The sequence below is a fragment of the Cypionkella sinensis genome (genome assembly GCF_042646385.1).
GTDB classification, from domain to species: domain Bacteria; phylum Pseudomonadota; class Alphaproteobacteria; order Rhodobacterales; family Rhodobacteraceae; genus Cypionkella; species Cypionkella sinensis.
In genome coordinates this window covers 338,999-395,198 of the sequence record NZ_JBHRTO010000002.1, presented here as the reverse complement: position 1 = coordinate 395,198, position 56,200 = coordinate 338,999, and the positions used below count along the sequence as shown (strand labels likewise).

The window sequence follows — 56,200 nt, the reverse complement described above, 5'->3', positions numbered from 1 at the left end:
CCGCTACGCCGATGATCTGACCTTTTCGGGCGACACCCGCATCGCAGCGGTCCTGCACCGCGCCGTGCCGCAGATTGTGGCCGAGCAAGGCTTTGTGCTCAACCCCAGCAAAACCCGCGCGCAGCCTAGCCACCACCGCCAAACCGTGACCAGCATCACCGTCAACGCCACGCTCAACCCGGCGCGCGAGTCCTACGATCTCTTGAAAGCCACCATCCACCACCTCACTCGCCCCAGCGATCCACGTCGCCACGACCTCGGCTTCCTCGCCAGCCTGCAAGGCCGCATTGCTTGGGTCGCGCAGATCAACCCCGCCAAAGGCGCGAAACTGCAAGACCGCCTCGCCACAGCCCTGTTGACGCGATCAGATAGCTGATCTAAGTCAGGTATCTGCGAGCCCAGACAATTCGACCAAAATTGTCATCCTCTGCGCTAAAATATCCTGCCGGGGTCTGGGGGTGCAAACCCCCAGCCGCTATGCAGCAACCCAAGGCCGATCATGCTTGATAACATCGCCCGCCTGCGCCGCTTCAACCGTGCCGTGACCCGTGAGGTCGGTGCGCTTGACGATTCCTACCTTGGCCGCGGCCGCCCTTTGGGAGCCGCCCGCGTGCTGCAACTGATCACGCCGCAGGGCACCGACGTTGCCCAGATCCGCAGCCAACTTGCACTCGATTCCGGCCTGCTCAGCCGCCTGCTGCGCGCACTGGAAGCCGAGGCGCTGATCCATCTTGTCAGCGATCCCGCCGACCGCCGCCGCCGCACCGCACATCTGACGGCAGCGGGAGAGGCCGAGATGCAGGCCTATAACGCCATCGGTTATGCCCGCGCCGCTGAAACCCTCGCCCGCGCCAAGGGTCGTCAGCAGGCTCTGATCGACGCGATGGATCTGATCGCCACCACCCTGCTGCAAGATCAGGTGCAGATCCACGACGCGGGCCCAAGTGACCCCGCCGCCCTTGCCTGCCTGCAAGCCTATTATGATCTGTTGGCCGAAAAGATCACAGGCATCACCCCCGACATGCTGACGCTGCCGCTGTCTGACCCCGAAAAATACCGCGCCCCCCATGGCGCTTTCCTGATCGCGTGGAGCGATGATCTTCCCGTCGGCACCGTTTCCCTCCGCCCGTTGGAAGGCAGCACGGCCGAGGTGAAACGGCTGTGGGTCCACACCTCTGCCCGTGGCCAAGGCCTCGCCCGCCGCCTGATGCAAGCCATCGAATCCCGCGCCCGCAGCCTTGGCTATACCGCCCTGAAACTCGACACCAACGCCGCCCTGACCGACGCCATCGCCCTTTATCACCGCGACGGCTGGCAAGACATCCCTGCCTACACCCAGTTCCCGGCGACGCATTGGCTGGGCAAAACCCTATAATCGCCGCCCCACGTTGCCCTCGCGCCCAACAATCGCTACATAGCGCAGCAACAGCGCAAGCGATCTTGTCAGGAGCATCCCAATGGCCGCGTATCAATATGTCTATCACATGGAAGGCGTCTCCAAGACCTATCCGGGTGGCAAGAAATGCTTTGAAAACATCCACCTGAACTTTCTCCCCGGCGTGAAGATCGGTGTGGTCGGCGTCAATGGTTCGGGTAAGTCGACCCTGCTGAAGATCATGGCGGGCATGGATACCGATTTCAAAGGCGAGGCTTGGGCGGCCAAGGGCGCCAAAGTGGGCTATCTGGCGCAGGAACCCTACCTTGATCCGGCCTTGACGGTGAAGGAAAACGTCATGCTCGGCGTGGCGGCGCAGACCGAAATCCTCAATCGTTACAACGAATTGGCGATGAACTATTCGGACGAGACCGCCGACGAGATGGCGCAGTTGCAAGACCAGATCGACGCCGGCAACCTGTGGGAGCTTGAGGCCTCGGTCGGTGTGGCGATGGATGCTTTGCGCTGCCCGCCCGATGATGCCAATGTCGAAGACCTCTCGGGCGGGGAACGCCGCCGCGTGGCTTTGTGCAAGCTGCTGCTGGAAGCCCCCGACATGCTGCTGCTCGACGAACCCACCAACCACTTGGACGCCGAATCCATCGCCTGGCTGCAAAAGCACCTGATCGCCTACAAGGGCACCATCCTGATCGTCACCCACGACCGTTACTTCCTCGACGACATCACAAGCTGGATTCTGGAACTCGACCGTGGCCGCGGCATTCCCTACGAGGGCAACTATTCGGCCTGGCTGGATCAGAAAGCCAAGCGTATGCAGCAGGAAGCGCGCGAGGATAAATCCAAGCAGAAGGCGCTGGAAAAAGAACTCGAATGGATCCGGTCGGGTGCCAAGGCCCGCCAGTCGAAGGGCAAGGCGCGTCTGGCCCGCTATAACGAAATGGCTGGCCAAACCGTGCTGGAACGCGCCTCGACCGCGCAGATCATCATCCCGAACGGCGAGCGTCTGGGCAGCAAGGTGATCGAAGTCACCGGGCTGAAAAAAGCCATGGGCGACAAGCTGTTGATCGAGGATCTGTCCTTCACCATCCCGCCGGGCGCCATCGTTGGCGTGATCGGCCCGAACGGTGCGGGTAAATCGACGCTGTTCCGTATGCTGTCGGGGCAGGAACAGCCGGACGAGGGCACGATTGTGCTGGGCAACACTGTGCAGCTTTCTTACGTGGACCAGTCGCGCGACGCGCTCGACCCGAACAAGAACGTCTGGGAGGAAATCTCGGGCGGCTCTGAAGTGATCCAGCTGGGCGACATGACGATGAACAGCCGGGTTTATACCGGCGCGTTCAACTTCAAGGGCACCGATCAGCAGAAGAAAGTCGGCCTGTTGTCGGGGGGTGAGCGTAACCGCGTTCACATGGCGAAACTGCTGCGCTCGGGCGGCAACGTGCTGCTGCTCGACGAACCGACCAACGATCTCGACGTGGAAACCCTGCAAGCGCTGGAATCGGCGATCGAAGATTTCGCCGGCTGCGCGATCATCATCAGCCACGACCGCTTCTTCCTCGACCGGCTCTGCACGCATATGCTGGCGTTTGAAGGCGATGCGCATGTCGAATGGTTCGAGGGCAACTTCGAGGCCTATGAGCAAGATAAAGTCCGCCGTCTGGGGCCGGATGCTTTGGAGCCGAAGCGGGCGAAATACAAACGTTTCAGCCGGTGATGCTGAAAGCGCTTCTGTCTGCAGTGGTGATCTGCGCTGCAATCCCGGCTCAGGCCGGGATTGATTTCGCCCATATGCCGGTCGGGTGCAGTTGGTCGATGAAATATTCCGACGGCCGCACGCTGATTGAAACCTATGTCGGGAAGAAATCCGGCAGCTATCGCACGGAAGTCGCCGACAAGCGCGCGCCCGATAAAGTCATCAGCCGAACCTATTTCGACAAGAAAGGCCGGATGGTGCGCAACGATTGGGCTGGGGGCAAATGGGAAACCTTCAACCCTTACAGTTGCTTCGGCATCGCCGGAACCTGCAGCTCGACCTATCAGAATGGGGATGGGGCAAAGTTCATCATCGACAACACCACCAGCGCAGCAGGCAATGGCTTCAAAGTTGTCGCTGCACCGCGCGGGGGCGCACCGTATCCCGATGACTATTTTGAGTTGGGGCAGTTCAACATTCAGACATTGAGCAAGAATAGAAATTTTTCGATGAAACTTGTCGCGTTCAACAATTGCGACGAGCCATTGATGTGACCTGCTTTTCACTTTGAACGGCGGGCGCAATCTGCGCCCGCGTCCAATGCAATCGTCGTGGTCAGATCAATGGCTTACTTGCCCTTGACCACTTCTTTCACTTTATCCTTTGCCGAGCCGACAGCATTCTGCACGCGGCCTTCGACTTGATCTGCCTTGCCTTCGGTTTCCAGCTTGGCATCGCCAATCACCGCGCCGATGGCCTCTTTCGCCTTGCCTTTGATGACCTTGGCCGAGCCTGCGATCCGATCTTTATCCATGATACTCTCCTGAAACTTGAGGTGGCGGGTTTGATCTCAAGTGACGTTGCGCAGGTTTGTGGTGCAAACTGCGCAGTGCTGTCACATGCCTTTACAACGCGCCGTGTGCGGGATGGTTCCACGTCCATCAACGGGACGCCGATACGCCGCCGCGCAGGCCGCAGTTTTCGGCTGCGGGTTTTCGGATCTGGGCACCAAATCAATCCTGATCAAAAAACTGTGCGCCAGCGTGGAACCAAACCGCCGATCAGTGGTTTTCCTGACAAGTTTGAAACAGCTAAAAAGGAGAGCGTTATGAAAGGCATCGTCGCCTACTTCCTCGGAATTCCGATTGTCGTGATCATTCTGCTGTATGTGACCGGCATTTTCTGACGCTTTCGATACTGTCACCAAATCAAAACGGCGCGGGATGATCCCGCGCCGTTTCGCGTTTATGTCAGGACATCAGGCGCAGCCGATCATTCCTTGATCACATGCCATTTGCCGCCCATTCCGTCGCCCTTGGCATCGCCTTTCGCCTTGTCGCCCGCGAAGTAATACACGGGCTTGCCGTCGTAGGCCCATTGCTTGGTGCCATCGGTGCGATCCACCAATGTCCAGCCCTTTTCCATTTTGGCATCGGCCTTGCCCAGGTAGGGCGGCCATTTCACCGCGCAATCGCCATAGCAATCGGAAACTCCGCCCGCGTCCTTGTCGAACACATACAGCGTCATGCCCTTGGCATCGGCGAGCATCCCTGCCGCCTGTGCAGCAATCCCCGACCCCAGCACCAGCGCCGCGCTCAGCACGGCAGCGAATTTTGCAGCTTTCATCTCAAATCTCCTTTGCGGCTTCAGGCTCCGCAGCCCCGCCGCAGGATCAACCGAGGCCCAGAGCGGCCCGGTCCTGCGCGGCATGGCAGGGAAGCTTGCGCCACGCCCTGCGCCGCCAATATAGCGTCAAGGGCACCCGCCCGGATGGGCCTTTGGTCTGATGATCCAGCGCCCTCGCGCGACTGTGAAGCGGGGTGAGGCTGCGTTACGCAGGCGGCAGCGGGCGGGGTTTGCCCTCGTCATCAATGGCGACAAAGGTGAACAGGCCATGCGTGACCTTTTCGCGCTGTTCTTGCCGGTTGCGCAGCACCCAGGCCTCGATCTGCAAGCCCATCGAGGTCCGCCCCTCGCGCGCGATATGCACATAGATGCAAAGCACATCGCCGACCTTGACCGGGCGGATGAACTGCATCGCGTCAATCGCCACGGTGGCCACACGGCCATGCGCGCGGGCTGATGCCACAATCCCCGCCGCCATATCCATTTGCGAGAGAACCCAACCGCCAAAGATATCGCCGTTGTTGTTGACATCGCGCGGCATGGTCAGCGTGCGCAGCGTCAACTCGCCGCTCGGTTGCTCGGGGTCTGGCGGTTGCGGCATGGGTTATCCTGATCGAGGAGGGACCAGGGTATTAACAAAATCTGATGCGCCGCGGTCAAGTCATTGTTCTGGAATGACGAAAAAACGCCACGATGGGAGGTTAGTTCAGCATCCCACCATCGGAATCGTCGCCGGTTTCTTCCAGCAAACGATCCAGACTGGGCACGATCACATGCCGCTTGCCTTCCAGCACGATCACGCCTTCCCGCTTCAGGCTTGAAATCTGCCGGCTGACGGTTTCCAGCGTCAGCCCCAGATAATCAGCCATTTCCTCGCGCGTCAGTGGCAGATCAAACCGCACCCCGCCTGAACTGGCAGCCTTTAACGAGGCATTGCGCCGCGCGATGATCGCCAGCAGCGAGGCGATCTTTTCCCGCGCGGTCTTGCGCCCCAACAGCAACATCCACTCGCGCGCTGCGTCCAACTCATCCAGCGTCATTTCCAGCAAGCGCTGAGCGATATGCGGGGTTGCGTTCATCAGGTCTTCAAACGGCTTCTTGCGGAAGCAGCACATCACCAGATCTGTGGTCGCCGTCACATCATAGGCCGCGGTCGCCCGCCCTGGCCGCCCGACAAAATCTGATGGCAGCAGCAAGCCCACCATCTGCCGCCGACCATCTTCCATCGTCTGTGTCAGCGTCGCGATGCCCGTCACCACCGATGCGACAAATTCCATCCGGTCGCCCGACCAGATCACCGGCTGCCCGGCTTCAAAGCTGCGGTAGTATTTGATCGTCTCAAGCTCTTGCAGCTCATCCGCGTCGCAGCGGGCGCAGACAGCACGGTGCCGGATTGGGCAGGCGCCGCATTTCAGATCGGTAAGCTTCAGGTCAAGGTGCGACATGTCCGGCCTTCCTTTCGATTGGGGTCGGTTGATCTGGGTCAAGGCATCCACACTCACACCCTGACAAGCTACGCCTATGACAGTCCATTCGCAACTGATGCACCTCGGTCTTTTTGACGCCCGCGTGCCCCGCTATACCAGCTACCCGACCGCGCCACAGTTCAGTGGAGCGGTTGGGCCTGCCGATTTCACGCGCTGGATCGCCGACATCCCGGCTGATACCGAGATTTCGCTGTATCTCCATGTGCCATTTTGCCGCCGCCTGTGCTGGTTCTGCGCCTGTCGCACGCAGGGCACCGTTTCGGATGATCCGGTGCGGGCCTATGCCAAGGTGCTGAAGGCGGAAATCGCGTTGCTGCGCGGCCATCTGGGCCCCGGCATCCGGCTGGCGAAACTGCATTGGGGTGGCGGCACGCCGACCATGCTGGCCCCTGATCTGATCCGCGATTTGGCAGCGCAGATTTTTGATGTGGTGCCGATGGCTGCGGGTGGCACGTTCTCGGTTGAGATTGACCCGATGGAGATTGACGCCCCCCGGCTGGATGCGCTGGTGGCGGCGGGGATGAACCGCGCCTCGATCGGGGTGCAGGATTTTGACCCGCAGATTCAGACGGCGATTGGCCGTGAACAGCCTTATGAGACGACGCTGGCCGTGGCGCAGATGATCCGCGACCGGGGTGTGGGCAGTCTGAACGCCGATATCCTTTATGGCCTGCCGCATCAGACATCGGCACGCATCGCGGATTCGGTGCAAAAGCTGCTGGCCTTGTCGCCCGACCGGGTGGCGCTTTACGGCTATGCGCATGTGCCGTGGATGAGCCGCCGCCAGCAGATGATCCCGTCGGACGCGATGCCGACGCCCGAAGAACGGCTGGATCTGTTCGAGGTCGCGCGGCAGATGTTCGTGGCGGATGGCTATGCCGAGATCGGCATCGACCATTTTGCCAAACCCAGCGACAGCATGGCGCAGGCGGCCAAAGTGGGCAAATTGCGGCGGAACTTTCAGGGCTATACCGACGATACCTCGCCGATCCTGATCGGCCTTGGGGCTTCGGCGATCTCGCGCTTCCCGCAAGGCTATGCGCAGAACGCGCCCGCAACGGCGGCACATACCAAGGCGATCCGCGCGGGCGAGTTTTCGACCGAGCGCGGCCATGCCTTCGCGGGCGAGGATCATTTGCGCGGCCGGTTGATTGAGGCGCTGATGTGCGATTTCCACATCAACCGCACCGAAATTCTGCGCGATTTTGACGTGACGCCCGAGGTGCTGGACGCGCTGCTGGCACATGCCGCGCAGGCTTTCCCGCAGATGCTGGTGCTGGATGACAGCGGCCTGACCATCCCCGAAGCCAGCCGTCCGCTGACCCGGATGGTGGCACGGATGTTCGATGCGTATGATCAGAGCCGCGCCAAGCACTCGGCGGCGGTGTGACGCTGGTTTTTATCCCAACTGGGAATGACTTGTGCTTTTGGGCTGCTAACAGCTAGGATTTCCACTAGATGTTGTGGTTAGGCAGATTTCTTGCCAAAGCTCTCTACGAACTGCACCATCCTCGGCAGGCAATTTCCCCGCAGATCATAGCGCTCCAGCGCCACTTTCCGCGCCGCCGCGCGCATCGCCAGAAACCGCTCGGGATGCGCCAGCCCTTCGATCATCGCGGCAGACCATCCCGGCACGTCGAAGAAATCAACCAAGGTGCCGGTCTTGCCATCTTCCAACGCCTCCATCACCGGGCGGGTGGCCGAGCCGATGATATGACAGCCCGCCGCCATCGCCTCGATCATCGACCACGACAACACGAACGGATAGGTGAGGTAGGCATGGGCGCGGGAGACCTTCATCAGCGCCACGAAATCGGGGTAGGGCACTTTGCCCATGAAATGCACGCGCGACATATCCAGACGGTCGCGCACTTCCGACAGGAAGCGTTCCTTCCAGCCCTTTTCGCCCTTGGGGGCAGCGCCATACGACACTTCGTCACCGCCAACGATCACCACTTGAGCCTGCGGCCGGGCTGCCATCACATCTGGCAGCGCGCGCATGAAGGTGTGATAGCCGCGATAGGGTTCGAGATTGCGGTTCACAAAGGTCAGAACCTCATCCCCCGGCGTGACCACGCGGCCATTCGGCAGGGTAAAGCGCGCCTGCGGATCGGGGGCCATGCCAGAGGTATCCACCCCGTCATGGATCACCGTGATCATGCGGCGCAGCGGATCGGGATAGGTCGAGGCCTGCCATTCGGTTGGCGACAGGCCGGCATCGGCATGGGCCAAGGCTTGGCCCAGATAGGTGGCGCGGCCTTGCGCGATCATCACCTGATCGAAATTCGCCTCGTTGAACTCGCGGTCAAAGCCGACATCCGCGCCGCGCCCGCGATAGTAGAACTCGGCATAGACGATCAGCTTGGCTTCGGGCCAGACTTCTTTCAGAAACAGCGTCTCACCCCAGCCGGAATGGCCGAAAATCACATCGGGCACATAGCCCTTGGCGCGCATCGCCTGCGCGGCGCGGGCCACGGTCACGCCGCGGTCGCTCATCGTGGTGTAGTTGCGGCCCAAACGGGTGGCGGCGGGGTCCACGGGCTCGGCCTTGTGGGTGTATTTGGCCAGCGGAATCGGTGAGGTGCGGTTGTTGTTGGCATCGGTCAGCGCCATGCAGTCGTGCCCGCGCGCGGCCAGTTCTGGGGCCAGATGCAGGAACTGGCCGGGGAAATTCTGATGCACGAACAGGATTTTCATGGCCGCAGGTTATCTCCGAAAGCTGCCGCCATCAACGCGCGGGTGTAGTCGGTTTGCGGATTGGCGAACAGATCGGCGCCTGTGCCTGCCTCGACCACATCACCGTTTTTCATCACCATCACTTTGTGCGCAAGCGCGCGGATCACCCGCAGATCGTGGCTGATGAAGATATAGGCCAGCCCCCATTTGCGCTGCAAATCGCGCAAAAGGTCAACAATCTGCACCTGCACGGTCATGTCGAGCGCACTGGTGGGCTCGTCCAGCAGCACCAGTTTCGGGCGCAGGATCATCGCGCGGGCGATGGCGATGCGTTGCTTTTGGCCGCCGGAAAATTCATGCGGGTAGCGGGCAGAGGTGGCAGGATCTAGGCCAACCTCGGCCATGATTTCGGCCACCATCTCGGCGCGGTTGCGGCCCGGTTCCAGCCCATGCACGCCCAAGCCCTCGGCGATGATGTCGGCCACGGTCATGCGCGGTGACAGGCTGCCGTAGGGGTCTTGGAACACGATCTGCATGTCGCGGCGGCGGTCACGCACGGCTTTCGGGGCAAGGTTTTGAATGTCGTGGCCCAACACCGCAATCCGCCCGGTGCTTTCGATCAGCCGCAACATCGCCAGCGCCAGCGTGGTCTTGCCCGAGCCGGATTCGCCCACGATGCCAAGGGTTTCGCCTGCGCGCACCGTCAGGCTTGCGTCGTTCACCGCTTTGACATGGCCCACCACCTTGCGCAGAAAACCTGCGTGGATGGGGAACCACACCCGCAGATGTTCGGTTTCGGCCACCACGGGCGCATCCGCTGGCACCGGATCGGGGCGGCCCTGCGGCTCTGCCGCCAGCAGTTTTTGGGTGTAGGGATGCTGCGGGTTGGCAAAGATTTGCGCCGTTGGCCCCTGTTCGACAATCTCGCCGCCCTGCATCACGCAAACCCGGTCGGCGATGCGGCGGACGATGCCGAGATCATGGGTGATGAACAACAGGCTGAGGCCTTCGGTTTTCTTCAGATCGGCCAGAAGTGCGAGAATCTGCGCCTGAATCGTCACATCCAAGGCCGTAGTCGGCTCATCCGCCACCAGCAATTCGGGACCATTCGCCAAAGCCATCGCGATCATCACGCGCTGACGCTGGCCGCCTGACAACTGGTGTGGATAGGCGGAGAGGCGGCTTTCGGCGTCGCGGATGCCGACCTTGTCCAGCAGTTCCAGACTGCGGGTGCGGGCAGCGGCGCCGTTCAGGCCTTGGTGCAGGCTAAGACTTTCTGCCAACTGCCGTTCAATCGTGTGCAGGGGGTTCAGGGAGGTCATCGGTTCCTGAAAGATGAAACTGATGTCGTTGCCGCGCACCTGCCGCAACTGGGCCTGGCTTGCGCCGATCATTTCCTGGCCCAGATACTTGACCGAGCCTGTCACCTTGGCGCTATCGGGCAGCAGCCCCACTGTGGACAGCGCCGTTACCGACTTGCCCGAGCCGCTTTCGCCCACAAGCGCCACGGTTTCGCCCTTGCCGACGGTGAAGCTGACCCCGCGCACAGCCGAGATGTCGCGGCCATCCTGATGAAAGCCGATATTCAGGTTCGAGACCTCCAACACCACATTCATTGGAAGGTCTTTCTGGGGTCAAACGCGTCGCGCACGCCTTCAAAGATGAAGACCAGCAGCGACAGCATGATGGCAAAGGTGAAAAACGCGGTGAAGGCGAGGGAGGGCATCTGGAGATTCTGCTGCGCTTGGCGCGAAAGCTGGCCCAGTGACGGCAACGACGCGGGCAGGCCGAAGCCCAGATAATCCAGCGCCGCAAGCGAGCCGATGGCGCCCGAGACGACGAACGGCAGCATGGTCAGCGTTGCCACCATCGCATTCGGCAGCACATGGCGCACGATGATTGTCAGGTCCGACACGCCCAAGGCTTTGGCGGCGCGGACGTATTCGAAATTCCGCGCCCGCAGGAATTCGGCCCGCACGATGCCAATCAGCCGTGTCCATCCGAAGGCGATCATCAGCAGGATCAGCACCCAGAAACTGCGCTGCCAGACCGAGAACACGATGATAATCACATACAAATCTGGCGTGCCGCCCCAGATTTCCAGCACGCGCTGAAAGATCAGATCGACCTTGCCGCCGAAATAGCCCTGCACTGCGCCTGCCGCGATGCCCAACACGGATGTCAGCACCGTCACGATCAGCGCAAAGGCGACCGAGAGCCGGAAGCCATAGATCACCCGCGCCAGCACGTCGCGGCTGGTGTCATCGGTGCCCAGCCAGTGCTGCGCATCGGGGGCCGAAGGCGCTGCCTTGCCGCCCAGATCGTTGATTGTGTTGTAGGAATAGGGGATCAGCGGCCAGATGATGCGGCCTTTCTGAAAGCCTTCGGCGCTATATGTCCCCGCCGATACCGCCGCCAGAATATCTTCGGGCGTATCAAAGCAATCGACCACGCCGCCCGTGACGATGAGGCATTGCACCTCGGGCGCTTTGTAATTCGCCTCGGTTTTGAAATCACCGCCGAAATCGGTCTCGGTGTAGAATTTCAGAAATGGCATCCGCCATTCGCCGCGATATTGCACCAACAGGGGCCGGTCATTCGCCAGCACTTCGGCGAACAGCGAAATGCCGAACAGTGCGGCGAAGATCAGCAAAGACCAATAGGCCCGCTTGTTGGATTTGAAATTCCGCCAGCGCCGCTGGTTCAAGGGGGACAAAGCCATCAGCCCCTCCGCTCGAAATCAATGCGGGGATCGACCCAGACATACATCAGATCCGACAGGATGCCGACGATCAGCCCCATCAGACCAAACGCAAACAGCGTGCCGAAAATCACCGGATAATCGCGTTCTACCGCCGATTTGAAGCCAAGCTGGCCCAGACCATCCAAGCTGAAGATGTTCTCGATGATCAGGCTGCCGCCGAAAAACACGCCGATGAACAGGGCCGGAAAGCCCGCGATCACGATCAGCATGGCGTTGCGGAACACATGGCCATAAAGCACCCGCCGCTCTGAAAGGCCCTTTGCGCGGGCCGTCATCACATATTGCTTTTTGATCTCATCCAGAAAGCTGTTCTTGGTCAGCAGGGTCAGCGTGGCAAAGGATGAAATCGTGCTGGCGATCACGGGCAGGGTGATGTGCCACAGATAATCGCCGACCTTGCCCAGCAGCGACAACTGATCGAAGTTGTCTGAGGTGAGGCCCCGCAGCGGGAATATCTTCCAATACGACCCGCCCGCGAACAGCACCAGCAGCATCACCGCCACCAGCAGACCGGGGATCGCATAGGCGGCGATGATCACGCCGCTGGTCCAACTGTCAAAGCGCGAGCCATCCGTCACCGCCTTGCGGATGCCCAGCGGGATCGAGATAAGGTAAGCCAGCAGGGTGGACCACAGGCCAAGGGTGATCGACACCGGCAGTTTTTCCGCCACCAGCCCCATCACGCTTTCAGAACGGAAATAGCTTTGGCCAAAGTCAAAGCGGATGAATTTCCCCATCATGATGAAGAACCGCTCGTAGGACGGGATCATTTCCTTCTGGCAATCTTTGGCCTGCTGCAACAGCGCACCTTCATAACCTGCCGGGCAGATGAAACGGGCAAAGCCGAATTCAACCTCTAGCTTGGCGCGAAACTCGGGCGGCAGGCCCCGCGCCCCGACATAGCCCTTGCCGCCTTCGGCATCGGTGCCCGCATCCGCGCCAGCAGCACCGCTGACAGCACCAATGGAATCGCCCGAGCCTTGCATCCGCGCCTCGATCTGGTCAAACGGGCCGCCGGGGACGAATTGCGTCAGCGCAAAGTTGACCACCATGATGCCGAGCAGCGTCGGGATCACCAAAAGCAGCCGCCGAAGGATATAGGCCAGCATCTATTTCAACACGCCCGCAGCTTTCAGCTTGTCGGCCTTGCCCTGATCATACCACCAGAACGAAAGCTCGCCCAAAGCGTAGGGGGGCAGGGTGGCCGGGTGGTCGTATTGGTCGTAATAGGCCACGAAATAGTGGTCGTTGAACCAACCCGGCACCCAGAACCGTTGCGCCCGCAGCACACGGTCCAGCGCGCGCACCACAGTGTCGAGTTCCTCGCGGGTCTTGGCGTCTTCGACCAGATCCAGCATTTTATCCACCGCCGGATTGGCAAAGCCCGCCCGGTTGCGGGTGGAATTGTCTTTGGTGACAGAGGCATAGGCCTGCTTCAACTCGCCACCCGGCTCGTATCCGCCATTCACGGCATTGCCCGAAATGATGTCGAAATCGAAGTTCGGCGGATCGGTGCGCTGGCTCATCTGCGCGGGGTCGATCATGTTGAGCGAGGCATCAATGCCGACCGCCCGCAGGTTTTCGACATAGGGGCTGATCACACGCTCAAAACTTGGGGTGTCTTCGAGGAATTCGACCTTCAACGTCTCACCCTTGGCATTGCGGCGGATGCCATCTGCGCCCACTTCCCAACCGGCTTCGTCCAGCAGTTTCGAGGCCTTGCGCAGGTTGCCCCTGTCCATCCCCTTTTCCGAGGTGGAGACCGAGCCCATCACCGCATCATCGGTCAGGATCGTGGCAGGCAGCAGGCCTTGATCGACGAAGGGCTGCAACACCGCCACTTCGGCAGGATTTGGCGCGCCTTTGGCGGCCATCTGGGTATTCTCCCAGATGGAATTGATCCGGCTGTAAAGACCATAGAACAGCGTCTGGTTCGACCATTCAAAGTTGAACATCAATCCGATCGCTTCGCGCACGCGGGGATCTTGGAATTTCTCGCGCCGCAGGTTCAACAGAAACCCTTGCCCCGAGGCGATATTGCCGTTCGGCAGTTCGGTCTTGATCACCGAACCGTTGCTGAGGTTGCTGAATTGATAGCCCGTCGCCCATTGCTTTGACGAGTTTTCCTGCCGGAAGGTGTAGATCCCGGTCTTGAACGCCTCAAACGCTGCGGTGTCATCGCCGAAGTATTCATAGCGGATGCGGTCAAAATTGTTCTGCCCGATGTTTAGCGGATGCTTCGCGCCCCAATAATCCGGGTTGCGTTTGTAGATGATCTGCTGGCCGGGTTTCAGGCTGTCGAGCACGTAGGGGCTGGTGCCGAGGAAGGGTTTCAGCGTGCTGTCTTCCAGATCGCGCTTGTTGCCCTCGTAATCGGCCTTCGACATGATGGTCAGGCTGCCGGCAATCGCGGGCATATCGCGGAAGGGCGTGCCGGGGGTGAAGACGAACTTCACGGTGTAATCGTCCAACGCCTCAACCGATTGGAATTTCTGGTTAAAGACTGAACGGTATTCAGCAATGCCCTTGTCACGGAACATTTCGTAGCTGAACACCACATCGGCGGCGGTCATCGGGCTGCCATCCGAGAATTTCACATCCTTGCGCAGATGGAAGATCACCCAAGAGCGATCCTCGGGGTATTCCATCGTTTCGCACATCAGGCAGTAGGCGGCACCGATTTCATCGGCGGGGCTGACGAGGATGCTTTCGTAGAAGATCGACGAGGCAACCGCAGCGACGCCCTTCACCGAATAGGGGTTCACGCTGTCAAACGTGCCGGGGGCCCATTCCGAAATCTCGCCGCCTTTCGGGGCATCCGGGTTGACGTAATCCAGATGTTTGAAATCAGCCGGGTATTTCAGCGTGCCAAAGGTGGAAATCCCGTGTGCGGTGATGATCTTGGCATCCTGCGCCCAAGCGGTGCCTGCCCCAAATGCCAGCACTGCCACCAAGCCCGCTTTGATCTGCCGCATTCCCAACCCCTTGCCATCCGCCGCTATGCTGCGGCCCCATGTCTTTTTAATCGTGTTGCTGCATATGCTAAATCGGAACCCGCATGTGCCACAAGGCGCGAATGTGTGATCGCTGCCGCCGCCTGCCTCGCAGGGCCGTGAAAATGAAAAAGCCGCCCAAAAGAGCGGCCCTTCCCGGCAAACTGCCGTCCGTTTACTTCATTGTCGCCAGATAGGCGATCACGTCGGCGCGATCCTTGATGTTGGGCAGACCGGCAAAGCCCATCTTGGTGCCTTTGACGTCGGCCTTCGGGTTCAGCAGGAACACTTCCAGCAATTCGGGGGTCCAAGGATCATGGATCGACGCCATGCCTTCGGAATAGGCAAAGCCCTCAACCGCGCCGCGCGCACGGCCAACAACACCGTTCAGATGCGGGCCGGTGCCGTTGCTGCCATCAACCTTGTGGCAGGCTGCGCATTTCTTGAACACTTTCTCGCCGGCGGCCGGATCGGCTGCCGCGAACACTTCTGCCCAAGCCGGGCCTTCTGCTGCTGCGCCATCTGCGGGGGCCGCATCTTCGACCGGGATGGAATAGGCCTGCGCCACTTCTTCGCCGCCATGGCTTTCAGCGCCGCCGCCGTAGATCGACTCGCCTGCCCAAGAAATGAACAGATATACAAGAAGCGAGCCACAGACCGCGCCGGTCACCTTGGTCAAAGTCATCGTGTCGAACATGTCGCGCCTTCCTTCGGGTCGTGTTTGGGTGGGCTGCAAAGCCGGAACCTGATTTGCGGTTATCTACCCGCTTCCCCCGCCTTCTTTCAAGGTGTAGTAGCGCGACCAATAGCCCCAATGCGGGGCTTTTTACGGCGGAGTGTTCGAAATGTCAGGGCGTATCGCGTTTCAGGGCGAATTGGGGGCCTATTCTCATCAGGCATGCCAGCAGGCACGCCCGGATATGGAGGCATTTCCCTGCACCACCTTTGAAGACGTGGTCGAACTGACTCGCTCGGGCGAGGTCGAATTGGGCATGCTGGCGGTGGAAAACTCGACCTATGGCCGGGTGGCGGATGTGCATTCCTTGTTGCCGCGCGCGGGGTTGCACATTGTCGACGAGGCTTTCGTGCGGGTGCATGTCAATCTGTTGGGCGTGAAGGGGGCAAAGCTGGCCGATGTGAAGGAAGCCCATGGCCATGTGGTGATCCTGCCGCAATGCGCGGGTTTTCTGAAAAAGCACGGCATCAAGGGCCGCGTCAGTTCCGACAACGCGCGTGCGGCGCGCGAAGTGGTGGAATGGGGCGATGTGTCCAAGGCGGCACTGGCGTCTGAGCTTGCCGCGTCGATCTACGGGCTGGATGTGCTGGCCCCGCATATCGAAGATAACGCCAACAACACCACACGTTTTCTGGTGATGAGCTGCACGCCCGACCATGCGCGTCGGGCCGAGGATATGATCACCACCTTCACATTCCGCGTCCGCAACATTCCGGCAGCGCTGTATAAGGCGATGGGTGGCTTTGCCACCAATGGCATCAACATGACCAAGCTGGAAAGCTATATGGTCGGCGGCAGCTTTACCGCGACCGAGTTTTATGCCGATATCGAAGGCCACCCCGATGATGCGCCGGTGAAACGGGCGTTGGAGGAGTTGCGCTATTTCTCGACGCAGGTGGATATTCTGGGGGTTTATCCGGCGGATCGGCGCAGGGACTGATCCTGTCGCCAAGCCGCCCCGGACTTGATCCGGGGCCTCGTGGGCGGCGTGGAGGCCCCGGGTCAAGCCCGGGGCGGCTTGGGAAGTAAGGCGGCCTATCGGGCCATTTCTTACAGAAAAATCGTGACCCGCGCGAGGGCGGCGCTGCCTTAATACTTCTTCACCGCCCGATAGCGCGCTTCAATCTCGCCTGCCAGTTGCGCCGCGCGTTGGTCAAACTTGCGGTCAATCCGGGCGCGCGCCAGCCGCAACGATTGCAGGAACAGCCGCGCCGTCAGGCTGCGGGGTGAGACTTCCAGCACCACATGCATGCGGGTGCGTTTGACACCCAATTCCATCAGGTCAATCGAGACAACCCCTTCGATGGCCTGCGAAATTCCGGCAAAGCGCAACAGGTGCGGGCTGTCGATCTGCGTCAGCTCCAACTCCATCGTACGCGGCTTGCTGCGATAGGAAAACTTTGCCGCCCAGCGCATCCCGGCAGCCACGTTGCGCAGCTTGTCGACGCGGGCAACCTCGGCTCCCCGCCGCATCGCGGCACGCTCCCAAGTTTCGAAATCCGAGATGATCCGAAACACATCGGCCACAGGTGCTTCAATATCCTGCTTTGTCGCAAACCGCATCGAAAGTCCCCCAGCCTTGCTTGTTTTTGTTATTGCTGCCAACAGGCACGGCGAAATTGTTAACGCGACAGGAATAGCGATCAATCAAGCCGTTCTGCAAGGAAATTAGCCATCAGAAACTGCGCAATAGCGCCTTTTCGGCCCGGTTTGATCTTGGGGTGTTGCCCCGCCATCACCGCAACCAATTCTTCGCGCGTGACCCACAGCGCATCTTCCAACTCGGCAGGGTCCAGGGTGATCGCATCCGAGGTGGCTTCGGCAATACAGCCAAACATCAACGAGGCCGGAAACGGCCACGGCTGCGATGCCAGATAGCGCACAGCACCCGTGGTGATGCCGGTTTCTTCGAACACCTCGCGCCGCACGGCAGCCTCAAGCGTTTCGCCGGGTTCGACAAAGCCTGCCAGCAACGAATACATCCCTTCGGGCCAAGGGGCCGAGCGACCCAACAGCAGCTTGTTGCCGCGCACCACCAGCATGATCACCACCGGATCGGTGCGCGGAAAATGCTGCGCGCCGCAGGCCGGACAAGACCGCTGCCAGCCTGCGTTGATCATCTGCGATTTCGCCCCACAGGTGGCACAAAACCCATGCGTGCTGTGCCATTGCAGCACGGCCTTTGCGGTTGCGGCCAGTTCGGCCTCACGCGGGGTCAGTTGCGCCATCACACCGCGCAAATCCTCAAAGGCGTGATCTTCGGGCAGGGCAGGGTGGGTTTGGCGATTGGCGTCGACAAAGCCCGCGGGCTGACTGGCCTCAAGCACCTCGGGCTCCCAGATAGAGATATCGGCGGTAAAGCGCGGCACGCCCTCATCCAGCCCCAGAAACACCGGCGCAGCACCCATGAGCACCACACTGTCTGCCGAAACCCAGCCGAGACCGCTTTGCGCCACGATCAGCGGCTTGCCCCGCCACAGCGGCAACACCTGCCCCTGCGCCAGCAATTCCGCCATCCGTGCATTGTCGCCGCGCAACGCTGCTGCCCGATCCAAGCCCGAGCCGCCAAATGTCACCGTTTCCGCCAGCCGCATCGCCCACCCCCGCTTTGCGCCGTTCATGGCACGGAACCCGGTCTAGGGCAATTCGCTGGCCACGGCAGAAAATCTGGCGGCGACAGAAAAATCCAGCAATCCCAATCAAATTTGCAACTGGAAGATGAAACTTTTCGCGATGCGTCAAATTTCACCTTCCTTTCGGCAGTTTAGAGTGAGACGCTAAACCAAGAGGAGAGAAACCTGACAAAGATCGGGCCTCCTGCTGCGTCGGGGAATGGGATTTACGGTGCAATACAGCTTTGTGAACGCGCGTGGTGCAGAGGCAGGCAGCTTTGGTGGCGCGGTCGTTGATTTGCGTATTCTGGCCACGTCAGATCTGCATGCCAACCTTCTGGCATGGGATTACCACACCAGCCGCCCCTGCCCTCAGCGCGGTCTGGCCCGAGTGGCGACGCTGATCCACAAAGCAAGATTTGAGCGACCGCAGAACCTGCTGTTTGACAACGGTGACTTTCTGCATGGCACCGTGCTGGGCGATTTCATCGCCGAATCCACGCCCACCCTGCGCTCGGGCCGCCCGCTGCACACCCATCCGATGATCGCTGCGATGAATGCGCTGGATTACGATGCGGTGGCGCTTGGCAATCACGAGTTTGGCCACGGTTTGGGCTTTCTGCGCCGCTCGCTGGCTGCAACCCGTTTTCCCATTGTCTGTTCAAACCTCTATTTCAAACCAACGCGGGGTGCGCCGCTGGCCGCCCCCTATCTGCTGATCCACCGCGATCTGCGCGACCGCCACGGCAAGTTGCATCGGCTGAAAATCGGCGTCTTAGGCTTTATCCCACCGCAAACGACGATCTGGGAAAAACGCTATCTGAAAAGCCGCGCCTCGGTGGATGACATCACCGCCTCGGCCCGGCATGTGGTGCCCGAGTTGCGCGCGCGCGGTGCCGATCTGATCATCGCCTTGTCCCACTCGGGTATCGGCAGCACCGGGGATGAGCCGGGGGCAGAGAATGCCAGCTCGGCCCTGGCCGAGATCGAGGGCATTGATGTGATCATCGCCGGTCACACCCATCTGACCTTTCCCACCGCCGACCAGCCCAATCTTGCGGGCAAGCCTGCGGTGATGCCGGGCTTTTTCGGGTCGCATCTGGGGGTGATCGACCTTGCCCTGCGCGCCACCAGCAAAGGCTGGCGCATCGCCAGCTTTGGTGCCGAGGTTCGTCCGATTTCGCAGCGCGATCCGACAACCGGTCAGGTCACGGGATTGGTGTCGGATGATGCCGCCATTGTCGCCATCGCTGATCCGGCGCATCAAACGCTGCTGGCGCGCACCGATGTCACCGTCGGGCATAGCCCGATCCCACTGCACAGCCATTTCGCCTTGCTGACGCAAAGCCCGCCGCTGGCGCTGGTGGCGGCGGCACAGGCGGACCATATGCGCCGCGTTCTGGCCGAAACCGGCACCGCGCACCAGGCGCTGGCCGATCTGCCGCTGCTGTCTGCCGTGGCACCGTTCAAGGCTGGCGGGCGTGGCGGGCCGGAAAATTACACCGATATTCCCGCAGGGCCGCTGCTGGCCCGCCATATCAGCGATCTTTACGTCCACCCCAACAGCCTGTCTTGCCTGCGTGTCAGCGGGCAGGATCTGGCCGATTGGCTGGAACGCTCGGTCAGCCTTTATCGGCAGATCCTGCCCGGAAGCTGCGATATCGCCCTGATCGACGAGGACTTTCCAAGCTTCAACTTTGATACGATCCATGGCCTTTGCTATCAGATCGACCTTTCGGCGCCGCCGCGGTTCAATACCTTTGGCCGGGTGATCGCGCCCGACAGCCGCCGCATTCACGACCTGCGCTATCAAGGCCAGCCGGTGCGCCCTGAACAGATGTTCGCGCTGGCCACCAACAGTTATCGCGCGGCGGGCGGTGCTGGCTTTCCGGGCACCGGCAGTGCGCAGGTGGTCTATGAAGGCCCCGAAAACAGCCGCGAGGTGCTGGCCGCCTATCTGCATCGCGGCGGTCAGCCTGCCGAAACCGATGTCGACTGGCGTTTTCTGCCGATGCCGGGCTGCTCGGTGACGATTGATCTTGGCGTGAACGCCGCCGCGCATCTGGCCGAGGTGCCGCATCTGCGTCTGGAACCGCTTGCGCTGCTGCCCACCGGCTTTCGCCGCTTTCGCCTGCATCTGTGATCCGCTATGAGGGCGTCGGCCCGTTCGGGCGCAGAACCGGGGTTTGCGATGTTTGACGCGATTTTCTTCGATCTTGACGGCACATTGATTGATACCGAAAGCCTTGCGATGGCCTCGGGTCTGGCGGCTTTTGCCGAACTGGGCCATCCCGTGACCGAAGATTTTCTGCATCAACTCGTTGGCGTCGATTTGCCCACCGGCAGCAAGATCATCCGCGCCGCACATCCGGGCCTGGATCACGAGGCGCTGCACCCGCTGTGGCAAACCGGGTTCCTTGCCGCGATGGAGGAGCAGGGGCTGAAGCTGAAATCGGGTGCCTTGGACATTCTGCAAGCGCGTCTGCTGCCGATGGCGCTGGTGACATCCTCCGGTCGGCGCGAGGCGCATCACAAACTGGCCGTCGCAGGCATTGCCGAGATGTTCGATCTGATCATCACCGTCGATGATGTGACCGCCCCGAAACCCAATCCCGCGCCCTATCTGCTGGCGGCCGAAAAGCTGGGCGTCGCCCCGGCACGTTGCCTGGTGTTCGAAGACAGCGAAACCGGCGCCGAAGCCGCCCACCGCGCCGGCTGTTTCGTGGTGCAAGTTCCCGATGTGGTGCCCAGCAAAGGCCGCTGGGCGCACCATCTGGCCGACAACTTGCTGGCCGGGGCACGTCAGGCGGGGCTGCTGATCTAGGCGCGGCAAATTCCACGGAAGTTTTTCAAGAGTGTCATCCTCTCTGCTCAAATATCCCCGCCGGAGGCACCCGTCATCTGCCCCAAGTGCAAGCCTTCGGCATCTGGCGCCGCGCTGGCCAAATCTTAAAATGCGGTAAACGGTTGCTGTTAAGGCGTTGAATTACGGGCACTCTGACATGGTCCCCAGGTGGGACCAGCCCAAGCAAAAGCGGCGCACCCCTGGGATGCGCCGCTTTTTCATGGCTTCTGGCTCAGTTCGTCATCAGATAATAGCTGTTGCGCGAGCTGCCGTTGTTCTGAACGGTCACATAGAAATAGCCGTTCCAGCTCGGCACAAAATCGCAGTAGACCTTGTCCGACCAGCTTACGTCATAGCAGATCGTGTTGCCGTTCTCGTCGGTGACCAGCACGTCAAGGTTGGAGTCGCCATCGCCCACCACGGCCAGTTCCGCATAGCTGTCACCATAGAACGGCACTTCCCAGGTGTCGGTCTGCCCGCCGGGCAGGCGCGATAGGGTGGATGACGCGCCGCCGACACGGCCACGGCCTGCCTCGACCATCGCATCCTCGACCAGCCCGGCCAGAACCTCATCCTCGCCCGCCAGTTCCTTGGCCGAAGCCATCATGGTCGCTGCATCCACTGGCATATCCTTGCCTTCGGCGTCGCCTGCAACTTCGGTGCCCTTGGTTTCTTTCTTGCGCTCGACATCCTTCACCTCGACCGAACCGGCCAGTTTGGCAGCCGTCAGCACGGTGAGGGCGTCTTTGTTGGCCATGCCCAGCGTGTAAAGATCCTGTGCCATCGCCAGCGTCGCCACAGCGCCCTTGGTGCCAACGGCAGACGATTTCACGTTCGGCCCCTTCGCCGGTGTGGCGGCTGCGGTGGCGTCGGCGGCGGGGGCTTCGGTGGTGGTTTGTGCGAAGGCAGGCAGGCTGAACGCGACCAGCGCGGTGGTGGCAAGGGCGGGGAAAATCGCTTTCAATGTCATGTGCTGTCCAATCCGTTGGGGCCCGGCATGGGCGGTATGGAATGAACTTGGCAAGAAACTGCCGGTTTGGGAAGTGGGTTCTACGTGACAAATCGCGTCATATCCGTCGCGGCTGGCCTTTCACCCCCCACCGCTTCGCGCTAGCTTGCCCCGAACAACAGGAGCCCCCGATGCGCGCGATTTTGGAACAACTGCTCAGCTTTGATACCGTCAGTTCCAAGCCGAACAGCGCCCTGATGACCTATGTGCAAGAGGTTCTTGCCGGGGCGGGTATCGACTCGACCCTGATCCCCGATCCATCGGGCGGCAAGGCCAACCTCTATGCCACCGTGGGGCCAGAAGGGGTGCCGGGGGTGATGCTTTCGGGGCATACCGATGTGGTGCCGGTGGAGGGCCAAGCCTGGACGGTGCCGCCGTTTGCGCTGACCGAAAAGGACGCGCGTTACTATGGTCGGGGGGCCGCCGATATGAAGGGCTTCGCCGCCTGCGCGATTGAGGCGGTGATTGCGGCCAGCAAGCGGCCGCTGAAAGTGCCGCTGCATCTGGCCCTGTCCTATGACGAGGAGATCGGCTGCATGGGCGTGCGCAGTCTGATTGACATGCTGGACACCGCCCCGATCCGGCCCCGAATTTGTATCGTGGGCGAACCCACGGCGATGCAGGTCGCGACCGGCCACAAGGGCAAGATCGCGCTACGGGCGACCTGTGTGGGGCGAGAGGGGCATTCGGCTTTGGCTCCGCTGGCGTTGAATGCGCTGCATCTGGCGGCGGATTTTGTGGGAGTGGTGCGGGCCTTGCAGGCGCGGGTCGCGGCAGAGGGGCAGCGCGATGGCGATTATGATGTGCCCTACACGACCCTGCATGTCGGCAAGCTGAACGGCGGGGTGCAGGTCAATATCGTGCCCAATACTGCCGTGATCGACTTTGAAATCCGCAGTCTGGCGGGGGAGGATACTGACGCCTTGATCGCCGATCTGCGCGCCGGGGCCGAGGCTATCGTGGCGCCGCTGCGGGCGGAGTTTCCTGAGGCCGAGATCAGGATTGAACGGCTGTGGGATTACCCCGGTTTGGGCACGCCATCGGATGCGGGGGTGGTGAATTTCGTGAAATCGCTGACTGGGGCGAATGGCACGATCAAGGTGGCGTTCGGAACCGAGGGCGGGTTGTTTGACGCCCGGCTTGGCATCCCGACGGTGATCTGCGGGCCGGGGTCTATGGCGCAGGGGCACAAGCCGGATGAGTTCGTCTCGGTCGAGCAGATTGAGCGGTGCCGGGTGATGCTGGCGGCGCTGGTGGATCGGTGTGCGGCGGGGTTTTAGCGGCGGTCCCAACTCGGGACATTTTTTAGTGGTTTTAGATCAATGGGTTGGGGTGTCTGATTTAAGACATTTTTAACCTTTGAGCCGTTTGAGGGCTGGACCCGCGCCGATAGAGAACTCTGCGGGGCAGAGTTTTCCGGTGCGTTGCTCATAAGGCTGGAGGCCGTTGAGCAAGGGGTGTGAGGCAGTAAACCTGCGCCATCCAATCTTGCAAGGCCAACCCTTCAGTCTTTCCCCCCGCCGCCCCGGACCTGATCCGGGGCCTCGCTTCATCCGCCATGAGGCCCCGGATCAAGTCCGGGGCAGCGGGTTTGGGTTAGGGCTGTTCCGGCTTTTCTGCCCGCCCGAACAACCCTGCCAGCGCGCGGCTGGTGGTGGCGCTCGTCCCCGGTCGCGGCAGCGCCACAAACGGCATTGGGCGCGACAATTCCATCGCGGCGAGGCCGACGCGCGCTGTCAACGCGCCGTTCACCACGCCTTCGCCAAAGCGGCGGGAAATCTTGGCCAGCAAGCCACCCGAGGCGACCGAGCCCACCAGATCATCGGCCAAGGCAATCGCCCCTGCACCCAGCAGCGCGGAAAACACCCGGCGCATCAGGCGAAAACTGCCCATGCTGCCCGAGCGCCCGCCGTAAATCTCGGACAACCGGCGGATCAGCTTGAGGTTAGAGTAAAGCGCCGTCGCCACATCGGCCAAAGCAAGCGGCACAAAGGCGGTGACGGTGGCGACCTGACGCGCGGCGGCCTCGACCTCTGCTAGGGCGGCGCGATCCAAGGGGGCCAGCAGTTCGACCTCGGCGAGCGACAGCATGGCATCGGCGTCAAACACATCCGCCTCACGCTCGGCCAGACGGGCGCGGCCCCAAGCGGTATCGGCACGGTCGGCATAAAGGCTGGTCAGGCTGGCGACCACGGCGCGGGCGGCTTTCAGATCGCCCGCCACACGCGCCTCTGCCGCAGCCACGCGCAAGCGATCCAGCCGCGCCATGCGGGAGAACGCCAGCAGTTCCTTGGACGAGATCACCAGCACCACCAAGAGCGCCAGCATCAGAAGCACAAAGGCCATCCAGCCCAACATGCTGTTTTCGCTGAACAAACCAATCACGAAATTCCACGCCGACACCGACAGGATCAGCGTGAACAGGCTGGCGAACACCCAAAGCGCAAAGCGGGTGAAACCAGACGAGCGGCGATTGGCCAACACGGCGGCGGTGTGCAGGGCACGCGCGGCCCCGGCCTCATGCCCGTGTTCCGGTGGGGCTTCGGCCAGACCGGGATCGGCGGCGTCACCGTCATATTCCTGCATCAAGGGGCCGTGCAGGCGGGGCGGGTCTTCAAGGCTCACAAGCGGTCTCCGATCAGGAATTCGGCGGCGCGGTCCAGCCGGATATGCGGCGGGCCTTCGCCGGGGCGGAGTGTGGTGCGGGCGGGGGCAAACTCCATCAGCGCGTAATCGGCATCCAGCCATTTTTCAGCCCCCTCGCGGGCGGGCGACAAAAGCCGGGCGGGATCGCTGGGCAGTTGCCCCGGATACATCACCGCCTGCTTGCCGTTCGACAGCAAGCGCCCCCGCACGGCATCAAGGCTAACGCCTTCGCGCACAACGGTTTCTTCCACGGTCGAGCGCAGGGATGCCATCGAGATCGCCGAGGTCTGCGCGCCTGCGAAATCGGCGCGGCTGACCGCTTCGCGCAGCATGGCACGCATGATGCCGGTCAGGGCAGGATGCTGATGGTGGTGCAGATGGTCGGCCTTGGTGGCGGCGAACAGGATTTTCTCCACCCGTTTGCCGCCCAAGATGCCGGTCAGCCAGCCGTTACGACCGGGGCGAAACGCCTCCAAAACCTCGGCCATGGTGCGGCGCAGGTCTTCCACGGCTTGCGGGCCTTGGTGCAGGGCGGACAGGATGTCGACCAGCACGATCTGGCGATCAATCCTGGCGAAATGCTCGCGGAAAAACGGCTGGATGACGCGGGATTTATAGGCGTCGTAGCGGCGCTGCATCTCACGCCAGAGACTGCCGCGCGGGGTTTGCGATGGCGCGGGCAGAGGGGCGAAGGTCAGCACAGGCGAGCCTGCCAGATCACCGGGCAACAGGAAGCGCCCCGGCGTGCAATCGGACCACCCCGCGGCGCGGGCGGCTTTCAGGTAATCGGTGAAGGCTGCGGCCAAACCTTGCGCGCGGGCTTCGTCAAGGCGCAAGCTGCCATCCTCGGCGCGGGCATGGGCCATGAAATCGGCGGCCTGATCGCGTTTGGCGATGCGGTGCAGGGTTTCTTCCGACCATTCGGCATAGGATTTATCGAGCAGGGCAAGGTCCAGCAGCCACTCGCCGGGGTAATCGACGATGTCGACATGCAGGGTGCGCGCACCCGACAGGCTGTTGATGAAGCCCTGCGGACGGCTGCGGAACGACAGCCGCAATTCCGACACGGCGCGGGTGGATTGCGGCCAGCGCGGATCATCGCCGGTCATCGCGGCAAGGTGATCTTCAAAGGCAAAGCGGGGCAGGGTGTCGTCGGGCTGCGGTTGCAGATAGACCGCCTCGATGCGGTTTTGCGCCTGTGCGGTCAGTTGCGGCATCCGCGCGCGGTCCAGAAGGTTGGCGACAAGGCTGGTGATGAACACGGTTTTGCCGGCGCGGGACAAGCCTGTGACGCCGATGCGCAGCACGGGTTCGTATCCGGTCAGGGCGGTGGCTGCGGCCTCGATCTGGCGGGCGATGCCATTGGTCAGGCTGGAAAACACGCGGCATTATCCTTCTGTTCGGCTTGAACATAGGGCGGGGGGCGGGGTTTTGGAAGGCATGGCCCATCTGGAAGCATGGACACGCAAGCGCCCGCGCGGTAACTGAAGCCCCATGCCCAGATATGCCATGCTCATCGACTATGACGGAGGCCCGTTCAACGGCTGGCAACGCCAGGCGGGCGGGCAGTTGACGGTGCAGGGCGCGATCGAAAGCGCACTGGCGCGGCTGGAGCCGGGGCCGCACACGATTGCGGCGGCGGGGCGGACGGATTCCGGGGTGCATGCGACGGGGCAGGTGGCGCATTGCGATCTGGGGCGCGAATGGGATTGCTTCCGTCTCGCCTCGGCGCTGAACGCGCATCTGCGCCCGCATCCGGTGTCGGTGCTGGCGGTGGTGCGGGTGGAGGAGGATTTCCACGCAAGGTTTTCGGCACGCGAGCGGCGCTATCTGTTCCGGCTGGTGGCACGGCGCGCACCAGCGACGCATGATCGCGGCAAGGTGTGGCGGGTGCATAGCCCGCTGGATATCGAGGCGATGCGGGCGGGGGCTGCGCATCTGATCGGCAAGCATGATTTCACCACCTTCCGCTCAACCTATTGCCAAGCCGCCAGTCCGGTGAAATCGCTGGATGAGGTGTCGATTGTGGCGCTGCCCTATCCGGCGGGGGTGGAATACCGCTTTACCCTGCGCGCGCGCAGTTTTCTGCACAATCAGGTCCGCTCTATCGTCGGCACGCTGGAACGTGTGGGGGCAAGGGCTTGGGGCCCGGATCAGGTGAGAACCGCGCTTTTGGCGGCGGATCGCGCCGCCTGCGGGCCCGTCTCGCCGCCTGACGGGCTGTATATGACCGGGGTCGGCTATCCGGTGGATCCCTTCGCAGGCCTCTAAGCCATTTTTCTGCGAAAAATCAGGGGGCTGTCTGCCCCCTGCGCCCTGCGGGCTACCCCCGAGGATATTTGCGCAGAGAGGATGACAAAGCTGGTTCAGACGCCCCGACAGCAGGACTTGCCTTGCTGCGGGGCGTCATCCCCTCTGACGGTCATCGGCGTCCCCGCCTGTACCGTGGTTTGACCCTGAATGATTCGGGTTAAGTCTGAGTTAACGCTTCGGTTCATCCTCTCTGCTCAAATATCCCACGGGGGTCCGGGGGTGTGAAACCCCCGGCTTGGTTGATGCAGCGCGCAGCGGCTGCTGGATATGGCGGGCATCCTCGCCTATCGTTGCGCAAATCACAGGAGCCCGCATGTCCCTTTCCGATCTGCTTGTCGCACAACTTTCTGATCCGTTCCGCATCGGGCTTTTGATTGCGCTGTTCATCACCATGCTGCGCACGCGCGCGGCGTCGGGCACGCTGATCCCGCTGGCCATCGGGGCGGTGTTTGTGGCGGTGCTGCTGCCGCTCACGGCGCAGGCTTCGCTGGCGGCACCGCTGGCGACAGTGATCGGCGTTGGCATCATCGCCAATGTGATCTGGCTTGCGATCATTCTGGGCGCGTGGTCGCTGTATCTGCGCCTCAAGGCCTGATCCGCGCCGAAAGCAAAAGGGCCGCAGGTTTCCCTGCGGCCCTTTCATCTCCAAACCTTCCCGCTCAGCGGTTGTTGGCATCCGAGAAGATGTCTTTCTTATGCGTGCCGTTCGGCACCAGCAGCGCGCCGATCACCACCGTCGCCAAAGCCACGACGATCGCATACCACAGACCCGAGTAGATATTGCCGGTCTGCGCCGAGATCGCCAGTGCGGTTGCGGGCAGCAGGCCACCGAACCAACCGTTACCGATGTGGTAGGGCAGCGACATCCCCGAGTAGCGGATGCGGGTCGGGAACAGTTCCACCAGCATGGCGGCAATCGGGCCGTAAACCATCGTCACCAGAATGATCAGATAGGTCAGGATCGCCACGACGCTGATGTTCTGCGCGGTGAAGATGTCAAAGAAGCCACCGACCTTCGCCACGGTCGTATTGTCGGCAGCCACCAGCGGATAGCCCGCTGCAGTCAGAGCATCGTTGATCGACTTTTCAAACCCGGCTTTCACGCCATTGGCTGCATCGAGGGCTGCTTGCGCTGCATCGGTTGCGGCCTGATCGGTGCCAGCCTTGGCGGTTTCCAGTGCGGTTTTGGCATCGGCAACCGCCTTGCCGTTGACGCTGCCGTCGTAGGACTCGATCACAGTTTCGCCGATTTTCACCGAAGCCACCGTGCCAGCCGGGGCCGCGACGGTGGTCGAATTGACCGAGCCTTTCAGCAGCAACGCCTTGGCGATGTCGCAGGATTTGCTGAACTTGGCGGTGCCGACCGGGTTGAACTGGAACGAGCAATCCGCCGGGTCTGCCGTCACCACAACCGGGGTGTCCTGTGCTGCGTGCAGCGCCGGGTTGGCGACTTTGGTCAGCGCGTTGAACACCGGGAAGTAGGTGATCGCGGCAATCAGGCAGCCTGCCAGAATGATCGGCTTGCGGCCGATTTTATCCGACAGCGCGCCGAAGAACAGAAAGCCGCCGGTGCCAAGGATCAGCGACCATGCCACAAAGACGTTGGCCGAATAGCTGTCGACCTTCACCACGTTTTGCAGGAAGAACAGCGCGTAGAACTGGCCGGAATACCAGACCACGGCTTGCCCTGCGGTCAGACCGAACAGCGCGATCAGCGCGATCTTGGCGTTTTTCCACTGGCCAAAAGCTTCGCGCAGCGGCGCTTTCGAGGCAGCACCTTCTTCCTTCATCTTTTTGAAGGCCGGGCTTTCGTGCATGGTCAGACGGATATAGAGCGATACCGCCAGCAAAGCGAGCGAGCCGATGAACGGCAGGCGCCAGCCCCAGGCTTTCCACGGCTCCAGCATGACTTGCGCGCCTTTGGCGTCCAGCAGCGGCGCACCATCAAGGCCGACTTGCGGCACCGTCGGGTAGTTGCCGTTGACATAGCCGGTCAGCAGCAGGATCACCACCAAGGACAGCAGCAGACCCAGCGTGGCCGTGGTCTGGATGAACGAGGTGTAATAGCCGCGACGGTTTTGCGGCGCGTGTTCGGCGACATAAACCGCAGCACCACCGTATTCACCGCCCAAGGCCAGACCTTGCAGCATCCGCAGGCCGATCAGGATGATCGGGGCGGCGATGCCCCAGCTTTGATAGCCGGGCAGCACACCGACGAGGAAGGTCGAGAAGCCCATGATCAGGATGGTCATCAGGAAGGTGTATTTCCGACCGATCAAGTCACCGAGGCTGCCGAACACCAAGGCGCCGAACGGGCGCACGATGAAGCCTGCGGCAAAGGCCAGCAGCGCGAAGATGTTGCGGGTGGCTTCGGGGAACGGCGTAAAGAACTGCGCGCCGATGATCGCGGCGAGGCTGCCGTAGAGGTAGAAGTCGTACCATTCAAAGATCGTCCCGGCGGACGAGGCCATGATGACCTTCCGTTCTTCCGCCGTCATTGGACGTGAGCGGACGCTCGCGTCGGGTGCTAGTGCCATGTTAGGCCTCCCTGTTATGCGGCGATGTGCTCGCCGGTTCCCTATCCCTGTCCAGCGCCGGGCAAGCCTTCTCCGATCCCTGCCAAGCAGGGTTCAGCCAAGGCTGTCTGGTCTGGTCGTGTAACCCCCGCCGCCGCTCCTCCGGCGGCGGGGTATGCTGTCAGGCCGCGATGCCCGCGACGATCTGGGCAAGGGCTTGGCGGATCGCTGCGATCTCTCCCATCGCGTCGATGCGTTCCAGCACGCCCTTGTCGTCGTAATAGGCAATCAGCGGCGCCGTTTGGGCGTGATAGGCGGCAAGCCTGTCACGCACCGTCTCGGCATTGTCATCGGCGCGGCGTTTGAAATCACTGCCGCCGCATTTGTCACAGACGCCCGCGCGGGCGGGGCGTTTGAACGTATCGTGATAGCCTTCGCCGCAGGTGCAGGTGTAGCGGCCTGCGACGCGCGCGACCATCGCCGCATCATCCACTTCAAGGCTAATGGCAGCGGTGATCTTTTGCCCGGTTTGCGCCAGCAGCGTGTCGAGTGCTGCGGCTTGGCCTGCGGTGCGCGGGAACCCATCCAGAATGATGCCCTTTGCCACATCGGGCGCAGTCATCCGATCTTTCAGGATCGCCAGCACGATGTCATCCGACACGAGGCCACCCGCCGCCATCACTGCCTTGGCGGCCAACCCGGCCGACGTGCCCGCCGCCACCGCCGCGCGCAGAAGATCTCCGGTGGAAAGCTGGATCAGGCCGAAGTATTCCTCGAGCATGCGGGCTTGCGTGCCTTTGCCAGCACCAGGGGGACCAAGCAGGATCAGGACAGGTGCCATGGATCAGCCCTTGTTCATGCGGTTAGCGATCAGATCATCCACCACCGACGGATCGGCGAGGGTGCTGGTATCGCCCAAAGCGCCGAAATCATTCTCGGCAATCTTGCGCAGGATACGGCGCATGATCTTGCCCGAGCGGGTTTTCGGCAGGCCGGGGGCCCATTGAATGAGGTCAGGCTTGGCGATGGGGCCGATTTCGGTGCGCACCCAGGCCTCAAGCTCTTTGCGCAGCGCTTCTGAGGGTTCTTCGCCCTTCATCAGCGTGACATAGGCGTAGATGCCCTGGCCCTTGATGTCGTGCGGATAGCCGACCACAGCGGATTCGGCGACTTTCGGGTGGGCGACGAGGGCGCTTTCGACCTCGGCTGTGCCCATGCGGTGGCCCGAGACGTTGATCACATCATCCACCCGCCCGGTGATCCAGTAATAGCCATCGGCATCGCGGCGGCAGCCGTCGCCGGTGAAGTAGTAACCGGGGTATTGGCTGAAATAGGCTTCCTCGAACCGGGCATGATCGCCCCAAAGCGTGCGCATCTGCCCCGGCCAGCTATCGGCGATGCACAAAACCCCATCGGTTTCCACCGCGTCCTGCACTTTGGCGGTGGCCGGATCCAGCACGATGGGCTGGATGCCGAAGAACGGCAGCGTGGCCGAGCCGGGTTTCTGCGGGATCGCGCCGGGGATCGGGGTGATCAGATGGCCGCCGGTTTCGGTCTGCCAGAAGGTATCGACAATGGGGCAGCGGCCCTTGCCGACATGCTGGTTATACCAATTCCAAGCCTCGGGGTTGATCGGCTCGCCCACCGAGCCCAGCAGTTTCAGGCTGGAGAGGTCGTGCTTGGCAGGCCATTCCGGCCCCATGCCCATCAGGCTGCGGATCGCTGTGGGTGCGGTGTAGAACTGGTTGACCTTGTGTTTGGCGCAAACCTCCCAAAAGCGGCCTGCGTCTGGGAAGGTTGGCACGCCTTCAAACATGACCGTGGTCGCGCCATTCGCGAGCGGGCCGTAGATGATATAGCTGTGGCCGGTCACCCAGCCCACATCGGCGGTGCACCAGAACACATCGCCATCGTGGTAATCAAAGGTGATCTGCTGCGTCATCGCGGCATAAACCAGATAACCGCCCGAGGTATGCACCACCCCCTTCGGCTTGCCGGTAGAACCCGAGGTATAGAGGATGAACAGCGGGTCTTCCGCGCCCATCTCGACATAGGCGCAATAGGGCTTGGCGGCGGCCATCTCGGCCTTCAGGTCAATGTCGCGGCCTTCGGTCCAATGGGTTTGGTCGCCGGTATGCTTGACGACAAGGCATTTCACCCGGTCATCGCAATGCCGCAACGCCTGATCGGCGTTGTTCTTCAGCGCGGTTTTCTTGCCGCCGCGCGGTGCGAAATCGGCGGTGATCAGCACCTTGGCTTCGGAATCGTTGATGCGGTTGGCCAAGGCATCCGGCGAGAAACCGGCGAACACGATGGAATGGATCGCACCGATGCGGGCGCATGCCAGCATGGCATAGGCGGCTTCGGGGATCATCGGCAGATAGATCACCACGCGGTCGCCGCGCGAAACGCCCTGCGCCTTCAGCACATTGGCCATGCGCGAGGTGTTTTCCAGCAGTTGGGCGTAGGTGATGTGCTGGGCGGGGGTTTTCGGATCATCGGGTTCCCAGATGATCGCGGTCTGGTTGGCGCGCCTGGTCATGTGGCGGTCGATGCAGTTGGCCGAGACGTTCAGCGTGCCGTCTTCGAACCATTTGATGCTGACCGCGCCGCGCTCGAAACTGGTTTCCTTGACGCGGGTGAAATCCTTGATCCAGTCGATGCGCTGGCCTTCTTTGGCCCAGAATGCATTCGGATCGGCGACCGAGGCTGCATATTGCGCCGCATATTCGGCAGGTTTCACATGCGCATGGGCGACAAATTCTTCCGAAGCCGCATATTTCTGCGCAGCAGCGTGGTCCGACATAACTCTCTCCCCAGTTCCCAGTCAGGCCCTGAGGCCTGTCCCAACGGCCTGCCGTGTCAGGCAGGGCTCCCCCGTTTGTAACCTGATCATAGCGTAGTTGTAAAATAATTGGTAACTCTTTTTATTCATGCAGTTTTTCTGTAAATAAATTGACAAGATCGATGGTGAATTTTGTCAATGACCAGAAAATTGGCAATGAAATGACGGAACGTCAATCCAGCAGCCTTGGGTTGCGCCGGGGCAGGGTGGGCTGTCAGCAACGACTCTGCCGGATCGCGCCGCCGCATGGCCGGGGCGAAAGCGCGGCGGTTTGCCCCGTTCACAAACGGGTGATTCGCGTGATAGCTGAGCTGCATCTGCCCGGCAGCCGTCTTGCTTTGTAAGTCACGCCACCGAAGGCCTGCCCCCCAAGTATCAAAGGCCCGACATGACTGTAAAACGCCCCGATCCCGTGGCCGTTGCCGATGCCGAAGCGCGTGCTTTGGCGATAAGTTTGATGCAGACGCATCATGCCGCTTTGGCTTACAGCGATGCGCAAACTCAGACTCCGGGCATCAGCCGTATTGCCTTTGGGCTGGACCCGGACGGTGTGCCAATGGCGCTAGTGTCCGGCTTGGCGCCGCATACCGCAGCCCTGCGGGCGAACCCGGCCTGCGCGCTGATGTTGGGAGAGCCGGGCGAAAAGGGCGATCCGATGACGCATCCGCGCTTGATGATCCGGGCGATGGCGGCGTTTGTTGCCCCCGACGATCCGCAGCGGGCGGCGCTGCGGGCGCATTGGCTAAAGGGCCACCCGAAGGCGACCCTTTACATCGACCTGCCCGATTTTGCTTTCGTGCGGCTGATGCCGCAATCGGCCTTGCTGAACGGCGGGTTTGGCAAGGCGTTTCGGTTTACGGCGGAAGACTTGCGCTAGATCGGGAGATCTTTCGCAAGGACAGCCATCTTGCCTGATTTGGAGTATACAAATCGGGCCGCGTCTGCCTGCCCCCGGCAGGCGCGTTTCCGCGCCAGCCCAGTCAGGCGCGCCCCGATTTCAAAGATGTCGGCTTGCTGCCCACCGCCCCTTGCTCAACGGCCTTCAGCCTGATGAGCAACGCATCGGCAAACTCTGCCCCGCAGAGGTTGCTTCCGCTGCGAAGCCCTCCACCTTACACCGGATTATCCACCCGCAGCGTCACCTGCACCCGGCCTTTCACCGGGGTCGGCCATTTCAGATTGGCAAACTGCCCGCCAGCGCCTTGCTCTACCTGCGTGTAGGGCGCGACAAACTGCGCGGTCCCCGCCGCATTGGTGATTGCGCCTTCGGCCACCACCGCCGTTACATTGCGCGCGCGACCCCCAAACGGCAGCAGGTTGTTGCTGTTCACCGCCCAAGTGTCGGATGCGGTGTTCTGGATATGCTCGACCAACATCGGGCTGACCGCGCGCTGCACCACGCCGTTGAAGGTGTTCTGCTCAAAATTCACGTTGCGGAACGAATTGAACGCCAGCGTGGCATAGCTGGTGTCGATCGACTCGACCCGGTCAATATCCTCGCCGCGGGCCGAGCACACATTGCTAGTCACCGTCAGCCCCGAGATGAAATGCCCAGGCCCGCGGGGTGTTACCACGATCCAGGAAAACCACGGGGCGGTGTGCTGGCAGATGAAGATGTTTCCGGTGATGGTCAGCCCGCCAAACGAATACTCGCTGCCAAAGGTCGGAGTGGCGTCGTGTTCGTTCGACAGCTCGATGAAGTAGTTATCGACGTAATTGCCGGTGAAGAAGGTCTTGGAATTGGCCAAGGTTAGCACCACCCCGGCGCGGCGGATGCCGTTCAGCAGCACATCGTCGCCGCCAAAGAAATGGTTGCCCAGAAAGATCGCCCCAGACCCCGCCACCACGCCAAAGTTGCCAAAGCGCGAGGCCCGGTTGTTGCGGATCTTGATGTCATTGGCATTGGCGTTGAACACCATCGAGACGCGGTTCTGCGCCGGTTGGCCTTGATCGGCGGCAAAGAACTGGCAGCGGTCAATATGCAGATCCTGACAACCCTCGCCGGTCGAGGTGATGGCGCGATCCTTCACCAGCCCGAACATACATTCGGATACATCAAAGATCGCCCCGGCGGTGGCCAGATTGATGCCGCTGGCAATGCCGCCGCAGCTGAACTCTACCTCTTTGATCTGAAAGCGCGTCAACTCGGTAAAGCCAGAGAAATCCAGCATGTAAGCATAGCGATCAAAGGTGAAGGTCCGCGTGCCAGCTGCGGCCCACAGCGGGCGGCTGAGGTTGATCGTGCTGGTGGCGACGTTTTTCGAGGTCACGTAAACCTCGCGCCCCACCCCGGTGCCACTGATCCGCGCGCCGACCGGGATGGCGGCGATATTGGCCACACCGGTCAACACCGAGGGGTTGCTGACCGTGTAGGTCGCGACCGCCGTCATGCTTTGTGTGTTCCAGGCCGTGCCTGGCAGCGCCACCAGATTGCCATTCACCAGCGCGCGCCGGGTGGTGAAGCTGGTCAGCCCACACAAGGCCGCGACATTGATGGGCGCGGTCAGTTCCACACGGCGACCGTTCAGATCTAGCGTCACATGGTCGGTGAAGTAGAACAACACCTGCAACGCCTTCTTGAACCCGGTCAACTCGCTGCCAAAGGCCGCCGCGTAGGTATCCAGATTATAGTTGCGGGTGCAGGCCAGACGCTGGCTGTCGGGCATCACAATCGTGCCTTCAAACTGCACCGGATTTTCAAAGGTCAGATGGCTGCCGATGAAGTACACCCCCGGCGAGACCACCACCGTCTTGCCTGCCGCTGCGGTATCTGCCGCGTCAAAGGCTGCGCGGTCATCCGTCACCCCGTCACCCCGTCGCCAACGGCGCCGTAATCGCGGACGTCGACCCAATCGAACATCTCGGAATGGAACACATCGGTCACGTCCTCGATGGTGATATCGTCGATACGCACCACGCCGCCGGTGGGCCCGGTCAGATCAATCCCGAAATGGCCAAAGGCCGGGGCGGTGCCCCAGACCATATCCACCCCCGGCCGATTGCCTGACCCCACGATAGCGCTGACCGTGACCACGGTGCCATAGCTGGTCAGTGCAATATCCGGCCCCTGCTGATCGGCGCTGCTGACATTGCTGCCCGAGCCTGACCCCGCCCAGCCAGCAATCCGAACGGTTGGCAACGCGCCGCTGATCGCCTTCACCCGCGCCGTGACGCGCAGATACAGCCCCGGCTGGCAGGGGATCGACTGAAAACAGCGCAGCTTTTGCACCGCAGAGGTTTTCTGCAACTCCAGACATCCGGCGAAATCCTGATCGGCGGGCACATAGGCCGCATTGGGTTGCCCCAAGTAAGACCCCTGACCGCTTAAGCCATCCTCGCGCGACCATAGCGCCAATCCGGCCGAGAATGGCGGTGGCATCAGCACCAGCCCTTGGGTAATTGCCTTGTTCATCGCGTCACCTCGCCTCGATTTGCCCGATTGCCCAGCCGCTGCGGCGCGCGCAGGGCATAGGGCTGCAGGGATAGAGAAGGCGGGTTAACGTCGGACAATCGCAGCGTGCGCTGCCTTACAGCCGCTGGCTTGACGGGGCAATGATGCGGATTTGCGCAGCTATCGGCGAAGCCTTGCCTAAAAATCAGCCTTCTAACGAATCTTGGCCCGCGTTATGCTGTCTTTTGTCGAAAAACTGTGCTAACGCTGCAGAAATAGTTCGTATATTTCACAAGCCGATTGTAGCGACCTGTGCCTTTGACTGACTAAGGATCCCCAGATGAACCCCTATGTATATCGGCTGTTGTCGATGAACCGAGGCAAAAAGCGGGTGATCCAAGTTTCGGTTGACCTGTTGCTGCTGCCAACGATGTTTATGGTGGCGATGTGGCTCAAGCTGGATAGTTTCGAATTTGTGCGCGATCCGCGTGCATGGTTGGTACTGATCCCGGTGCTGCCTGTCACGATCTATTCCTTTGTGCGGCTTGGGTTTTATCGCGCAGTGCTGCGTTATATTGCCGGGCGGGCATTGATCACCATTTTGCTGGGAGCGATGATTTCCGCCGTCACCATGACCATTGTGGCGCAACTGGCCAATTTGCCAGTGCCGAGTGCGGTGCCACTGATCTATATGCTGCTGACTTTCCTGTGCGTTGGCGGCGTGCGTTTCGGCTTCCGCGAGTTGGTCAACTACGCGCAAAACCGCCGCAAGGAGCGCGTGGCGATCTATGGCGCGGGCGCGGCAGGGCGGCAGTTGTTGCAGGTGCTGCATCAGCGCAGTGATTATGTTCCGGTGGCGTTTATCGACGATTCACCGCAGGCGCAGGGAACGCATGTCGGCGGGATTATGGTATATGCACCTACGCAGATCGAGGCGTTGATCCGCAATAACGGCATTAATGTCGTGTTGCTGGCGATCCCGTCGGCCAGCAAAGCACGGCGCAATGAAATCCTGAAATCGCTGGAGAATCAACCGCTTCTGATCCAGACCGTGCCTGGTCTCGATGACATCATGACTGGCAAGGCCAGCATTGATCAGATCAACGACATCAGCATCGAAGACCTGTTGGGCCGCGATCCGGTGCCGCCGCAGCGCGAATTGCTTGGGGCCAATATCACCGACAAGGTGGTGATGGTGACAGGCGCTGGCGGCTCGATCGGTTCCGAGCTTTGCCGTCAGATCTTGCGGCTCAAGCCGAAACGGCTGGTGCTTTATGAAATTTCGGAACTGGCGCTTTACACCATCGAGCAGGAACTGGTGACAATGTTGACGGCGATGCGTACCAATATCGCGCTGTCGCCGGTGCTGGGCTGCATCAAGTCGGCGCCGCTGGTGGAACGCACCTTGCGGCATTTTGAGGTCGACACGGTGTATCACGCCGCAGCCTACAAGCATGTGCCATTGGTTGAACACAACATCGTCGAAGGCGTGCGCAACATCGTGTTTGGCACCGCGACCCTGGCCGAAGCTGCAATCGCGGCGGGGGTGAAGTCATTCATCCTGATTTCATCCGATAAATCGGTGCGCCCGACCAATATGATGGGGGCGTCCAAGCGCATGGCAGAGCTGGTCTGCCAATCGCTTGCCGATGCGCCGCGCAACACTGGCACCACGATTTCCATGGTGCGCTTTGGCAATGTGCTGGGCTCGTCGGGTTCGGTGATTCCGCTGTTTCGTCGCCAGATCGAAGCAGGCGGCCCGATCACGGTGACACATCCCGAGATCACCCGGTTTTTCATGACCATCCCCGAAGCTGCGCAACTGGTTATTCAGGCCGGGGCGATGGCACAAGGCGGAGAGGTTTTCGTGCTGGATATGGGCGATCCGGTGCTGATCACCGAGCTGGCCGCGAAAATGGCGCGGCTGCACGGGCTGAAACCCGTGGTGTTCACCGATCCGAAAACCGAAAAACCCGGTGTGGGCGAGATCGGCATTACCTTCACCAAGCTGCGCCCCGGCGAAAAGCTGCATGAAGAATTGCTGATCGGCAATGATCCAAAGGCCACCAGCCATCCGCGCATCATGTCTGCCACCGAACGGCGTCAACCGCTTGACGAAATCTCTGCCGCGCTTGTTCAACTGGCGCAGGCTTGTGAGCGTAACGATGTCGGTCGCATCCGCAGAATCATGATCGAGCAGCAGACCGCCTACCAGCCGACCAGCGAAATCTTCGATCAATTCTGGACCGAAGAAGACACGGTGGATGAGCCAGTCGAAAAAGCCGCACCTGACCAGCGCCGCCTGATCCTGGTGCATGGCTGAAACATGGCTGAGGCCCTGTGGCGAAATTTCGCCGCGCGGGCCGGGGTGCTGCCACCACAGGAAAGGTTTTTCGTGCAAGGTTGGTGGCGTGGCCTCAGGATTTCGCTTATGAATAGTCACAAGGCACCGTGATATTCGGCGCAAAAGGGTGGGTCTGACGGCATGAAGCATTCGAAATCTCTGGTTTTTTGCGCGCTCTGCGGCGCTTTTGCCCTGCCCGCGCAAGCCGAGATGCGGCCCAGCCTAGCCTTTTCTGGTGTGACCGGGTTGATCGATATGCCCTCGGGCGATGCACAAAGCGACGGCACGCTGTCGGTTGTGAAATCGCAGTTCGGCCCGATTGGCCGTACGACGCTATCGTTTCAGATCACGCCGCGCCTGTCGGGCAGCTTTCGCTATTCTTCGGTGAAAGACTGGTTTGACCCACCAGAAGACGGCATCACCACCTATGCCGACCGCAGCTTTGATCTGCGCTATCAACTGACCACCGAAGGCCGCTATGTGCCTGCGATCACTGTGGGTTTGCAGGATATCATCGGCACAGGCGTTCTGGCGGGCGAATATGTCGCCGCCACCAAGACCTTTGGCGACAAGGTCAAAGTCACTGCTGGTCTGGGCTGGGGCCGCTATGGCAGCTATGGCAGCATCGGTGCGCCATTTGGCGACCGCCCGGATGTGGATTTCGGCAAGGGCGGCAAGCTGCGCACCGGGCAATGGTTCCGCGGTGATGTCGCGCCCTTTGCCGGGGTGGAGTGGCAGGTGAACAAGAAGTGGTCGGTGAAGGCCGAATATTCCTCGGACGCCTATGTCGAAGAAGCCGAAAACCGCGGCACTTTTGAGCGTAACAGCCCGTTCAACTTTGGCGTGGAGTATGCCCCGAACGACAAGATGCGGCTGGGTCTTTACTCGCTCTACGGCTCCAAGGTCGGATTTTCGGTGCAGGTCGCGATTGATCCCAAACAAAGGCCGCGCGGTGGACCGATGGGCCCCGGCCCGTTGCCGGTGACAGCCCGTGCAGCGGCGAAAAGCTGGGGGCCGGATTGGGTCAATGACCGTGGCAGCCAGACTGCCATGCGCGATCAGACTCAGGCCATTCTGGCGCGTGACGGCATCACCATCGAAAGCATGGCGATCAACGCCAATCGCGTGCATCTGCGCATCCGCAACACCCGCCTTGACAACGCGCCGCAAGCCATTGGCCGCACCGCCCGCGCGCTGGCAGCCGTTATGCCAGCATCGGTGTCCAGCTTTGAAATCGTCGCCATGGCGCAAGGTGTGCCACTGTCGAATGTGGTGATCCGCCGCGCCGATCTTGAGGCGCTGGAATTCGCACCGGGTTCCGACATCGCAATGGAAAAGCGGGCGCAGATTCTGCCCGTGGCCTTTGCGCTGCCCGAGGGGGCGATCCGCTCTGAGGGGCTTTATCCGCGCTTCAAATGGAACCTTGGGCCTTATGTGGCTACCAGCCTGTTTGACCCCGGCAAGCCGTTGCAGGCCAATGTCGGTGTGCGGCTGACGGCCCGTTACGATATTGCGCCGGGTTGGGTGCTTTCGACCTCGATTGCCAAACCGATTTATCAGGGGATCGAGCGTTCTACGTTTGCGTCGGATAGCACGCTGCCGCATGTGCGCAGTGACGCCAACCTTTACACGCTGGAAGGCGATCCGGCGTTGGAACGCCTGACGCTTGCCTGGTATGCAAAACCCGCCCCCGAAATCTATACCCGCATCACCGTCGGTTATCTGGAGCGGATGTTCGGCGGTGTCTCCGGTGAGGTGTTGTGGCAGCAGACCGACAAGCCCTATGCGATCGGTGCCGAGATCAACTATGTCAAACAGCGCGACTTTGATCAGTTGCTGGGTTTTCAGGATTACAGCGTCGTGACCGGGCATGTTTCGGGCTATTTCAGCTTGGGTGGCGGTTATCATGCGCAACTTGATGTCGGGCGCTATTTGGCGGGCGACTATGGGGCCACGCTGTCGCTGGATCGCGAATTTGCCAATGGCATCAAGGTCGGGGCCTTTGCCACGCTGACCGATGTGCCGTTTGATACCTTTGGCGAAGGCTCTTTTGACAAGGGCATCCGCATCTCGCTACCAATGGCGTTCTTCACGGGCGGGCAGGTGCAGAAAACCTCGAAAGTCACGCTGCGGCCGCTGTTGCGCGATGGCGGGGCACGGCTGGATGTCGAAGGGCGGCTATACGATACCGCGCGGACCTATCAGGAAACCGACCTTGATGCCGCATGGGGGCGGTTCTGGAGATGAATGTGCCGCGCAGTCTTGTTACATTCGCCGCTGTGCTGGCGCTTGCCGGTTGCAATGCAGCGACGATGCAGGCCGTGGCCAGTCGCGTGATCGGCCCTGCGGGTGCGCCGGCGGTCAAACCCGCTGCGGGTGCGCCGCAAATCTGGCTGACACTGTTCTCGCGCGGTATCAAGTTTCCGATGACGCAGATCAGCCAGCGCGATGGCGTCACGATCTATGCGGCGAAAGACGGGGTGCAGGTGTTCTTGCGCAACGGCATTTTGATCGGCACGCGCGGCTTTGGTCGTGATCTGATGTCAGCCGATGCGCCCACCCCCGCAGGCTTGCGCGCAGGCGCAGCCCATCAGCGCAGCTATTACGATCTGGACGGCACCGACACGACGATTCGGCACGTATTCACCTGCACGGTTGAGCGGGATTCCGCTGCAAACAACGCCATTGCCGAGGCTTGCACAGCTGACATCGGCACGATTCGCAACCAATACTGGCTTGATTCTGCTGGTTCCGTGATCAAATCGAAGCAATGGGTGTCACAGGGTGTCGGATATGCCGCGGTTGAGCGAAAAGATGGCTGAATTTACTTGCGTCAGACTTTTCTTTTAACCCCCTTCACTATACATTGATCAAGATCATCCATCCAACCGGAGTATTTCCAATGAAAAAGATCACTTCTTTCGCACTCGCTTCCTCGCTCGTTATGGCGTCTTCGGCTGCTTTCGCTGGCGGCATGGTTGACCCGGTTGAAGAGCCCGCACCCGTTGTTGTGACCGAAGACAGCTCGTCCTCGGCTGTTCCGCTGTGGGCCATCATCGGTGGCGTTGTGGTTGTTGGCGCGGTTCTGTCGAACGACAGCAGCTCCAGCTCGAACACCACCGACACTGCTGCAGAATAATTCACTCCGCCCTTAACGGGTGGTTGATGGAATATGGAACGCCCAAGCATTTGCTTGGGCGTTTTGCTTTTGCAAGTTCAGGATGATCAGGTCTGATGCCGGGTGAGCGACAGGTTAACTGAAGGTAATCAGCCGTTGGTAAGCCCCTGTTCTTGAAAATGCTTTCTTTGGTCCCAATTCGGGATCCCCCTCAATACCCTTTGCCACGCGCAGAGATAGGCCAAATGGCCTCAACCCTTCCGCCCCTTATGCCGACATACCAGTCGTGCAAATTGCAGGTCGGGTCGCAATGCCCCGGCACCAGCCGCAGCTTGTCGTTGATCTGCAAAGCCCCTGCCGGATCGCTGATCTCGCCATGCTCGTCCGAGCATTTCAGATATTCCACCCCCGCCACCCCGAACACCACCGGCAGCCCGGAATCCACCGCCACCGCCTTCAATCCAGCATCACAAACCGCCCAATCGGCGCGCACATGACTCATGACTGAGGTCAGCACGAACAGCGCGTTTTTCCAGACCTGATCCAGCCGCCGCCCGTCCTGATCCAGCACCCGGCCGTAATCTGCGTCCATGAAGGCATAAGACCCACACTGCAGCTCATTATAGACACCCGAACCGGCTTCAAGCGGCCAACTTCCGGTGCCAGCGCCGGCGACAATCTCGCAATCCAGCCTGACTTCGCGCAGCGCGGCCACTGCCTGCCGCACCTGATCCACCGCCAGTTCAATCGCGGCCTTGCGGTCGGCAAACAGCGTCAGATGCTGCATCGCACCCTGATATGCCTGTACCCCAGAAAATCGCAGCCCTTTCGCCGCTGCGATCGCCTGTGCCAATTCCACGACGGCCAAACTGCCCCGCACGCCACAGCGCCCCGCGCCGACATCCATCTCGACCAAGCATTCCAGCACCACCCCATGCCGCTGCGCTGCCGCTGCAAGATCGGCCACATTCTGCAAATCATCGACACAGACAATCACCCGCGCCCCTCGCAAGCACAGCCGCGCCAGCCGGTCGATCTTGGCCGGGTCCGTCACCTGATTGGACACCAGAACATCCATCACCCCGCCGCGCACAAACGCCTCGGCTTCGGAAACCTTCTGACAACACACCCCGCAAGCGCCACCAAGCCGCATCTGCAGCAAGGCCACATCGACCGATTTGTGCATCTTGCCATGCACCCGATGCCGCACCCCCATCGCCTGCGCAGCCTCGCCCATCTTGCGGATGTTACGCTCCAGCGCGTCCAGATCCAGCACCAGACAGGGCGTTTGCACCTGATCCTCGGTCATTCCAGGCAAAGCGGGGATGTCATATCCCACTTCCAGATCGTTGAGATTCATCGCAGCCTCCGTCACTTTCCACACCAGAGTTGCGCAAAACCCCGCGCTTTGCCACCGCCTGCGAAAACTTCTTTCATTCCGACAATTCGTGTTATGCTGCACCTGCACAATACCTGCGCCGTCCTCGCTGCGCTGTAGTGCCATGGAGTTGCCGATGCCGAAGCCTTCCCGCCTGCGTGGCCGCCCGAAATCCGTTATCGACAAGACCGAGCAGAACACGGTGCAGGCATTGGACCGTGCACTGGGCCTGCTGAAACTGCTGGCGCAAAGCACAGGGCTGACGCTGTCGGAACTGGCCGAGCAAAGCGCTTTGCCCATCGCCACGGTGTTCCGCGCGCTGGTGACATTGCAAGCGCATGGCATGGTCGAGGTCGAAGACCCCGGTCAGGTCTGGCACATCGGCCCCGGCACCTTTCGCGCCGGATCGGCGTTTCTGAAGCGCACCAAGATCACCGAACGCGCCCGCGCGCCGATGGAAGCCTTGCGCGACAGCACGGGCGAAACTGTCTCTCTGGCCATCGAGTCTAAAGCCGAGGTGCTGTTCCTGTCGCAGGTCGAAAGCCCCGCCGATCTGCGCGCCTTGTTCCCTCCGGGCAGCACCGGGCTGATGCATCTGTGCGCGCCGGGCAAGGCGCTGCTGGCTTGGTATCCTGCTGAAAAGCGGGCACAAATCCTGCAAGCCAAGGGTATGCCACGCGCCACCAGCCTGTCGCTTTCCAGCCCCGAAAGCCTTGCGCGTGATCTGGAGCGCAGCCGTGAGCGCGGCTTTGCGATAGATGATCAGGAACGCGCCGAGGGTATGCGTGGCGTCGCTGCGCCGATTTTCGATGCCTTTGGCGAGGCGGTTGCCGCCATTGCCATCGCAGGCCCGACCTTTCGTATGGGCCTGTCGGATGCCACCCGTTTTGGTGCGTTGGTGAGGGCCGCCGCCGATCATATTACCGAGGCCACGGGTGGCGAGCAGCCGTGAGCGCCACTTAATTATTTGATCAAAACCTCACCGCCCCCATTGATCGACGCCCGATCCCGTGATCTGACTTTGCGCAATCGTTCGGCGCAAATTTCAGGGCGCAAACGTCAGAAAGGGCACCCCATGAATCTGTTCATCAACGGCTTTGGTCGCATTGGCCGCTCGGTGCTGCGCGCCGCGCTGAAGGGGGCTGCGCCGGGGGCGAAGATCGTCGGCATCAATGATATCGCCGCCGCCGAGATGTGCGCCTATCTGTTTGAATTCGATTCGATTTTTGGGCCGTGGCCGGGGCAGGTGCGCTTGGATGGCACATCATTGGTGGTTGATGGTCTTTCGATCCCGCTTCACCGCACGCCAGACATTTCCAGCCTTGCGCTGAAGGGTGTCGATGTTGTGCTGGAATGCACAGGCCGTGCCGATGCGCGCGAGATGGCAACCCGCGGTCTGCGCGGCGGCGCGCGCAAGGTGCTGATCTCGGGGCCGTCGAAAGCCGCCGACCTGACGGTGGTGCTGGGGGCGAATGACGCTGAACTGACCGATCAGCAGATCGTGTCAAACGCCTCTTGCACCACTAATGCGCTGGCGCCTTTGGCGCGGCTGATCCATGAGAAATGGGGCGTCGTCACCGGATCTATGACGACGATCCACTGCTACACTGGCAGCCAGCCCACGGTGGATGCCCCCGCCGCCGATTTCGCGCGATCCCGCGCGGCGGCTTTGTCGATGGTGCCGACGACAACCTCGGCGCAGCGGTTGCTGGATCAGGTGCTGCCGCAGATCGCAGGCCGCATCGAAGGCTCGGCGGTGCGGGTGCCGACGGCCTCGGTCTCGGCGGTGGATCTGGCGGTGATGACCGAAACCGCAGCGTCGGTGGCCGAGGTTAATGCGGCCCTTGTGGCGGCGGGTGGGGTGATCGGCGCAACCTCCAAGGCCCTGGTCTCTACCGATCTGCGCGCGCGGCCTGAAAGCATTGTGATGGCGCTGCCGGAAACCCGCGTGACCAAGGGCGGCATGCTGCGGGTGTTCGGCTGGTATGACAACGAATGGGGCTTTTCCAACCGGATGCTGGATGTGGCCGCAAGGATGGCGCAGGCTTGAAAGGCTTTTTCATAGCAGGTCCGACCGATGACGGCAATGCGGTAACGGGGCATTACTACGAGGTCGCAAGCCCCGACCCAAGCCGCGCGCAGGCTTGGGTTTATGCCGCAGCCCTATCCTATGCCCCCGGTGAGGAGTTGGTGCTGCACGGCATGTCGAGCGCGCCCGAGGCTGCGCTGACGATCACCCGCGACGGTTTGCAGCCGCAGGTGATGCTGCAAACCCGGCTGGCCACGCACTTTGCGGCCACGCCGATTGATGCCTCGGAGAAGGGGTGCGACTGGCCCGAGGTGCTGCGTCTGACCATCCCCGCAGATTGGCCCAGCGGCGTCTACAGGTTGGATATTGCCATCCCCGGCCATGCGTCGCAGGGGATGTTCGTTGTCAAGGCTATGAAACCGCAGGCCAAAATCCTGATGCTGCTGGCGACGGGAACATGGTGCGCCTATAACGATTGGGGCGGGTCGAACCATTATCAGGGGCTGACCGGACCCACGCAGGGCGATTTTGCGCCGCATGTCAGTGTGCTGCGGCCGTGGGCGACCGGGTTTGTGGCTTGGCCCGATGGCGCGCCGCGTATCACACATGCCTCACCGCTGCTGACCAAGCCGCGCTATCCGCATATGGATTATGCCCGCGCGCGGGGGGTGTCGAAGAAATACGCTTCCTCTGGCTGGGCGGCGTTTGAACGCCCCTTCGCGCTTTGGTGCGAGGGGCAGGGTATCGCGCTGGACTACACCACGCAGCACGACCTGCACCGCAACCCCGCCGCGCTGGAGGGTTATGACCGGGTGCTGATCGTCGGCCATGACGAATACTGGACATGGCAGATGCGCGATCATCTGGAGGGCTGGCTGGATCAGGGCGGAAAGCTTGCGCGCTTTGCCGGGAATTTCTTTTGGCAAACCCGGCTTTCCGATGATCTGACCACGCAGACCTGTTTCAAGACCACCGCCGAAGCGGCTGACCCCTTGGCGCACACCAATCGGCTGACCAGCTATTGGGACCACCCCGCAATTGGCCGCCCCGCCACCGCCACCATGGGCCTGACCGGGGCGGCGGGCGTCTATGCCGGGTGGAGCCGTTGTGCCGCACATGGATCGGGCGGCTTTGCGATCTACCGCCCCGCGCATTGGGCGCTGCGCGGCACGGGTCTGGGTTATGGCGATGTGCTGGGGGCGGCGTCGAAAATCTTCGCCTATGAGGTCGACGGCATCGACTACACCATGCACCACGGCCTGCCGTTTGCCGCCGAAGATACCGGCTTGCAGGGCGATCTGACCATCGTCGGCCTGTCGCCTGCCACCACGCTCTCGCATGACACCGGCCCGCATGACCGTGACCGCTTCATCGGCGCGGGTGATGCCGAGGATCTGGCGTTGCGGCTTTATGGCGGCATCACGCCGGAAGCCGTCGCGCGCGCGGTGCAGGGCAATGGCTGCATGGCCGAATATCGCCGGGGCAGGGGTGCGGTGTTCAACGCCGCCACTTGCGAATGGGTGGCCGGATTGATCGCCCGCGAACGCGCTGTCGAGCACGTCACCCGCAACATCCTGTTGGGGGCGTGGCAATGATCTATCTCTGCCGTCACGGCCAGACCGAGTTCAACGCGATTGGCCGCCGTCAGGGGCAGGTTGACAGCAACCTGACCGATCTGGGCCAGGCGCAGGCCCGCGCGATGGGTCGCCGTCTGGCCTCGCTGCGCCTACCCAATCCGCATATCTTCGCCAGCCCTTTGGGCCGCGCGCATCACTCCGCCCGCCTGATCGCCGCCGAGCTTGGGCAACCGCCGATCACGCTTGACCCGCGCCTTATGGAGATCGGTATGGGCAGTTGGGATGGCAAATCCGATGCCGAGATTGACGCCGCCCACCCCGGCCTGCGCGCCAGCCTGCCGCCTGAGGCGTGGTGGTTCCACTCGCCCGATGGCGAAACCTATGCGATCTTCGCCGCCCGTCTTGCCGCCGCTCTGCGTGACATCCGGTCCAACCCCGCCCCGGTGAAAATCATCGTCGCCCATGCCGTCGTCAGCCGGGTGATCCGCGCGCAATGGGCGGGCCTGAGCGAGGCCGAAAGCCATACCCTGCCCGTGCCGCAAGACGCCTTCTACGCGCTGGACGCCGACCAGAAAATCACCGAAATCCGCGCGTAATACACAACTTTGGTCATCCTCTCTGTCTAAATATCCCCGCCGGAGGCTCCTGTGGCAGATGCAGGAAGCCTCCGGCGGGAGTATTTAAGCCAAGATGAAGCGGCAAGTCACCAAGCCTGCAACACTGCTTCCAGATTGTCGCCCAGTTGCGGGCAAAGATAACCACCCTCTTGCACGATCACTGTGGGCAGGCGCATCGCGGCAACGGCGCGGCCGATGGCGGCGAAACCCTGTGTGGAGACGGCGAGGCCAGCAAAGGGGTCGCCTTCGAACGCATCCAGCCCCAGTGCCAGAACCAGCGTGTCTGCACCCCAAGCCTGCACCTTTTCGATGGCTTCCGCCAAGGCGGCAAGGAAGCCCGCATCGCCGGTGCCGCGCGGCAGCGGCAGGTTCAGGTTCGCGCCCAGCCCTGTGCCTTCGCCAATCTCGTCCGCATAGCCCCAGAAGAACGGATAGAACCGCTCCGGGTGCGCGTGCAGCGAGACCGTCAGCACATCGCCGCGCGCGTAGAACATGCCTTGGGTGCCATTGCCGTGGTGCAGATCGACATCCAGAATAGCCACCTTGCGCCCTGCATCGGTCAAGCGCTGCGCCGCGATGCCCGAGTTGTTCAGATAGCAGAACCCGCCCGCCAGTTCGGCGAAAGCATGATGCCCCGGCGGGCGGCACAGCGCATAGGCCGCAACCGCACCGCCCAACACTAGGTCCGCGGCATGGATCGCGGTTTGCGCCGAGGCATAGGCCGCGCCCCAGGTTTCGCCCGAGATCGGGCAAGAGGTATCGGTCATGTGAAACCCAGCCTGACCCACCGCCGACAGCGGATACCCATCGCTCCGGCTGGCCGGATGGACGTTGGGGATCACCTCGGCCGAGGCACCTTCAATCCGTGTCCACCGTTCGTAAATGCCGGACAGAAACGTCACATAGCGCTGCGGATGAACCGCGAGGATCGGGCCTAAGCCTGCATCCGGCGCCTGCACCACCGCACCCCCCATCCGCCGCACTGCCCCCAGCAGGGCGTCGACTCGCGCTGGCTGTTCCGGGCAGGGCTTGCGCGCGCCCGATGACAGGAAAAATTGCGGATCATGCGCCCGCTGCGCGTCGTCAAAAACGGTGATCATGGTTGCATCAGGGCGGTCAGGCCCTCTCCTTCCAGAATATAGGGGTCGGACGCATCGCGCAAAGCAAAGCCCAAGGTTTCGTAAAATCCGATGGCCAGCACATTGCTCCGCTTGACCATCAGCGCCATGAACTGCGGCTGCCAGTCTTGCGCATGGGCGAGGGCTGCGGCCAGCAAGCCGCGCCCCAGCCCTTTGCCGCGCGCCGCATGGCTGAGGTAAATATCCTGCACGAAAACCCCCATCGCCCCGCGCCAACTGGAGTATTCCGGCAGGAACAAACAAAACCCCAAGGCGATGCCGCGTTCTTCCACCAGCACGACGCGAAAGCGCGGCGCAGCGCCAAAGCCGTGCTGCTGCAGCGCTGCAACGCCGCCACCAATCCTGCTGCCCTCGGCCTCGGCCATTTCCGAAAGCATGGCGTGGATCAGCCCTGCATCCGCAACCTCGGCCAGACGATAGCGGATCAAAACGCCACCTCTGCCATGCCTTTCAACCCCAGCATTGCCCGCGCCTCATCCGGGCTGGCGACGCTGCGGCCCAATGCCTCGACAATGCCACGGATCTGGCGCACCTGCTGCGCGTTGGATTGCGCCAGCACACCCTTGGAGAGGTAAAGGTTATCCTCCAACCCCACCCGCACATGCCCACCCATCGCTGCCGCCATGGTGGCCATTGCAATCTGATGCCGCCCTGCGGCCAGCACCGAAAACTGATAGCCTTCGCCAAACAGCCGATCCGTCGTGCGTTTCATCAGCATCAGCATGTCAGGGTCCGCCGCCATGCCGCCCAGCACGCCAAACACGAACTGGATGAACAGCGGCCCCGCCACCGCACCCCGATCGACGAAATGCTTCAGCATGTGCAGATGGCTGACATCGTAGCACTCAAACTCAAACCGCGCGCCGCGCTTGGCGCCCATTTCCGCCAGCACAAAGCCAATGTCGCGCGGGGTGTTCTTGAACACCAGATCATCCGAGTTTTCCAGAAACGGTTGTTCCCAATCGAATTTCCAGTCCGAAATCCGCGCCGCCATCGGATAGAGCGCGAAATTCATCGAGCCCATGTTCAGGCTGCACATCTCGGGGCAGAACTGCATCGGCGCGGCAAGGCGTTGTTGCAAACTCATCACCGCCGATCCACCCGTGGTCATGTTGACCACGCCCGCGCAGCCCGCCTTGATCTGCGGCAGAAACCCGGCCCAATGCGCAGGATCGCTTGACGGGCGGCCATTTTCTGGCGCGCGGGCGTGCAGGTGCAAAATCGCCGCCCCGGCTTCGGCGGCCTCGATGGCCGAGGTCGCAATCTGCGTCCCGGTGATCGGCAGATAAGCCGACATGGATGGCGTGTGGATCGAGCCGGTGATCGCACAGGAAATGATGATCTTTGACATGCTTGCCTCCCAGCAGGTCCACCCTGCCACGAAGCCGCCGCCTTTGCCAAGGTGGGGTCGCGGCAGGGTATCCCCGCCGCGACTTGGGCTTTCAGCTAAACGCGCGTTTCATCGCCGGCACGTTCTGCAAAACCAGAAAGTCCACCAGCAACACCGCCAGCAAGGTCAGCCCCAGCATCGGGAAGGCGACGCTCAGCACCAGCGCTATCAGCGCCACGCCGCCCAACGGCACGCCCGCAGGCTTCGGCGGGGCTGCCAGACGCAACGCTCCGGCAGGGCGGCGCTTCCACCACATCACCACGCCGCTGACCGCGACAAAGATCACGATCAGACAGAAGGCGATGTTGGCGACGATGTTCCAAGTTCCCATCTGCCCTTCGTGCAGCGAGATGCCAACTGCCATCGCCTTGCCCGCCAGCGCGTAATCGGCAAAGCCGACCTGCGCCAGAATCTTGCCGGTGTATTGGTCGATATGCACAGTGCGGTCTGCGGTGGGATCGGGGCTGTCATAGCTCATGCTGTCTTGGCTCAGCGTCCAGACACCGCCCTCATCAGCGGGCACAGCCACCTGAAAGCGGCCCTGAAAACCGATGGCGCGGCCTAAGGCCACGATGTTTTCCAGCGTCACCGGCATGCCCATCGGCAAGCCATCGACTCCGGCATCGGAACCTGACATTGGCATCGGCGTCTGCTCCAGCGCCCATGGCACGGTGTCTTCGGCGGTCATGTTCATGTCTTTATGCTTGGCATCCGACAAGGGCACGTTGTCCCATTTCGCCGCCGGAAAGGTGGACCAGGCCTGCACATATTTGCCGCCCCAGATCCCGGCCCAGGACAAGCCCGAGATCAGGAAGAAAACCAGCACGATTGAAATCCAGAACCCCAGCACACTGTGCAGCGATTTCCACAGCGCCCGCCCCTTCGCGCGTAGATTGGGCACCAGCAAGTCGCCGATGCGTGCGCCATTGCGCGGCCAGACCAGATAAAGTCCGGTGATCACCAGCAACAGCCCCAGCGAGGCCGCAATTTCAACAAGCCGGTCGCCCAGATCGCCGATCAGCAGCGTGCCGTGGATCTTGTTGGCAAACGCATACCAAGTGTCGCCGTTCAGGCTATCGCGCAAAACCTCACCGGAATAGGGGTTCAGCGCGATCATGCGCTGGCCGTCGGCCAGATCAACCCGCAGCATCGCCGGGGTCTGCGCATCATAGGGCGCGATATACTGGCCGATCTTGCCAGCCGGATAGGCCGCCAGCGCCGCCGCTTCCTGCTGCGTGACGCTCAGCGACGTGGCTTGCGGGGCAAGCTGCATCCGCTCGCCATATTCGGGCGCTACGGCGGTGAACCAGACCATCACGATCCCGGTCACGGCCAGCATGATCAGAAACGGAATGACGTAAAGCCCGGCATAAAAGTGCCAGCGCCAGACCGCGAAGTAGAGCTTATTGACGCCCGAAGGCGCGGTAGAGGTGTCAGACATCGGGTTTATCCCTGAAAAAAGCCATGAGAACGGGCCAAGGCCCGCAAGTTGCGCTTAGATCAGGGTGGCAGGCGGGCCGCGCGCGGGTGGGGCGCGTGGCTGATGCCCCTCGGCATCGGTCAGCGCGGCATCTTGCCAGACCACGACCACAGGAACCAGTTGCACCGGCGGCAGCGTCACCACCGGCGGCAGTTCCATCGCCGCGATGATCCGGCAGAGCGGGCAGGGTGCTTGATCTTTCTGGCCATGATCGCCGAGGCCCGCGTCGTGGCAAAGTTCGGGCAGGGTGCCATCCGGCATTGCATAGGCGCTCAGATCCACCGGGTCATGCAGCCGGATCTGGTGGCCATAGCCCAGCAGGCTGAACGCCGCTGCCAAAAGCAGCACCGTCAGATTTTGGGCAAACTGTCGCATCATGCGGATCATGCGCTGTGGCTAACCGATCACAGGCCCGATAATCAAGCCGGTCTGTGCCACAATCACGGGCTTCCTTTCGCCGCAGCCCCGCCTAAGCTGCCGCAAAACGCAGGAGTCCGCGATGTTTTTCACCGAAACCCCGGAATGGGCGGCGCTGGGCAGCAGCCTGACGGCAGCGCTGGCCGAGCTTTATGCCGGGCAGGGGCTGTCCGCTGATAGCTTCGGGCTTGTGCTGATCACCCCCGGAGCAGGTGGCCCGACAGGCTTTGCCCATCGCGGCGACATTCCGATCTATCCCTGTTCGCTGGTGAAAAGCTTTCATCTGGTGCATGCGCTGGCCCTGCTGGAAGACGCCCGCATCGCCCCGCATGGCGAGATGGATCGCGCTTTGCGCGACATGATCCGCTGGTCGTCGAACAACGCCACCAACTATGCCATCGACCTGATCACCGGCACCACCGGCGATACCCTGCTGCACGGCGCGGAATATCTTGATTGGGTGAACAAGCGCGAGCGGCTCAATCGGTTTTTCTGGGCTTTGGGCTGGGATGAATGGCAGGGCTGCACCATTGCGCAAAAGCTGATGGACGACACCCGCTATGGCCGCGAGGCGCAATTTGCGGGCGCCGACGGTGCCTATCTGAACCGTCTGACGCCGCTGGCCGCCGCGCGCTTGTTGTGTGAGTTGTTTGAGGGCGATCTGCCGTTGTCACAACCGTCAAAAGCCCGCGCGCAGGCGATCCTGCGGCGTGACCGCACCTGCGAGGATGCCGCCAACCCGAATTATCAACTGTCCGAGTTTCTGGGTGGCAAACTGCCCGATGGCGTCGAGATCTGGTCGAAGGCCGGGCATAACCTGTGGACGGGCGATGCGCGCAGCAGTTGGTTCAAGCACGATATGGCGCGTTTGGCAGCACCGGGGCGCAAGCCGCTGACGCTGGTGCTGACCACCCAAGGCCGCGACATGGCGCAGACCTATCCCAGTGCTTTCCCCGAAATCGGCCGGCTGATCTGGGAGATGACCGAGGACATCACCCGGCTTTGACCGCGCAGGGGGGCTACCGCCCCCCTCGGCAAAGCCTCACCCCCTGCGGGCAATGGTGGGCGCTGCGTTGGGGGAAGGCAGGGGGCCAGCCCCCTCGCCCTTGCGGGCTCACCCCCGGGATATTTGGGCGCAGAGGATGATCAAAGTGGGGAAGGGGTCAGCCGATCACTCTTGCCAGCAGGCCTTGCCAGTTGCTCCAGCACAGTTTCTCGGTCAGTTCCGTGCCAAAATGCACCTGCATCGCGGCGGTCAGGTTCGGCAGGCCGCTGGCGTCGGTGATAAAATCGGGGATCATCGTGCCGTCGAAATCCGACCCCAGCGCCACGCCATCCTCGCCCAAATGGGCGATCAGGTGTTCGAGATGGCGCAGCATCACCTCTGGCCCCGTTGCCGGGTTCTTGATGCCATCCGGGCGCAGGAAGGCGCAGCCGAAGTTCAGGCCGACCAGCCCGCCACTGGCCCGGATCGCATCAAGCTGGCGGTCGGTCAGGTTGCGGGTGGCGGCGGTGATCGCATGGGCGTTGGAATGGGTGGCGACCAGCGGTTTCTGCGACACCCGCGCCACATCCCAGAACCCGGCCTCGTTCAGATGGCTGAGGTCAATCAGCACGCCCAAAGCATCGCATTCCCGCACCAGCCGGATGCCCGCCTCGGTCAGACCCGGCCCGGTATCGGGGCTGGCGGGGAAATTGAACGGCACGCCATGGCCGAAAATGTTTGACCTGCTCCAGACCGGGCCAAGGCTGCGTAACCCGGCTGCATGATAAACGTGCAAGGCGTCCAGATTTTCGCCAATCCCTTCAACGCCTTCAATATGCAGGATCGCGGCAATCGCGCCCGCCGCCCGCGCTGCCGCAATCTCGGCGACGCTGCGGCACAGCCTGATCGCATCGGGGCGCGCGGCCTGCATCCGCAACAGAATCGCGATCTGTTCCAGCGTCTGCCGCTCGGCCCGCACCGGGTCAATCGGCTCGAACGCCCGGTAGGTGGCCATCGGATCTGGCCCGGTTCCGGGCACGCCCCCCACCCAAACCGCGAAAAAACCGCCCGCAAAGCCCCCAGCGCGGCATTTCGCCAGATCAATGTCGCCATCGCGTCCACTAAAAAACGCCGCGCCATCAAAGGATTTTTCTGCCCAGAGGCAGGACAACAGATCATTATGCCCGTCGAAGATTGAAAAGTCTGACATTTTGCCGATCTGCCCGTGAAACTGCCTGTTGCCCATAGTTTCACCGCGCAAGCCGCTGTTGACAAGCCCGCATGAAAGTTGCCCAATCGGTCAGGAAAGACCTTGGGGCTTGCAAAGACTCAGGGACGGCAATGAAAAAACGATGATAAAACAGGGAGTTTGTCATGCTACTTGAACCGACGCTGCGCCGCGTGGGCGCTGTTGCGATTGCGGCCTTGATGTTGGGGGCTGCCCCCGCTGCGCTGATGGCCGCAACGCCCGCCGATACGCTGGTGCTGGCCGGGGCGATCGACGATATCGTCAGCCTTGACCCGCACGAGGCTTACGAGTTTTCGGGCCTTGATGTGGTGAACAACACTTATGACGGTCTGGTCGAAATCAACCCGACCACGCTGCAGATCGAACCCGGTCTGGCCGAAAGCTGGTCGGTGGCCGAGGACGGTCTGACCTATACGTTCAAGATGAAACCCGGCCTGACCTTCAGCTCTGGCAATCCGGTGACGGCAGAGGCCGCCGCCTATTCGCTGCAACGCGCGGTCAAGCTGAACAAGACCCCGGCCTTTATCCTGAACCAGTTCGGCTGGTCGGTCGAGAACGTGGATACCATGATCACCGGCGCGGGTGACACGCTGACCATCAAGGTCGACAAGCCCTATGCGCCGACCTTCCTTTATAACTGCCTGACCGCAGGTGTGGCTTCCATCGTCGATATGGATACCGTCAAGGCCAATGAAGTTGTCACCGACGGCGTGTCGGACATGGGCAATGAATATCTGAAAACCCATTCGGCAGGCACCGGCGCTTATACGCTGAAATCGTTCAAGCCGAACGAGGGCTATGTGCTGGAGATGCGCCCCGGCTACTGGCGCGGTGATGCAAAAATGGCCAAGGTATTCATGACCCATGTGCCCGAAGCCGCGACCGAGCGTTTGCAGCTTGAAAAAGGCGATATCGACGTCGCGCGCACCCTGACCCCGGTGGACGTGGCCGGTATGGCTGGCAATGCCGATGTGGTTGTGCAGGAGGACGTGGGCGGTCAGATCTATTATCTGTCGTTCAACCAGAAGAACGAAAACTACAAGAACGCCAAATTCCTCGACGCGATGCGCTGGGCCGTCGACTATCAGGGCATGGCCGACAGCTTCATGAAGGGTGCCGCCGTTGTGCACCAGAACTTCCTGCCGTCAGGCTATCTGGGCGCGTTGGATGACAACCCCTATTCGCTCGACATCGAAAAAGCCAAGGCGCTGCTGGCGGAATCCGGCATCAAAGACCCGGTGATCAAGCTTTCGGTGCGCAACGCCGCTGACCGGATGGATGTGGCGCAGTCGATCCAGAACACCTTTGGCCAGGCTGGCATCAAGGTGGATCTGAACGTCGGCGAAGGGGCTGAACAGCTGAAGGAATACCGGGCCCGTCAGCACGATGGCACGCTGCAAACCTGGGGCCCGGATTATCCCGATCCGAACACCAACTCTTCGACCTTCGCCGAAAACCCCGACAACTCGGATGAGGCCAACAACACCGGCTATCTGGCTTGGCGCAACGCCTATGATCCGGGTGAAATGACTGCGGAATCGAAAGCGGCCGTGCTCGAGCAAGACCCGGCCAAGCGCGTGGAAATGTATGCCGCTTTGCAGAAGAAATTCCGCGAAACCGCGCCCTTCATCGTGATGTTCCAGCAAGCCCGCCAGACCGGCGTGCGCGCCAACGTCAAGGGTCTCTATACCGGGGGCGCGGTTGATGCCGTTGCCTACTGGCTTGTGACGAAATAAGGCACTGGGGCGCCTCCACCGGGGGCGCCCCATTTCCCCATGACCAGCATCCCCAGCCCGTCTTCGCGCGTCCTGCCGTTGCTTCGCCAGATCGGCGGCACGGTTGTTACGCTGTTTGTCACCTTCCTCGGCTTGCTGATGGTGACGTTCTTCATCTCGAACGTGATCCCGGTCGATCCCGTTCTGTCGATCTTGGGAGAACGCGCGTCTGAGGCGCAGATGGAAGAAGCCCGCGAACGGTTGGGCCTGAACGAACCCTTGTGGAAGCAGTTCGGGATCTACGTGAACAACACGCTGCACGGTGATCTTGGCACATCTGTCCGCACGCGAGAGCCTGTGCTGGAAGAAGTCGCGCAACGCTTCCCCGCCACCTTGGAGCTTGCCACGCTTGCCACCATTCTGGGCGTGCTGCTGGGCGTGCCTGCGGGCGTGATTGCGGCGACCAAACCCGGCAGCTTTTTCGACCAATCCACCCGCTTGATTGGCCTGATGGGCTATTCGATGCCGGTGTTCTGGCTGGGGCTTATGGGGCTGCTGCTGTTCTATGGCCAGCTTGAATGGGTCGGCGGACCGGGGCGTTTGGATGCCGTCTATCAAATGTCCTATGATTTTGAAATCACTCAATATACCGGGATGATCCTGCTGGATACCGCGCTGAACAACCGTTGGGATATGTTCGCCAATGCGTTTTCCCACATCATCCTGCCCGCCGGGATTCTGGCCTATATCTCGATGGCCTATATCAGCCGGATGACCCGCAGCTTCATGATGAACGAGTTGGGGCAAGAATACATCACCACCGCCCGCGTCAAGGGGATGCCCGAGCGCCGGGTGATCTGGGTCCACGCGCTGAAAAACGTCATGGTGCCGCTGATCACGGTGATCGCTTTGTCCTACGCCTACCTTTTGGAAGGCGCTGTGCTGACCGAGACGATCTTCGCATGGCCGGGGCTTGGCAGTTATATCACCGATGCGCTGATGGTCGCCGACATGCCCGCCGTTCTGGGGGGCACCGTGGTTGTTGGCATCGCCTATATCGGGCTGAACATGCTGTCAGACCTGCTTTATCGCTTGGTTGATCCGAGGGCACGGGTATGAGCACACTCACCACATGGCTGCGCGACCCCAACCCCGCCTCGCGGATGCAATCGCGGCTTGGCCAAAGCTATCTAAGCTGGCTGCGCCTGCGC

53 protein-coding genes (2 of these 53 cut by a window edge) are annotated in these 56,200 nt (G+C 61.6%); 25 read left to right on the top strand and 28 right to left on the bottom strand.

Translation table 11 applies throughout. The features are described 5' to 3' along the window. The 4 genes from ACFOGH_RS17095 to ACFOGH_RS17080 form a co-directional block, all read left to right on the top strand. On the top strand, positions 1 to 376 hold the final stretch of the coding sequence (locus ACFOGH_RS17095; protein WP_380074378.1) for a reverse transcriptase family protein. Its footprint begins 950 nt before the window's first position; only the last 376 of its 1,326 coding nucleotides appear in the window; the start codon falls outside the window, past its left edge; its stop codon occupies positions 374 to 376. A 123-nt stretch (positions 377 to 499) separates the two neighbouring features. Beyond that, the gene (locus tag ACFOGH_RS17090) at positions 500 to 1,375 is read left to right on the top strand and encodes a bifunctional helix-turn-helix transcriptional regulator/GNAT family N-acetyltransferase (RefSeq protein WP_380074377.1); all 876 of its coding nucleotides are present in this window, start codon (positions 500 to 502) and stop codon (positions 1,373 to 1,375) included. Between the two features lie 82 nt (positions 1,376 to 1,457). Next, positions 1,458 to 3,113: an energy-dependent translational throttle protein EttA gene (gene ettA / locus ACFOGH_RS17085; RefSeq protein WP_380074376.1), complete on the top strand. Its 1,656-nt coding sequence runs from the start codon at positions 1,458 to 1,460 to the stop codon at positions 3,111 to 3,113. Continuing rightward, positions 3,113 to 3,646 (top strand): hypothetical protein, encoded by a 534-nt coding sequence (locus tag ACFOGH_RS17080; protein ID WP_380074375.1) that lies wholly within the window; start codon positions 3,113 to 3,115, stop codon positions 3,644 to 3,646. Before ettA ends, ACFOGH_RS17080 begins: the two co-directional genes overlap by 1 nt. A gap of 74 nt (positions 3,647 to 3,720) precedes the next feature. Here the strand turns inward: ACFOGH_RS17080 and ACFOGH_RS17075 are convergent, their stop codons facing one another. Continuing rightward, entirely contained in the window at positions 3,721 to 3,906 is a 186-nt protein-coding gene (locus ACFOGH_RS17075; protein WP_380074374.1) for a CsbD family protein, read from the bottom strand. Between the two features lie 30 nt (positions 3,907 to 3,936). Here ACFOGH_RS17075 and ACFOGH_RS17070 point away from each other — a divergent pair, with 30 nt between their 5' ends. Continuing rightward, positions 3,937 to 4,278, top strand: coding sequence for a hypothetical protein (locus ACFOGH_RS17070; RefSeq protein WP_380074373.1), 342 nt, complete (start codon positions 3,937 to 3,939; stop codon positions 4,276 to 4,278). 86 nt (positions 4,279 to 4,364) lie between these two features. Here the strand turns inward: ACFOGH_RS17070 and ACFOGH_RS17065 are convergent, their stop codons facing one another. The 3 genes from ACFOGH_RS17065 to fnrL form a co-directional block, all read right to left on the bottom strand. Then, positions 4,365 to 4,718, bottom strand: coding sequence for a COG4315 family predicted lipoprotein (locus ACFOGH_RS17065; protein ID WP_380074372.1), 354 nt, complete (start codon positions 4,716 to 4,718; stop codon positions 4,365 to 4,367). A gap of 205 nt (positions 4,719 to 4,923) precedes the next feature. Continuing rightward, on the bottom strand, positions 4,924 to 5,319 hold the full coding sequence (locus tag ACFOGH_RS17060) for an acyl-CoA thioesterase (protein ID WP_380074371.1): 396 nt from the start codon (positions 5,317 to 5,319) through the stop codon (positions 4,924 to 4,926). Positions 5,320 to 5,419: 100 nt separating this feature from the next. Beyond that, entirely contained in the window at positions 5,420 to 6,163 is a 744-nt protein-coding gene (fnrL, locus tag ACFOGH_RS17055) for a transcriptional regulator FnrL (RefSeq protein ID WP_380074370.1), read from the bottom strand. A 76-nt stretch (positions 6,164 to 6,239) separates the two neighbouring features. Here fnrL and hemN point away from each other — a divergent pair, with 76 nt between their 5' ends. Further along, entirely contained in the window at positions 6,240 to 7,595 is a 1,356-nt protein-coding gene (hemN, locus tag ACFOGH_RS17050) for an oxygen-independent coproporphyrinogen III oxidase (protein ID WP_380074369.1), read from the top strand. Between the two features lie 77 nt (positions 7,596 to 7,672). On the opposite strand, the gene ACFOGH_RS17045 is transcribed toward hemN, so the two are convergent. From ACFOGH_RS17045 to ACFOGH_RS17020, 6 genes are all read right to left on the bottom strand, one after another. Then, positions 7,673 to 8,902, bottom strand: a complete 1,230-nt coding sequence (locus ACFOGH_RS17045; RefSeq protein WP_380074368.1) for a glycosyltransferase — start codon at positions 8,900 to 8,902, stop codon at positions 7,673 to 7,675. After that, positions 8,899 to 10,497: an ABC transporter ATP-binding protein gene (locus tag ACFOGH_RS17040; protein WP_380074367.1), complete on the bottom strand. Its 1,599-nt coding sequence runs from the start codon at positions 10,495 to 10,497 to the stop codon at positions 8,899 to 8,901. Before ACFOGH_RS17040 ends, ACFOGH_RS17045 begins: the two co-directional genes overlap by 4 nt. After that, on the bottom strand, positions 10,494 to 11,603 hold the full coding sequence (locus tag ACFOGH_RS17035; protein WP_380074366.1) for an ABC transporter permease: 1,110 nt from the start codon (positions 11,601 to 11,603) through the stop codon (positions 10,494 to 10,496). Before ACFOGH_RS17035 ends, ACFOGH_RS17040 begins: the two co-directional genes overlap by 4 nt. Beyond that, the gene (locus tag ACFOGH_RS17030; RefSeq protein ID WP_380074365.1) at positions 11,603 to 12,754 is read right to left on the bottom strand and encodes a microcin C ABC transporter permease YejB; all 1,152 of its coding nucleotides are present in this window, start codon (positions 12,752 to 12,754) and stop codon (positions 11,603 to 11,605) included. The genes ACFOGH_RS17035 and ACFOGH_RS17030 overlap by 1 nt, the downstream gene beginning before the upstream one ends. Continuing rightward, positions 12,755 to 14,620, bottom strand: a complete 1,866-nt coding sequence (locus ACFOGH_RS17025; protein WP_380074364.1) for an extracellular solute-binding protein — start codon at positions 14,618 to 14,620, stop codon at positions 12,755 to 12,757. It lies immediately after the preceding gene. Positions 14,621 to 14,813: 193 nt separating this feature from the next. Next, positions 14,814 to 15,335 (bottom strand): c-type cytochrome, encoded by a 522-nt coding sequence (locus ACFOGH_RS17020; RefSeq protein WP_380074363.1) that lies wholly within the window; start codon positions 15,333 to 15,335, stop codon positions 14,814 to 14,816. A 148-nt stretch (positions 15,336 to 15,483) separates the two neighbouring features. On the opposite strand from ACFOGH_RS17020, the gene ACFOGH_RS17015 reads away from it, so the two are divergent. Then, a complete protein-coding gene (locus ACFOGH_RS17015) occupies positions 15,484 to 16,314 on the top strand; it encodes a prephenate dehydratase (RefSeq protein WP_380074362.1) in 831 nt (276 codons plus the stop codon). Between the two features lie 149 nt (positions 16,315 to 16,463). Here ACFOGH_RS17015 and ACFOGH_RS17010 read toward each other — a convergent pair whose 3' ends face one another. After that, positions 16,464 to 16,937 carry an SRPBCC family protein gene (locus ACFOGH_RS17010; RefSeq protein ID WP_380074361.1) on the bottom strand — a complete coding sequence of 158 codons (474 nt, stop codon included), beginning with the start codon at positions 16,935 to 16,937 and terminating at the stop codon, positions 16,464 to 16,466. An 80-nt stretch (positions 16,938 to 17,017) separates the two neighbouring features. Next, the gene (gene nudC, locus ACFOGH_RS17005; RefSeq protein WP_380074895.1) at positions 17,018 to 17,968 is read right to left on the bottom strand and encodes an NAD(+) diphosphatase; all 951 of its coding nucleotides are present in this window, start codon (positions 17,966 to 17,968) and stop codon (positions 17,018 to 17,020) included. Between the two features lie 238 nt (positions 17,969 to 18,206). Between nudC and ACFOGH_RS17000 the strand changes: the two genes are divergently transcribed. Both ACFOGH_RS17000 and ACFOGH_RS16995 read left to right on the top strand, forming a co-directional pair. Continuing rightward, positions 18,207 to 20,129, top strand: a complete 1,923-nt coding sequence (locus tag ACFOGH_RS17000; protein ID WP_380074360.1) for a bifunctional 2',3'-cyclic-nucleotide 2'-phosphodiesterase/3'-nucleotidase — start codon at positions 18,207 to 18,209, stop codon at positions 20,127 to 20,129. A 48-nt stretch (positions 20,130 to 20,177) separates the two neighbouring features. Next, positions 20,178 to 20,810, top strand: coding sequence for an HAD family hydrolase (locus tag ACFOGH_RS16995; RefSeq protein WP_380074359.1), 633 nt, complete (start codon positions 20,178 to 20,180; stop codon positions 20,808 to 20,810). 253 nt (positions 20,811 to 21,063) lie between these two features. Here the strand turns inward: ACFOGH_RS16995 and ACFOGH_RS16990 are convergent, their stop codons facing one another. Further along, complete coding sequence (locus ACFOGH_RS16990; protein WP_380074358.1) at positions 21,064 to 21,801, bottom strand: hypothetical protein; 738 nt, start codon at positions 21,799 to 21,801, stop codon at positions 21,064 to 21,066. Between ACFOGH_RS16990 and argE the strand changes: the two genes are divergently transcribed. Then, positions 21,795 to 23,120, top strand: a complete 1,326-nt coding sequence (gene argE, locus ACFOGH_RS16985; RefSeq protein WP_380074357.1) for an acetylornithine deacetylase — start codon at positions 21,795 to 21,797, stop codon at positions 23,118 to 23,120. The genes ACFOGH_RS16990 and argE overlap by 7 nt on opposite strands. A gap of 316 nt (positions 23,121 to 23,436) precedes the next feature. On the opposite strand, the gene ACFOGH_RS16980 is transcribed toward argE, so the two are convergent. Beyond that, positions 23,437 to 24,465, bottom strand: a complete 1,029-nt coding sequence (locus ACFOGH_RS16980; protein ID WP_380074356.1) for a YcjF family protein — start codon at positions 24,463 to 24,465, stop codon at positions 23,437 to 23,439. Continuing rightward, entirely contained in the window at positions 24,462 to 25,868 is a 1,407-nt protein-coding gene (locus ACFOGH_RS16975) for a YcjX family GTP-binding protein (RefSeq protein ID WP_380074355.1), read from the bottom strand. Before ACFOGH_RS16975 ends, ACFOGH_RS16980 begins: the two co-directional genes overlap by 4 nt. Before the next feature lie 112 nt (positions 25,869 to 25,980). Here ACFOGH_RS16975 and truA point away from each other — a divergent pair, with 112 nt between their 5' ends. Beyond that, complete coding sequence (gene truA, locus ACFOGH_RS16970; protein ID WP_380074354.1) at positions 25,981 to 26,757, top strand: tRNA pseudouridine(38-40) synthase TruA; 777 nt, start codon at positions 25,981 to 25,983, stop codon at positions 26,755 to 26,757. Between the two features lie 355 nt (positions 26,758 to 27,112). Further along, entirely contained in the window at positions 27,113 to 27,394 is a 282-nt protein-coding gene (locus tag ACFOGH_RS16965) for a hypothetical protein (RefSeq protein WP_380074353.1), read from the top strand. Between the two features lie 64 nt (positions 27,395 to 27,458). Here the strand turns inward: ACFOGH_RS16965 and ACFOGH_RS16960 are convergent, their stop codons facing one another. The 4 genes from ACFOGH_RS16960 to ACFOGH_RS16945 all read right to left on the bottom strand — a co-directional run bounded on the left by ACFOGH_RS16960 (position 27,459) and on the right by ACFOGH_RS16945 (position 32,477). Next, the gene (locus tag ACFOGH_RS16960) at positions 27,459 to 29,336 is read right to left on the bottom strand and encodes an MFS transporter (RefSeq protein ID WP_380074352.1); all 1,878 of its coding nucleotides are present in this window, start codon (positions 29,334 to 29,336) and stop codon (positions 27,459 to 27,461) included. Between the two features lie 160 nt (positions 29,337 to 29,496). Further along, positions 29,497 to 30,156 carry an adenylate kinase gene (locus ACFOGH_RS16955; protein WP_380074351.1) on the bottom strand — a complete coding sequence of 220 codons (660 nt, stop codon included), beginning with the start codon at positions 30,154 to 30,156 and terminating at the stop codon, positions 29,497 to 29,499. Between the two features lie 3 nt (positions 30,157 to 30,159). Next, entirely contained in the window at positions 30,160 to 32,121 is a 1,962-nt protein-coding gene (gene acs, locus ACFOGH_RS16950) for an acetate--CoA ligase (protein ID WP_380074350.1), read from the bottom strand. A 125-nt stretch (positions 32,122 to 32,246) separates the two neighbouring features. Continuing rightward, on the bottom strand, positions 32,247 to 32,477 hold the full coding sequence (locus ACFOGH_RS16945) for a hypothetical protein (protein ID WP_380074349.1): 231 nt from the start codon (positions 32,475 to 32,477) through the stop codon (positions 32,247 to 32,249). 71 nt (positions 32,478 to 32,548) lie between these two features. On the opposite strand from ACFOGH_RS16945, the gene ACFOGH_RS16940 reads away from it, so the two are divergent. Then, positions 32,549 to 33,037: a HugZ family pyridoxamine 5'-phosphate oxidase gene (locus ACFOGH_RS16940; RefSeq protein WP_380074348.1), complete on the top strand. Its 489-nt coding sequence runs from the start codon at positions 32,549 to 32,551 to the stop codon at positions 33,035 to 33,037. A gap of 235 nt (positions 33,038 to 33,272) precedes the next feature. On the opposite strand, the gene ACFOGH_RS16935 is transcribed toward ACFOGH_RS16940, so the two are convergent. Then, positions 33,273 to 34,964: a right-handed parallel beta-helix repeat-containing protein gene (locus ACFOGH_RS16935; RefSeq protein WP_380074347.1), complete on the bottom strand. Its 1,692-nt coding sequence runs from the start codon at positions 34,962 to 34,964 to the stop codon at positions 33,273 to 33,275. Continuing rightward, complete coding sequence (locus tag ACFOGH_RS16930) at positions 34,961 to 35,572, bottom strand: hypothetical protein (RefSeq protein ID WP_380074346.1); 612 nt, start codon at positions 35,570 to 35,572, stop codon at positions 34,961 to 34,963. The genes ACFOGH_RS16935 and ACFOGH_RS16930 overlap by 4 nt, the downstream gene beginning before the upstream one ends. 319 nt (positions 35,573 to 35,891) lie before the next feature. Here ACFOGH_RS16930 and ACFOGH_RS16925 point away from each other — a divergent pair, with 319 nt between their 5' ends. The 4 genes from ACFOGH_RS16925 to ACFOGH_RS16910 all read left to right on the top strand — a co-directional run bounded on the left by ACFOGH_RS16925 (position 35,892) and on the right by ACFOGH_RS16910 (position 41,034). Continuing rightward, the gene (locus ACFOGH_RS16925; RefSeq protein WP_380074345.1) at positions 35,892 to 37,874 is read left to right on the top strand and encodes a polysaccharide biosynthesis protein; all 1,983 of its coding nucleotides are present in this window, start codon (positions 35,892 to 35,894) and stop codon (positions 37,872 to 37,874) included. A 258-nt stretch (positions 37,875 to 38,132) separates the two neighbouring features. Further along, positions 38,133 to 40,142 (top strand): YjbH domain-containing protein, encoded by a 2,010-nt coding sequence (locus tag ACFOGH_RS16920; protein ID WP_380074344.1) that lies wholly within the window; start codon positions 38,133 to 38,135, stop codon positions 40,140 to 40,142. Next, positions 40,121 to 40,717, top strand: a complete 597-nt coding sequence (locus tag ACFOGH_RS16915; protein ID WP_380074343.1) for a YjbF family lipoprotein — start codon at positions 40,121 to 40,123, stop codon at positions 40,715 to 40,717. The genes ACFOGH_RS16920 and ACFOGH_RS16915 overlap by 22 nt, the downstream gene beginning before the upstream one ends. A gap of 80 nt (positions 40,718 to 40,797) precedes the next feature. After that, entirely contained in the window at positions 40,798 to 41,034 is a 237-nt protein-coding gene (locus ACFOGH_RS16910; RefSeq protein WP_380074342.1) for a hypothetical protein, read from the top strand. 190 nt (positions 41,035 to 41,224) lie between these two features. On the opposite strand, the gene ACFOGH_RS16905 is transcribed toward ACFOGH_RS16910, so the two are convergent. Continuing rightward, the gene (locus ACFOGH_RS16905; protein WP_380074341.1) at positions 41,225 to 42,373 is read right to left on the bottom strand and encodes a DSD1 family PLP-dependent enzyme; all 1,149 of its coding nucleotides are present in this window, start codon (positions 42,371 to 42,373) and stop codon (positions 41,225 to 41,227) included. 154 nt (positions 42,374 to 42,527) lie between these two features. Between ACFOGH_RS16905 and ACFOGH_RS16900 the strand changes: the two genes are divergently transcribed. The 4 genes from ACFOGH_RS16900 (at position 42,528) to ACFOGH_RS16885 (ending at position 46,593) form a co-directional block, all read left to right on the top strand. Then, complete coding sequence (locus tag ACFOGH_RS16900; protein ID WP_380074340.1) at positions 42,528 to 43,343, top strand: IclR family transcriptional regulator; 816 nt, start codon at positions 42,528 to 42,530, stop codon at positions 43,341 to 43,343. A gap of 123 nt (positions 43,344 to 43,466) precedes the next feature. Beyond that, on the top strand, positions 43,467 to 44,441 hold the full coding sequence (locus ACFOGH_RS16895) for a type I glyceraldehyde-3-phosphate dehydrogenase (protein ID WP_380074339.1): 975 nt from the start codon (positions 43,467 to 43,469) through the stop codon (positions 44,439 to 44,441). Beyond that, positions 44,438 to 46,015, top strand: coding sequence for a N,N-dimethylformamidase beta subunit family domain-containing protein (locus ACFOGH_RS16890; RefSeq protein ID WP_380074338.1), 1,578 nt, complete (start codon positions 44,438 to 44,440; stop codon positions 46,013 to 46,015). The genes ACFOGH_RS16895 and ACFOGH_RS16890 overlap by 4 nt, the downstream gene beginning before the upstream one ends. After that, positions 46,012 to 46,593 carry a histidine phosphatase family protein gene (locus tag ACFOGH_RS16885; protein WP_380074337.1) on the top strand — a complete coding sequence of 194 codons (582 nt, stop codon included), beginning with the start codon at positions 46,012 to 46,014 and terminating at the stop codon, positions 46,591 to 46,593. The genes ACFOGH_RS16890 and ACFOGH_RS16885 overlap by 4 nt, the downstream gene beginning before the upstream one ends. Positions 46,594 to 46,700: 107 nt before the next feature. Here the strand turns inward: ACFOGH_RS16885 and ACFOGH_RS16880 are convergent, their stop codons facing one another. The 5 genes from ACFOGH_RS16880 to ACFOGH_RS16860 form a co-directional block, all read right to left on the bottom strand. Continuing rightward, positions 46,701 to 47,714 carry a histone deacetylase family protein gene (locus tag ACFOGH_RS16880; protein ID WP_380074336.1) on the bottom strand — a complete coding sequence of 338 codons (1,014 nt, stop codon included), beginning with the start codon at positions 47,712 to 47,714 and terminating at the stop codon, positions 46,701 to 46,703. Further along, positions 47,711 to 48,181: a GNAT family N-acetyltransferase gene (locus ACFOGH_RS16875; protein ID WP_380074335.1), complete on the bottom strand. Its 471-nt coding sequence runs from the start codon at positions 48,179 to 48,181 to the stop codon at positions 47,711 to 47,713. The genes ACFOGH_RS16880 and ACFOGH_RS16875 overlap by 4 nt, the downstream gene beginning before the upstream one ends. After that, positions 48,178 to 49,104 carry a BKACE family enzyme gene (locus ACFOGH_RS16870; protein ID WP_380074334.1) on the bottom strand — a complete coding sequence of 309 codons (927 nt, stop codon included), beginning with the start codon at positions 49,102 to 49,104 and terminating at the stop codon, positions 48,178 to 48,180. Before ACFOGH_RS16870 ends, ACFOGH_RS16875 begins: the two co-directional genes overlap by 4 nt. A gap of 91 nt (positions 49,105 to 49,195) precedes the next feature. Continuing rightward, entirely contained in the window at positions 49,196 to 50,584 is a 1,389-nt protein-coding gene (locus ACFOGH_RS16865) for a PepSY-associated TM helix domain-containing protein (protein ID WP_380074333.1), read from the bottom strand. Positions 50,585 to 50,638: 54 nt separating this feature from the next. After that, positions 50,639 to 51,001 (bottom strand): hypothetical protein, encoded by a 363-nt coding sequence (locus ACFOGH_RS16860; RefSeq protein WP_380074332.1) that lies wholly within the window; start codon positions 50,999 to 51,001, stop codon positions 50,639 to 50,641. A gap of 121 nt (positions 51,002 to 51,122) precedes the next feature. Here ACFOGH_RS16860 and ACFOGH_RS16855 point away from each other — a divergent pair, with 121 nt between their 5' ends. Then, positions 51,123 to 52,046, top strand: coding sequence for a serine hydrolase (locus ACFOGH_RS16855; RefSeq protein WP_380074331.1), 924 nt, complete (start codon positions 51,123 to 51,125; stop codon positions 52,044 to 52,046). 157 nt (positions 52,047 to 52,203) lie between these two features. Here the strand turns inward: ACFOGH_RS16855 and ACFOGH_RS16850 are convergent, their stop codons facing one another. Next, the gene (locus ACFOGH_RS16850; RefSeq protein WP_380074330.1) at positions 52,204 to 53,235 is read right to left on the bottom strand and encodes a dipeptidase; all 1,032 of its coding nucleotides are present in this window, start codon (positions 53,233 to 53,235) and stop codon (positions 52,204 to 52,206) included. Between the two features lie 164 nt (positions 53,236 to 53,399). Between ACFOGH_RS16850 and ACFOGH_RS16845 the strand changes: the two genes are divergently transcribed. The 3 genes in view from ACFOGH_RS16845 to nikC are tightly spaced (at most 39 nt apart) and all read left to right on the top strand, a layout consistent with a single transcriptional unit that may run on beyond the window. Beyond that, positions 53,400 to 55,010, top strand: coding sequence for an ABC transporter substrate-binding protein (locus tag ACFOGH_RS16845; protein ID WP_380074329.1), 1,611 nt, complete (start codon positions 53,400 to 53,402; stop codon positions 55,008 to 55,010). A 39-nt stretch (positions 55,011 to 55,049) separates the two neighbouring features. Continuing rightward, a complete protein-coding gene (locus ACFOGH_RS16840) occupies positions 55,050 to 56,108 on the top strand; it encodes an ABC transporter permease (RefSeq protein ID WP_380074327.1) in 1,059 nt (352 codons plus the stop codon). Next, a protein-coding gene (gene nikC / locus ACFOGH_RS16835; RefSeq protein ID WP_380074325.1) for a nickel transporter permease crosses the window boundary here: on the top strand, positions 56,105 to 56,200 show its 5' end (the start). The gene runs 810 nt beyond the window's last position; the window shows 96 of its 906 coding nt (coding positions 1-96); it begins with the start codon at positions 56,105 to 56,107; the stop codon falls past the right edge of the window. The genes ACFOGH_RS16840 and nikC overlap by 4 nt, the downstream gene beginning before the upstream one ends.

Excerpts from the sequence above, each read along its gene's own strand:
- ACFOGH_RS17090 (WP_380074377.1), top strand. The coding sequence starts at position 500 with ATGCTTGATAACATCGCCCGCCTGCGCCGCTTCAACCGTGCCGTGACC.
- ettA (WP_380074376.1), top strand. The coding sequence starts at position 1,458 with ATGGCCGCGTATCAATATGTCTATCACATGGAAGGCGTCTCCAAGACC.
- ACFOGH_RS17080 (WP_380074375.1), top strand. The coding sequence starts at position 3,113 with ATGCTGAAAGCGCTTCTGTCTGCAGTGGTGATCTGCGCTGCAATCCCG.
- ACFOGH_RS17075 (WP_380074374.1), bottom strand. The coding sequence starts at position 3,906 with ATGGATAAAGATCGGATCGCAGGCTCGGCCAAGGTCATCAAAGGCAAG.
- ACFOGH_RS17065 (WP_380074372.1), bottom strand. The coding sequence starts at position 4,718 with ATGAAAGCTGCAAAATTCGCTGCCGTGCTGAGCGCGGCGCTGGTGCTG.
- ACFOGH_RS17060 (WP_380074371.1), bottom strand. The coding sequence starts at position 5,319 with ATGCCGCAACCGCCAGACCCCGAGCAACCGAGCGGCGAGTTGACGCTG.
- fnrL (WP_380074370.1), bottom strand. The coding sequence starts at position 6,163 with ATGTCGCACCTTGACCTGAAGCTTACCGATCTGAAATGCGGCGCCTGC.
- hemN (WP_380074369.1), top strand. The coding sequence starts at position 6,240 with ATGACAGTCCATTCGCAACTGATGCACCTCGGTCTTTTTGACGCCCGC.
- ACFOGH_RS17045 (WP_380074368.1), bottom strand. The coding sequence starts at position 8,902 with ATGAAAATCCTGTTCGTGCATCAGAATTTCCCCGGCCAGTTCCTGCAT.
- ACFOGH_RS17040 (WP_380074367.1), bottom strand. The coding sequence starts at position 10,497 with ATGAATGTGGTGTTGGAGGTCTCGAACCTGAATATCGGCTTTCATCAG.
- ACFOGH_RS17035 (WP_380074366.1), bottom strand. The coding sequence starts at position 11,603 with ATGGCTTTGTCCCCCTTGAACCAGCGGCGCTGGCGGAATTTCAAATCC.
- ACFOGH_RS17030 (WP_380074365.1), bottom strand. The coding sequence starts at position 12,754 with ATGCTGGCCTATATCCTTCGGCGGCTGCTTTTGGTGATCCCGACGCTG.
- ACFOGH_RS17025 (WP_380074364.1), bottom strand. The coding sequence starts at position 14,620 with ATGCGGCAGATCAAAGCGGGCTTGGTGGCAGTGCTGGCATTTGGGGCA.
- ACFOGH_RS17020 (WP_380074363.1), bottom strand. The coding sequence starts at position 15,335 with ATGTTCGACACGATGACTTTGACCAAGGTGACCGGCGCGGTCTGTGGC.
- ACFOGH_RS17015 (WP_380074362.1), top strand. The coding sequence starts at position 15,484 with ATGTCAGGGCGTATCGCGTTTCAGGGCGAATTGGGGGCCTATTCTCAT.
- ACFOGH_RS17010 (WP_380074361.1), bottom strand. The coding sequence starts at position 16,937 with ATGCGGTTTGCGACAAAGCAGGATATTGAAGCACCTGTGGCCGATGTG.
- nudC (WP_380074895.1), bottom strand. The coding sequence starts at position 17,968 with ATGCGGCTGGCGGAAACGGTGACATTTGGCGGCTCGGGCTTGGATCGG.
- ACFOGH_RS17000 (WP_380074360.1), top strand. The coding sequence starts at position 18,207 with ATGGGATTTACGGTGCAATACAGCTTTGTGAACGCGCGTGGTGCAGAG.
- ACFOGH_RS16995 (WP_380074359.1), top strand. The coding sequence starts at position 20,178 with ATGTTTGACGCGATTTTCTTCGATCTTGACGGCACATTGATTGATACC.
- argE (WP_380074357.1), top strand. The coding sequence starts at position 21,795 with ATGTCATGTGCTGTCCAATCCGTTGGGGCCCGGCATGGGCGGTATGGA.
- ACFOGH_RS16990 (WP_380074358.1), bottom strand. The coding sequence starts at position 21,801 with ATGACATTGAAAGCGATTTTCCCCGCCCTTGCCACCACCGCGCTGGTC.
- truA (WP_380074354.1), top strand. The coding sequence starts at position 25,981 with ATGCCCAGATATGCCATGCTCATCGACTATGACGGAGGCCCGTTCAAC.
- ACFOGH_RS16965 (WP_380074353.1), top strand. The coding sequence starts at position 27,113 with ATGTCCCTTTCCGATCTGCTTGTCGCACAACTTTCTGATCCGTTCCGC.
- ACFOGH_RS16960 (WP_380074352.1), bottom strand. The coding sequence starts at position 29,336 with ATGGCACTAGCACCCGACGCGAGCGTCCGCTCACGTCCAATGACGGCG.
- ACFOGH_RS16955 (WP_380074351.1), bottom strand. The coding sequence starts at position 30,156 with ATGGCACCTGTCCTGATCCTGCTTGGTCCCCCTGGTGCTGGCAAAGGC.
- acs (WP_380074350.1), bottom strand. The coding sequence starts at position 32,121 with ATGTCGGACCACGCTGCTGCGCAGAAATATGCGGCTTCGGAAGAATTT.
- ACFOGH_RS16945 (WP_380074349.1), bottom strand. The coding sequence starts at position 32,477 with ATGCAGCTCAGCTATCACGCGAATCACCCGTTTGTGAACGGGGCAAAC.
- ACFOGH_RS16940 (WP_380074348.1), top strand. The coding sequence starts at position 32,549 with ATGACTGTAAAACGCCCCGATCCCGTGGCCGTTGCCGATGCCGAAGCG.
- ACFOGH_RS16930 (WP_380074346.1), bottom strand. The coding sequence starts at position 35,572 with ATGAACAAGGCAATTACCCAAGGGCTGGTGCTGATGCCACCGCCATTC.
- ACFOGH_RS16925 (WP_380074345.1), top strand. The coding sequence starts at position 35,892 with ATGAACCCCTATGTATATCGGCTGTTGTCGATGAACCGAGGCAAAAAG.
- ACFOGH_RS16915 (WP_380074343.1), top strand. The coding sequence starts at position 40,121 with ATGGGGGCGGTTCTGGAGATGAATGTGCCGCGCAGTCTTGTTACATTC.
- ACFOGH_RS16910 (WP_380074342.1), top strand. The coding sequence starts at position 40,798 with ATGAAAAAGATCACTTCTTTCGCACTCGCTTCCTCGCTCGTTATGGCG.
- ACFOGH_RS16905 (WP_380074341.1), bottom strand. The coding sequence starts at position 42,373 with ATGAATCTCAACGATCTGGAAGTGGGATATGACATCCCCGCTTTGCCT.
- ACFOGH_RS16900 (WP_380074340.1), top strand. The coding sequence starts at position 42,528 with ATGCCGAAGCCTTCCCGCCTGCGTGGCCGCCCGAAATCCGTTATCGAC.
- ACFOGH_RS16895 (WP_380074339.1), top strand. The coding sequence starts at position 43,467 with ATGAATCTGTTCATCAACGGCTTTGGTCGCATTGGCCGCTCGGTGCTG.
- ACFOGH_RS16885 (WP_380074337.1), top strand. The coding sequence starts at position 46,012 with ATGATCTATCTCTGCCGTCACGGCCAGACCGAGTTCAACGCGATTGGC.
- ACFOGH_RS16880 (WP_380074336.1), bottom strand. The coding sequence starts at position 47,714 with ATGATCACCGTTTTTGACGACGCGCAGCGGGCGCATGATCCGCAATTT.
- ACFOGH_RS16870 (WP_380074334.1), bottom strand. The coding sequence starts at position 49,104 with ATGTCAAAGATCATCATTTCCTGTGCGATCACCGGCTCGATCCACACG.
- ACFOGH_RS16865 (WP_380074333.1), bottom strand. The coding sequence starts at position 50,584 with ATGTCTGACACCTCTACCGCGCCTTCGGGCGTCAATAAGCTCTACTTC.
- ACFOGH_RS16860 (WP_380074332.1), bottom strand. The coding sequence starts at position 51,001 with ATGATGCGACAGTTTGCCCAAAATCTGACGGTGCTGCTTTTGGCAGCG.
- ACFOGH_RS16855 (WP_380074331.1), top strand. The coding sequence starts at position 51,123 with ATGTTTTTCACCGAAACCCCGGAATGGGCGGCGCTGGGCAGCAGCCTG.
- ACFOGH_RS16850 (WP_380074330.1), bottom strand. The coding sequence starts at position 53,235 with ATGTCAGACTTTTCAATCTTCGACGGGCATAATGATCTGTTGTCCTGC.
- ACFOGH_RS16845 (WP_380074329.1), top strand. The coding sequence starts at position 53,400 with ATGCTACTTGAACCGACGCTGCGCCGCGTGGGCGCTGTTGCGATTGCG.
- ACFOGH_RS16840 (WP_380074327.1), top strand. The coding sequence starts at position 55,050 with ATGACCAGCATCCCCAGCCCGTCTTCGCGCGTCCTGCCGTTGCTTCGC.